Origin of the sequence: Bradyrhizobium sp., from assembly GCF_016219575.1 — a bacterium.
In the GTDB taxonomy this organism is placed as follows: domain Bacteria; phylum Pseudomonadota; class Alphaproteobacteria; order Rhizobiales; family Xanthobacteraceae; genus Bradyrhizobium.
Genome location: NZ_JACRMG010000013.1, coordinates 205,756 through 254,366 on the forward strand (window position 1 = coordinate 205,756; position 48,611 = coordinate 254,366).

The 48,611-nt window shown below is 65.1% G+C and carries 42 protein-coding genes, 1 tRNA gene and 1 pseudogene; 19 read left to right on the forward strand and 25 right to left on the reverse strand.

Going from position 1 to position 48,611, the window contains the following annotated elements; all coding sequences use genetic code 11:
* Positions 1 to 487: 487 nt before the first annotated feature.
* Complete coding sequence (locus HZB49_RS13665; RefSeq protein ID WP_291612151.1) at positions 488 to 2,077, forward strand: L,D-transpeptidase family protein; 1,590 nt, start codon at positions 488 to 490, stop codon at positions 2,075 to 2,077.
* A 12-nt stretch (positions 2,078 to 2,089) separates the two neighbouring features.
* On the opposite strand, the gene HZB49_RS13670 is transcribed toward HZB49_RS13665, so the two are convergent.
* Entirely contained in the window at positions 2,090 to 2,785 is a 696-nt protein-coding gene (locus HZB49_RS13670; protein ID WP_291612154.1) for a GntR family transcriptional regulator, read from the reverse strand.
* Positions 2,786 to 2,858: 73 nt separating this feature from the next.
* Here HZB49_RS13670 and HZB49_RS13675 point away from each other — a divergent pair, with 73 nt between their 5' ends.
* From HZB49_RS13675 to HZB49_RS13700, 6 genes are all read left to right on the forward strand, one after another.
* Complete coding sequence (locus HZB49_RS13675; RefSeq protein WP_291612156.1) at positions 2,859 to 4,046, forward strand: cytochrome P450; 1,188 nt, start codon at positions 2,859 to 2,861, stop codon at positions 4,044 to 4,046.
* A 27-nt stretch (positions 4,047 to 4,073) separates the two neighbouring features.
* Positions 4,074 to 4,538, forward strand: coding sequence for an SRPBCC family protein (locus HZB49_RS13680; RefSeq protein WP_291612158.1), 465 nt, complete (start codon positions 4,074 to 4,076; stop codon positions 4,536 to 4,538).
* An 18-nt stretch (positions 4,539 to 4,556) separates the two neighbouring features.
* Positions 4,557 to 4,766, forward strand: coding sequence for a ferredoxin (locus tag HZB49_RS13685; RefSeq protein ID WP_291612160.1), 210 nt, complete (start codon positions 4,557 to 4,559; stop codon positions 4,764 to 4,766).
* Between the two features lie 142 nt (positions 4,767 to 4,908).
* Positions 4,909 to 5,856 (forward strand): MoxR family ATPase, encoded by a 948-nt coding sequence (locus HZB49_RS13690; protein ID WP_291612162.1) that lies wholly within the window; start codon positions 4,909 to 4,911, stop codon positions 5,854 to 5,856.
* Between the two features lie 286 nt (positions 5,857 to 6,142).
* Positions 6,143 to 7,573: a VWA domain-containing protein gene (locus tag HZB49_RS13695; protein WP_291612165.1), complete on the forward strand. Its 1,431-nt coding sequence runs from the start codon at positions 6,143 to 6,145 to the stop codon at positions 7,571 to 7,573.
* A 119-nt stretch (positions 7,574 to 7,692) separates the two neighbouring features.
* Entirely contained in the window at positions 7,693 to 8,184 is a 492-nt protein-coding gene (locus HZB49_RS13700; RefSeq protein WP_291612167.1) for a hypothetical protein, read from the forward strand.
* A 30-nt stretch (positions 8,185 to 8,214) separates the two neighbouring features.
* Here the strand turns inward: HZB49_RS13700 and HZB49_RS13705 are convergent, their stop codons facing one another.
* Positions 8,215 to 8,736 (reverse strand): hypothetical protein, encoded by a 522-nt coding sequence (locus tag HZB49_RS13705; protein ID WP_291612168.1) that lies wholly within the window; start codon positions 8,734 to 8,736, stop codon positions 8,215 to 8,217.
* A 118-nt stretch (positions 8,737 to 8,854) separates the two neighbouring features.
* On the opposite strand from HZB49_RS13705, the gene HZB49_RS13710 reads away from it, so the two are divergent.
* A complete protein-coding gene (locus HZB49_RS13710; protein WP_291612170.1) occupies positions 8,855 to 9,235 on the forward strand; it encodes a DUF1496 domain-containing protein in 381 nt (126 codons plus the stop codon).
* A 37-nt stretch (positions 9,236 to 9,272) separates the two neighbouring features.
* Here the strand turns inward: HZB49_RS13710 and HZB49_RS13715 are convergent, their stop codons facing one another.
* Together HZB49_RS13715 and HZB49_RS13720 are read right to left on the reverse strand one after the other, a co-directional pair.
* The gene (locus HZB49_RS13715) at positions 9,273 to 9,791 is read right to left on the reverse strand and encodes a hypothetical protein (protein ID WP_291612172.1); all 519 of its coding nucleotides are present in this window, start codon (positions 9,789 to 9,791) and stop codon (positions 9,273 to 9,275) included.
* A 41-nt stretch (positions 9,792 to 9,832) separates the two neighbouring features.
* The gene (locus HZB49_RS13720) at positions 9,833 to 11,599 is read right to left on the reverse strand and encodes a caspase family protein (RefSeq protein WP_291612174.1); all 1,767 of its coding nucleotides are present in this window, start codon (positions 11,597 to 11,599) and stop codon (positions 9,833 to 9,835) included.
* 192 nt (positions 11,600 to 11,791) lie between these two features.
* Here HZB49_RS13720 and recQ point away from each other — a divergent pair, with 192 nt between their 5' ends.
* A complete protein-coding gene (gene recQ, locus HZB49_RS13725; RefSeq protein WP_291612176.1) occupies positions 11,792 to 13,630 on the forward strand; it encodes a DNA helicase RecQ in 1,839 nt (612 codons plus the stop codon).
* 16 nt (positions 13,631 to 13,646) lie between these two features.
* Here the strand turns inward: recQ and HZB49_RS13730 are convergent, their stop codons facing one another.
* Positions 13,647 to 14,177, reverse strand: a complete 531-nt coding sequence (locus tag HZB49_RS13730; protein WP_291612178.1) for a hypothetical protein — start codon at positions 14,175 to 14,177, stop codon at positions 13,647 to 13,649.
* Between the two features lie 78 nt (positions 14,178 to 14,255).
* A complete protein-coding gene (locus HZB49_RS13735) occupies positions 14,256 to 15,620 on the reverse strand; it encodes an aspartate aminotransferase family protein (protein ID WP_291612180.1) in 1,365 nt (454 codons plus the stop codon).
* A 201-nt stretch (positions 15,621 to 15,821) separates the two neighbouring features.
* Between HZB49_RS13735 and HZB49_RS13740 the strand changes: the two genes are divergently transcribed.
* A complete protein-coding gene (locus tag HZB49_RS13740; RefSeq protein ID WP_291612182.1) occupies positions 15,822 to 16,094 on the forward strand; it encodes a PilZ domain-containing protein in 273 nt (90 codons plus the stop codon).
* 235 nt (positions 16,095 to 16,329) lie between these two features.
* Here the strand turns inward: HZB49_RS13740 and HZB49_RS13745 are convergent, their stop codons facing one another.
* The 6 genes from HZB49_RS13745 to HZB49_RS13770 form a co-directional block, all read right to left on the reverse strand.
* On the reverse strand, positions 16,330 to 16,527 hold the full coding sequence (locus HZB49_RS13745) for a hypothetical protein (protein WP_291612184.1): 198 nt from the start codon (positions 16,525 to 16,527) through the stop codon (positions 16,330 to 16,332).
* Between the two features lie 140 nt (positions 16,528 to 16,667).
* Positions 16,668 to 18,392, reverse strand: coding sequence for a class I poly(R)-hydroxyalkanoic acid synthase (gene phaC, locus HZB49_RS13750; RefSeq protein ID WP_291612186.1), 1,725 nt, complete (start codon positions 18,390 to 18,392; stop codon positions 16,668 to 16,670).
* Positions 18,393 to 18,586: 194 nt separating this feature from the next.
* The gene (locus tag HZB49_RS13755) at positions 18,587 to 18,922 is read right to left on the reverse strand and encodes a protease inhibitor I42 family protein (protein WP_291612188.1); all 336 of its coding nucleotides are present in this window, start codon (positions 18,920 to 18,922) and stop codon (positions 18,587 to 18,589) included.
* Positions 18,923 to 19,057: 135 nt separating this feature from the next.
* Complete coding sequence (locus HZB49_RS13760; RefSeq protein ID WP_291612190.1) at positions 19,058 to 21,379, reverse strand: SulP family inorganic anion transporter; 2,322 nt, start codon at positions 21,377 to 21,379, stop codon at positions 19,058 to 19,060.
* Positions 21,380 to 21,644: 265 nt separating this feature from the next.
* A complete protein-coding gene (locus HZB49_RS13765) occupies positions 21,645 to 22,394 on the reverse strand; it encodes a hypothetical protein (RefSeq protein WP_291612192.1) in 750 nt (249 codons plus the stop codon).
* A 59-nt stretch (positions 22,395 to 22,453) separates the two neighbouring features.
* The gene (locus tag HZB49_RS13770) at positions 22,454 to 24,118 is read right to left on the reverse strand and encodes a thiamine pyrophosphate-binding protein (protein WP_291612194.1); all 1,665 of its coding nucleotides are present in this window, start codon (positions 24,116 to 24,118) and stop codon (positions 22,454 to 22,456) included.
* Positions 24,119 to 24,313: 195 nt separating this feature from the next.
* Between HZB49_RS13770 and HZB49_RS13775 the strand changes: the two genes are divergently transcribed.
* Complete coding sequence (locus tag HZB49_RS13775; protein ID WP_291612196.1) at positions 24,314 to 25,417, forward strand: hypothetical protein; 1,104 nt, start codon at positions 24,314 to 24,316, stop codon at positions 25,415 to 25,417.
* Positions 25,418 to 25,420: 3 nt separating this feature from the next.
* On the opposite strand, the gene HZB49_RS13780 is transcribed toward HZB49_RS13775, so the two are convergent.
* A complete protein-coding gene (locus HZB49_RS13780; RefSeq protein WP_291612198.1) occupies positions 25,421 to 26,707 on the reverse strand; it encodes an MFS transporter in 1,287 nt (428 codons plus the stop codon).
* Between the two features lie 137 nt (positions 26,708 to 26,844).
* Between HZB49_RS13780 and HZB49_RS13785 the strand changes: the two genes are divergently transcribed.
* Both HZB49_RS13785 and HZB49_RS13790 read left to right on the forward strand, forming a co-directional pair.
* Positions 26,845 to 27,669 carry a DUF3750 domain-containing protein gene (locus HZB49_RS13785; protein ID WP_291612200.1) on the forward strand — a complete coding sequence of 275 codons (825 nt, stop codon included), beginning with the start codon at positions 26,845 to 26,847 and terminating at the stop codon, positions 27,667 to 27,669.
* 34 nt (positions 27,670 to 27,703) lie between these two features.
* On the forward strand, positions 27,704 to 28,360 hold the full coding sequence (locus HZB49_RS13790) for a hypothetical protein (RefSeq protein WP_291612202.1): 657 nt from the start codon (positions 27,704 to 27,706) through the stop codon (positions 28,358 to 28,360).
* Between the two features lie 31 nt (positions 28,361 to 28,391).
* Here the strand turns inward: HZB49_RS13790 and HZB49_RS13795 are convergent, their stop codons facing one another.
* From HZB49_RS13795 to HZB49_RS13820, 6 genes are all read right to left on the reverse strand, one after another.
* Entirely contained in the window at positions 28,392 to 29,363 is a 972-nt protein-coding gene (locus HZB49_RS13795) for a tripartite tricarboxylate transporter substrate binding protein (RefSeq protein WP_291612203.1), read from the reverse strand.
* A 232-nt stretch (positions 29,364 to 29,595) separates the two neighbouring features.
* Positions 29,596 to 30,855, reverse strand: coding sequence for a hypothetical protein (locus HZB49_RS13800; RefSeq protein WP_291612205.1), 1,260 nt, complete (start codon positions 30,853 to 30,855; stop codon positions 29,596 to 29,598).
* A gap of 66 nt (positions 30,856 to 30,921) precedes the next feature.
* Positions 30,922 to 32,157, reverse strand: a complete 1,236-nt coding sequence (locus tag HZB49_RS13805; RefSeq protein WP_291612207.1) for a hypothetical protein — start codon at positions 32,155 to 32,157, stop codon at positions 30,922 to 30,924.
* 30 nt (positions 32,158 to 32,187) lie between these two features.
* On the reverse strand, positions 32,188 to 33,453 hold the full coding sequence (locus tag HZB49_RS13810; protein WP_291612209.1) for an aminotransferase class III-fold pyridoxal phosphate-dependent enzyme: 1,266 nt from the start codon (positions 33,451 to 33,453) through the stop codon (positions 32,188 to 32,190).
* 73 nt (positions 33,454 to 33,526) lie between these two features.
* The gene (locus tag HZB49_RS13815; RefSeq protein ID WP_291612211.1) at positions 33,527 to 34,111 is read right to left on the reverse strand and encodes a hypothetical protein; all 585 of its coding nucleotides are present in this window, start codon (positions 34,109 to 34,111) and stop codon (positions 33,527 to 33,529) included.
* A gap of 27 nt (positions 34,112 to 34,138) precedes the next feature.
* Positions 34,139 to 34,228 (reverse strand) — tRNA-Ser (locus HZB49_RS13820).
* Positions 34,229 to 34,441: 213 nt separating this feature from the next.
* Here HZB49_RS13820 and HZB49_RS13825 point away from each other — a divergent pair.
* Positions 34,442 to 34,780 (forward strand): hypothetical protein, encoded by a 339-nt coding sequence (locus HZB49_RS13825; RefSeq protein WP_291612213.1) that lies wholly within the window; start codon positions 34,442 to 34,444, stop codon positions 34,778 to 34,780.
* 3 nt (positions 34,781 to 34,783) lie between these two features.
* Here the strand turns inward: HZB49_RS13825 and HZB49_RS13830 are convergent, their stop codons facing one another.
* From HZB49_RS13830 to HZB49_RS13845, 4 genes are all read right to left on the reverse strand, one after another.
* Positions 34,784 to 36,241 carry a trehalose-6-phosphate synthase gene (locus tag HZB49_RS13830; RefSeq protein ID WP_291612215.1) on the reverse strand — a complete coding sequence of 486 codons (1,458 nt, stop codon included), beginning with the start codon at positions 36,239 to 36,241 and terminating at the stop codon, positions 34,784 to 34,786.
* Positions 36,242 to 36,622: 381 nt separating this feature from the next.
* Positions 36,623 to 37,456, reverse strand: a complete 834-nt coding sequence (gene otsB / locus HZB49_RS13835) for a trehalose-phosphatase (protein WP_291612244.1) — start codon at positions 37,454 to 37,456, stop codon at positions 36,623 to 36,625.
* Positions 37,457 to 37,462: 6 nt separating this feature from the next.
* On the reverse strand, positions 37,463 to 38,950 hold the full coding sequence (locus tag HZB49_RS13840) for an MFS transporter (protein WP_291612217.1): 1,488 nt from the start codon (positions 38,948 to 38,950) through the stop codon (positions 37,463 to 37,465).
* A gap of 290 nt (positions 38,951 to 39,240) precedes the next feature.
* Positions 39,241 to 41,280 carry a HAMP domain-containing methyl-accepting chemotaxis protein gene (locus HZB49_RS13845; protein ID WP_291612220.1) on the reverse strand — a complete coding sequence of 680 codons (2,040 nt, stop codon included), beginning with the start codon at positions 41,278 to 41,280 and terminating at the stop codon, positions 39,241 to 39,243.
* 288 nt (positions 41,281 to 41,568) lie between these two features.
* Here HZB49_RS13845 and HZB49_RS13850 point away from each other — a divergent pair, with 288 nt between their 5' ends.
* The 4 genes from HZB49_RS13850 (at position 41,569) to HZB49_RS13865 (ending at position 46,547) form a co-directional block, all read left to right on the forward strand.
* Positions 41,569 to 42,054, forward strand: a complete 486-nt coding sequence (locus HZB49_RS13850; RefSeq protein ID WP_291612222.1) for a (2Fe-2S)-binding protein — start codon at positions 41,569 to 41,571, stop codon at positions 42,052 to 42,054.
* Positions 42,055 to 42,142: 88 nt separating this feature from the next.
* Positions 42,143 to 44,482: a xanthine dehydrogenase family protein molybdopterin-binding subunit gene (locus tag HZB49_RS13855; protein WP_291612224.1), complete on the forward strand. Its 2,340-nt coding sequence runs from the start codon at positions 42,143 to 42,145 to the stop codon at positions 44,480 to 44,482.
* A 15-nt stretch (positions 44,483 to 44,497) separates the two neighbouring features.
* Entirely contained in the window at positions 44,498 to 45,298 is an 801-nt protein-coding gene (locus tag HZB49_RS13860; RefSeq protein WP_291612227.1) for a xanthine dehydrogenase family protein subunit M, read from the forward strand.
* A 142-nt stretch (positions 45,299 to 45,440) separates the two neighbouring features.
* The gene (locus tag HZB49_RS13865) at positions 45,441 to 46,547 is read left to right on the forward strand and encodes a CaiB/BaiF CoA-transferase family protein (RefSeq protein WP_291612229.1); all 1,107 of its coding nucleotides are present in this window, start codon (positions 45,441 to 45,443) and stop codon (positions 46,545 to 46,547) included.
* Positions 46,548 to 46,641: 94 nt separating this feature from the next.
* On the opposite strand, the gene hppD is transcribed toward HZB49_RS13865, so the two are convergent.
* Positions 46,642 to 47,766 (reverse strand): 4-hydroxyphenylpyruvate dioxygenase, encoded by a 1,125-nt coding sequence (gene hppD, locus HZB49_RS13870; RefSeq protein ID WP_291612231.1) that lies wholly within the window; start codon positions 47,764 to 47,766, stop codon positions 46,642 to 46,644.
* 122 nt (positions 47,767 to 47,888) lie between these two features.
* On the opposite strand from hppD, the gene HZB49_RS13875 reads away from it, so the two are divergent.
* Positions 47,889 to 48,356, forward strand: coding sequence for an Lrp/AsnC family transcriptional regulator (locus tag HZB49_RS13875; protein WP_291612232.1), 468 nt, complete (start codon positions 47,889 to 47,891; stop codon positions 48,354 to 48,356).
* Between the two features lie 135 nt (positions 48,357 to 48,491).
* Here the strand turns inward: HZB49_RS13875 and HZB49_RS13880 are convergent.
* Positions 48,492 to 48,611, reverse strand: a pseudogene (locus tag HZB49_RS13880) (IS4 family transposase); the annotation flags it as partial.

Here is a 48,611-nt window from a genome sequence, read left to right on the forward strand (position 1 = left end):
ACCGTTGCCAGGCCCGCACAGGCGGGCCGGATAGACGCCAGGGTCGCGGCGCCAGGACCACACGACTTCACCGTACGCTGCCGGCGTTTCGTCTGCACGGCTCGCGCCGCACTGACGCCGCAGCGTCCCATCGCAACCCGCACCACGTTCCGTGACGATCGCGCGAACGTCCCTCATGGCGGCGCGGGCTGGACGGATAGTTAGTTCGGATTTACGAAATAGTCAAGCGTAATTTCTGAAAATCATTGTTCATATGCCGAATTTCGGAAATTCGCAGCCGGTCCAGACGGTTACCCGCCGGGTCGCGGCGCGATGCCGCGATGGGCCAATTTCCACCGCGAGCGCCTTCCGCCTGCGCGGGCTGTCGTATATGAGAGATTCGTCACCGCAGCGTGCCGACAAATCGCCAAAATCGAATGGCGGCGTAAAGGTGGCCTTCTTACCCAAGTTACCCAGCGCGGACAGGCATCTTGAACCGGGGCATGGCATGGCAAGTCATCTGACGGCGCCGCAACATACCGCAGCGATGCGGCGCCGGGGGCCTCACGCCCTGGCGGCACTGGCGGCGGCGGCAGCGCTGGCGGCTCTGACCGGCGAGGCCGCGGCCAGACCGGCGAAGCCCGCCGCCCCCACCGAGACGGCGGCGCCGCGCGATGCCGGAGAGCCGATCATGGCGATCGTGTCGATCAAGAGCCAGCAGGTCACGCTCTACGACGCCGAGGGCTGGATCTTGCGCGCCCCGGTGTCGACCGGCACCACGGGACGCGAAACGCCCGCCGGCGTGTTCGCCGTGGTCGAGAAGAACAAGGAGCACCGCTCCAACATGTATGACGATGCCTCGATGCCGCACATGCAGCGCATCACCTGGAACGGCATCGCGCTGCATGGCGGCCCGCTGCCGGGCTATGCGGCCTCGCACGGCTGCGTGCGGCTGCCGTTCAGCTTTGCCGAGAAGCTGTTCGACAAGACGCGGATCGGCATGCGGGTGATCATCTCGCCGATCGACGCCACCCCGGTCGAGTTTTCCCACAAGGCGCTGTTCGCGCCGAACGCGGAAGCCGTCGCGGCGGCTCCGGCACGCGCCGAGACGCTGGCGCGCGAGGCTGCGGAAGCTGCCAAGGCGGCCGACGAGGCGAAGAAGGGCGCGACGGCCGCGCTGCGCGAGGCGGCAGCGCTCGCGGCGTCGCTAAAAAAGCAGGAATTGCTCAAGGCCCGTGCCGACGCGGAGCTTGCGTTCGCCGACAAGGCGCTCGCTGCCGCGAAGACGGATGAAGCAAAGGCCAAGGCCGAGGACGCCAAGCAGAAGGCTGCCGCCAAGGCTGCAGACGCCGCAACGCAACTCGACGCCGCCAGGACCGAGGCGAAATCGAAGCCCGACGCCGCCGCGGTCAAGGCCGCGACCAAGGCGGCGGAAGCGAAAAAGGCCGAGACCGCCAAGGCGGCGGGCCAGGCGAAGCTCGCGCTCGAGCCGGTGTCGGTCTACATCAGCCGCTCGACACAGAAGCTGTACGTGCGGCGCAACACCCACAAGCCGCTGCCGGATGCCGGCGTGATGTTCGATTCGAGCATCGAGGTGCCGATCAGGATCCGCGATCCCGGCAAGCCGATCGGCACGCATGTGTTCACGGCGATGGCGAGCAACGGTGCGGACCTGCGCTGGAGCGCGGTCACGATCGACAATGCGGACAACGCCAATAACGCGCTCGACCGCATCGCCATCCCGCAGGAAGTGCTCGACCGCATTGCGCCGACTGCGGTGCCGCGATCCTCGATCATCATCTCGGACGAGCCGCTCAGCAAGGAGACCAACTACCGCACCGAGTTCGTCGCGGTGCTGAGCAACCAGCCGCAGGGTGGCTTCATCACGCGCGCGCCGACGCCGGTCTACGTTGCGGAGCAGAGCGCCTTTGGCGAAGGGTTCGGCTTCTTCTTCAATCCCAATGTGTATTCCCAGCCTGCCAATCCGCCTCGGCGCGGCGGCGGCCAGAACTATTATCAGCCGCATCCGGGCTATCAGCAGCAACCGGGCTATCAGCAGCCGCCGCCCGCCTACCAGCCGCGACCGCGCGGCTGGTAGGCGCAGGCTGCGCTAAACCGCAACCGGCGACCGCCGCGCGAGTTCCTCGACATAAGCGAGCAAGCGCTCGGTTGCCTTTGTCGCTCGCTCGGTATCACCAATAGCGATGGCGCGGGCGATGTCGATATGGCTCTCGACGCCTTCGCGCGGCAGCGTGCGGCCGTGGTGCACGAACCAGAAGCGCCGGTTCTGCGTCGAGATCAGGCGCATCATCGAGGCCGCCGTCGTGTTGCGGCAAGCGGCAAGGCATAGCTGGTTGAATTCGGCATCGAGCCGCGCGAAGGCGTCGAAGTCGTCGCCCTGCAGCGCGTCGGACATGTTCTCCGCGATTTCGGCGAACTGCCGGCGCTGCTCCGGCGTGGCGCGCACTGCTGCGCCGCGGACCACCACAAGTTCGAGCGGACGGCGCACCTCGATCACGTCGAGTTCGTCGCCGAACCGGCAGTCCGACACCACACATCCCTTGCGCGGCATGATCTGCAAGAGATCCTCGCGCGAAAGGCGCTGCATCGCCTCCCGAACCGGCGTGCGGCCGATGCCGAGCCGTTCGCACAGTTCCGCCTCGGAAACGAAAGCTCCTGGCCGCAACTCAAGCATGGCGATCATCCGTTCGAGCTGCGCGTAGGCCTGATCCGTCAGGCTGGAGAGCTCGGTCTTGGCTGGCGCCTTGGGCCGGGGACGGCGAGATTCGGGTTGACGTTGTCTCATATATCAGTTCATATATCAGATGACGTCGGCCGGGGAAACGGCCGGATGCGAGAAAGGAAAAGGTGGACGAGGCATGGCGCGAGCTCCTGTGACCGATTGGGCGTCCGACTGGGATCATCTCGATCCAGCCTGGGTCGGCAATCCATATCCGATCTGGCAGGGATTGCGCGACAGGTGTCCGGTTGCCCGCACCGATCGCTATCGGGGCGTCTATTTCCCGACGCGATATGCCGATATCCGCAAGGTCGCCTATGATCCCGACCGCTTTTCCTCTCGGCGTGTCGTGGTTCGCGAAGGCGAGTATCGCGTCAATTCGCCGCCGATCACCTCCGACCCGCCCGAGCACCGGCCGATGCGCATGGTGCTGATCCCGCCGTTCACGCCGCAGGCGGTGGCCAAGCTCGAACCGCAAACAAGGTCCGTGTGTAACGAGTTGATCGACCGCATCCTCGTACAAGAGGCCTGCGATGCCGCCGTCGACTATGCCCAGCACATTCCGGTTCGAATCATCGCCCACATGCTGGGGATACCGGCCGAACATGGCGATCGATTCCGCGCCTGGATCACCATGGCCCTGCAGGAGGGCGTGACCAACCAGGCAGCGCTGAAGCAGGCCGAGCAGGAGATATCGGAATATTTCGCGGCGCAGATTGCCGAGCGGCGGACACGGCCGGGCGACGATCTCGTCAGCTTCCTGATCGAGGCGCGGCATCCTGACGGCGAAGCGTTCACGGACCGCCAGGTGCTCGGTGCGCTGCGGCTGCTATTGATTGCCGGCATCGATACGACCTGGAGCGCGATCGGCTCCTCGCTCTGGCATCTGGCGACGCATCCGCACGATCGCGAACGCCTGGTGAGGGAACCCGCCCTGATAGATACCGCGATCGAGGAATTTCTGCGCGCCTACGCGCCGGTGACGATGGCGCGCGAGGTCGTCGAGGACACCGAGCTCGCCGGCTGCCCGATGAAGAAGGGCGAAATGGTGATGCTGTCCTTCCCCGCCGCCAACCGCGATCCCGACAAGTTTGCGCATGCCGACGCGGTCAAAATCGACCGGGCGGAGAATCCGCACGTGGCCTTCGGGCTCGGCATCCACCGCTGCATCGGATCGAACCTAGCGCGGATGGAGATGCGGATCGCCCTTGCCGAATGGCTGAAGCGGATTCCAGATTTCTCGCTCGACCGGACCCGGCCGATGACCTGGTCGGAAGGCGCGGTGCGTGGCCCGCGCGTGCTGCCGATCGTCATGGCAGCGCGCTGATCGAGACACAACTCAACTGGAGATCAGATGTTCTTCGTCCGCAAACACGCCATCCTCATCGACGCGCCGCCCGCGGCGGTGTTCGACTATGTCTGCAACCCGCATTCCTGGCCCGAATGGCTGGCCGCCTCGCACGAGATCGACGGGCCGAACCGGCCGCTGAAGCTGGGCGAGACCTTTCACGAACAATGGCAGATCCGCCGCGGCATGATCGCGCTGGACTGGACGGTGACCGAGAGCGACCGGCCGAACGCGTGGACCTGCCGCGCCGATACCGATTTCATCGGCCCGATCGTCATCCGTTACACCTTTGCAAGCGAAGAAGGCCGCACCCGATATACCCGCGAGCTCAGCAATCCCAGCCGGCCAGTCGATCCCACTGAAGACCAGCTCGCGCGCATGGACGAGGAGGCGCATATCGGCCTCGCCAATATCAAGAAGCAGGTCGAGCGGCGCTTCGCTGCCGGCTATGTCAGCCCGTATCCGTGCTGAAGTGCAGGAGATCACGCGATGACATCAGGAATCACGCTGCGCGTCGATCCCGACAAATGCCAGGGCCACGCCCGCTGCAGCGCGCTGGCGCCGGAATTGTTTCAACTCGATGAATTCGGCAATGCGCGAGAGCGCCTCGGCACCTGCTCCGAACCTGATCAGATCGACAAGGCCTACGTCGCCCGCGCCAATTGTCCGGAGGAAGCCATCATCATCACCGAGGGTTAGCCGAACTCGGCCCGATCCATCATTCGCGAAGCGCGCACGCGCATGCCAAAAGTGATGGACCGGGCAGCCAATCCAGCCTTGTCCTTTGCCGGGAACACAGGCAGAACCTCTCTTGAGCAAACCCATCCGGAGCTTGAGAACCGTGGCTGAACACCGGCCTGCCGCCTCGATCGCGGCCGTCGAAAGCGGCCTTGCCGCGCAGGGCTATATCGCGAGCCGGCAGATCGCGACCGCGGTCTATCTGGCGCAGCAGATCGAAAAGCCGATCCTGGTCGAAGGGCCGGCGGGCGTCGGCAAGACCGAGCTTGCCAAGGCGATCGCGCATTGGCGCGGGCAGAAGCTGATCCGGCTGCAATGCTACGAGGGCCTCGACGAGGCCAAGGCGCTGTATGAGTGGAAATACGCCAAGCAGCTGCTCTATACGCAAATCCTGAAGGACAAACTCGGCGAAGTGCTTGGAGGAGCCGAGACGCTGCATGAGGCGCTCGCCCAGCTGCACGATTTCGGCGACGTGTTCTTCTCCAAGGAATTCGTCGAGCCGCGGCCGCTGCTGCAGGCGCTGGAACAGCCGGCCGGCTGCGTGCTGCTGATCGACGAGATCGACAAGTCGGATGCCGAGTTCGAATCGCTGCTGCTCGAAATCGTCAGCGATTTCCAGGTCACCATTCCCGAGCTCGGCACGGTGTCGGCGGTGGCCCCTCCCACCGTGATCCTCACCTCCAACAGCGAGCGCGACCTCGGCGACGCCCTGAAGCGGCGCTGCCTGCACCTGCATATCGGCTTCCCCGAGCAGCGGCTGGAGGAGCGCATCGTCGAGAGCCGCGTGCCCGGCATCTCGCAGACGCTGCGCCGGCAGATGGTGGCCTTCATCCACGAACTCCGCACGCTGGATTTGAAGAAGCTGCCCTCGGTGAGCGAGACCATCGACTGGGCGCGCGTGCTGGTGCTGTTGCAGGCCGCCGAGCTCGACCACGAGATCGTCAAGGACACGCTCAACGTGCTCCTGAAATACGAGACCGACATCGAGGCCGCGCTGCCGCAGGTCTCGACCTTCGTTGCCAAGGCGGCGCGGCAGAACGTGTTCGGCTAGCGGGATGGCTCATGCTTGAACCAATCATGTGCTCCAGTTCACCTCTCCCCGCTCTTTCGCGGGGAGAGGTCGGATCGTATCGAAGATGCGATCCGGGTGAGGGGCCGGGCAGGACGTCTCCGCTGGGACGATCCTTCCGACGTGAGTTTTGGGGTCCCGGATTCGGTGAGTGTAGTTGTGCGGCGAGCTCCTCGGCTTGCCCCTCACCCGCCGCCTTCGCTGCGCTTCGGCGTCGACCTCTCCCCGCAAGAGAGCGGGGAGAGGTGGCCCCTCGCACCAGCGCACCATGAGAGAGAACCTGCATCGCTTCTTTCGGGCGGCGCGGGGAGCCGGGGTCCGGGTCTCGCCCGCCGAAAGCATCGATGCGATGCGCGCGGTCTCCAAGATCGGCTTCAACGACCGGCAGATCCTGCGCGACACCTTCCTGGTGACGCTCGCCAAGACGCAGGAAGAGAAGCGCGCGCTCGGCGATTGCTTCGACCTGTTCTTCAGCCAGCCGGAGCCGCCGCCGCCATCGGCGCCGGACAATGACAATGCGGATGAGGACGGCGAAGCCGGCGAGAGCGGCCAGGCCAATGGCGGCGGCGGTGGCGGCGAAGCGCCTGACGGCGCGGATGCTTCCGAGCGGGAAGCATCCCCTACCGCCGGCGGCCAGCCGGGCGAGGGCCTCGGCCCGCTCGCCCAGATGCTGCTGAGACAAGACCGGAACGAAATCCAGGCTGCGATCGCCAGCGCGGCCAACGCCGCCTCGCTCTCCGATATCCGCTACTTCACCCAGCGCGGCATCTTCTCCGGCCGCATCCTCGAGCAGATGGGGATCGGCCGGCTACGTGACGATCTCGACAATCTGACCGCAACCAACCCATCGCAGGCCGAGCGGCTGCAGGCCGCGACCGACGGCCTGCGCGACGCCGTGCGCGAAACGGTGGCGCAGGCGCTGCTGCTCTACGGCCGCGAGGAAGCGGAAAACCTGCGCAACGAGATCCTGCGCAATGCGCCGCTTTCGCGGATCGAGCCGCGGCAGGTCGAGGAGATGCGGGCGCTGATCCGCAGGATCGCGCGCCGGCTGCGCGAGCGCTACTCCAAGCCGCGCAAGCGGCAGCGCCGCGGCCATCTCGACGTGCGCCGCACGCTGCGCCGCAACGCCGCCTGGGGCAGCATCCCTTTCCTCACCGCATGGAAACGCAAGCACCGCGACCGGCCGAAGATCGTCGCGCTGTGCGACGTCTCGGGCTCGGTGGCGCGGGTGTCGGATTTCTTCCTGCTCTTGATCCACAGCCTGCACGAGGTGGTGGACGACGTGCGCTCGTTTGCCTTCTCCGGCCACCTGATCGAGGTCAGCGACATCCTGGAGAAGAAATCGCCGGAAGCGGCGATGGCCGAGATCATGTCCAAGGTCGGCTTCGGCTCCTCGGACTACGGCAGCTCGCTCGCCGATTTCGAGGACGAGTGGATGAACGCGATCACGCCGCAAACCACCGTGATCGTGCTGGGCGACGCCCGCAGCAACAATCTCGATCCGCGCGCCGACATTTTGCGCCGCATCGCCGAACGCTCCAAGCGCGTGGTGTGGCTCAATCCCGAAGGCCGCATGGCCTGGGGCTTTGGCGATTCCGAGATGCCGCGCTATGCGACCTTCTGCAGCGTGGTACGCCAGTGCGCCACCGCCAAGCAGCTGGAGCGCGCGGTGTCCGACATCGTGGCGACCTATCAGTAGGCGGAGGCCGGCGATCCCCTCGCTGGCGGGCTTTGCGATTGCGCCATGGCAATACTACAACTTCTCCAATACGAGGCAATCCATTTCAGGAATCCATAACAAGTCCGGGGAATCACAGCATGAATTCGATCTCGCGAGCGGCAATCGCAATCGGCACGTTTCTTTGTGCGGCGTGTGCAACGGAGGCGGCCTTTGCGCAGTTCCGCGCCCAGTACGGCGTTGACGTACTGGCAAGCTGCACGGAGCCCGCCATCAAGGATATTCCGCTTCACATGGAAGGAACCGGAGTCCTCAAGACCGACCGGTCGGCGGAGGTGACCGTCGATGGCTCGCTGGGGTGGAGCACCTACGGGACCAAGCTCGGCCAGACATCGAAAGCACCGGGTGGGTCTGCCGCGCTCCGCGTCACCGGCAGGAGCAGCCTGCGGGCAATCCGCGATTATCCCAACCACCAAATGATCATCGACATGCATGTGTCGGGCAAGGAATGCGCCATCACAGTCCGGAACGTGCTGAAGCCCGGCAGGCGCGACTACATATTCGTCAGCGGCGGCGGCAGCGCCACTTGCGAAAAGCCCAGGATCGTGAGCTCGGCGTGCCAGGCCTTCTGACCGGGGCTCTCGCCGAGGCGCCGCGGCTGCTCAGCTCGCGAACGCGTTCCCGGCGCTGACCGAGCACGCCACGCCGGAGACCTGCGCCGGTCCGGTTTGCGTGTAGGTCTTGCCGTCCAGCCCCTTGTAGACGATCGGCTTGCCGCTCTCGGCGCCCACGATCGCCCTCGCCGAGCAGCTCGAGAACGAAGGATCGAAGTTGATCGCGATCTGCATCGCGCCGCTGGGAAAGACGATGACGCCGACCATGCTGTTGCCGGCGATGCGCATGTTGGTTTCGCCCGGCCCCTTCTCGAGCCTGTCCTGCATCTTGCCGACACGGCGGTCGGCCCTGGCGAACACGCGTCCCTGGCTGGATATATAGTATGTCCGCGTCACGGCGCGCGGGTTGGCCTGGGTCGATCCGTCGGAGCCGCGCGCCGGGACCGTGATCGAGAAGGAAACCGTGACCGATTTGTTCAGCGCCTGTTGCGGGGCAGCATGAGCCGCCCCAGCGATGAACGCCCCTGCCATCGCCAGCACCGCGAGCTCACGGATATTCCTCTCAGCCATTCTGGTCCTCCCCGCCGTTCGCGGCTAGTCTGTCAGTGCAGGACATCACCGACAATCGTCTGTCCTGCACCGTCAAAGTGGTCACACCCGATTCATCACGGAAGGCATTCGCGAGCCAATGATCAATCTGCCCGCCATGCGCATCAACCGACGCCTTGCGCTGCTTCTGCTGTCCGGATGGGCGTTGACGCTGTCCGCTGCCGGCCCCGCGCATGCCGCCGACCCGGTCTGCCTGTATCAAAGCCGGACCTACAGTGAGGGCGCCTTCATCTGCGTCCAGAGGTCGCTGATGCAATCCTGCACCTCCGACGGCAGCCGGCTGGTCTGGCGGATCGTTGCCGACAAGGATATCGGCGACCGCTGCGTGAGCCCGATTCCCTCGGCCCAGCCGCGCAAACGAATGGTCCACCGCACCCGCATCGCCCGTCAGGTCGTCGCTCCCGCACAACCGGATTCGGCCAAATGCTTCGTCTTCAACGGCAAGCGCTATTGCGAATAGGCACGGACGGGCGATGCAGCACCGGTCGAGCATTCATTCAGCCGCCGAATGCATTGCCCGAGGCGATCGAACAACTGATATTCGAGAATGAGACGGGGCCCGTGGCCTCGCGCATCGTTCCGTCGACACCCTTCCACCTGATCGGGTGGCCGTTGTCGCGTCCGGCCACGATGCTGGCGCTGCAGCTCTGGCCGGAGGGGTCGACGCTGATGGTCATCTGCGCGGCACCGCTGGAGAACTTCATCACCCCGATGATCTTGTCGCCGGCAAAGCGGAGGTTGTTGCCGGCTTCGCCGGGACCGGCCTCCTTGGTCTCGGCCGCATTGCCGTCGCGGCGCGCCACGCGGCCGAAGAGACGGCCAGCGCTGCTGACATAGATCGTCCGCATCGCAATCCGGGAGCCCGACACCGGCGTGCCATCGGCCTTCTTCCCGGGGATGGTCGTGGCGTAAGAGACGGTGATCGATTTGTTGAGAAGCGCAGCCGGAGCGGCCGAGGCCGGCGCGGCGGCGCAGGCAGCAACGAGCAGGCACAGGCTCGTGTTAATCCTTTTCATCGATTCCCCCGGGTATCGGCCGCAGATCGAATTGCGTCAGGTCATTCGCAATAGGTCTTTCCGCTGAAGGTGAAACACTTTCCGCCGCCGCCGCGAGGTGCTGCCGGGGCGGCGCGCGTTGGCGCGGGCGCCTCGCGCGTTGCCGTCTTCGGCTTCGGCGCGGGCTCGGGCCGCTTCTCACAGGCGCCGCTGGAATTGAGGAAATAGCCGGCGCTGCAGCCGATCTGGACGCAACGATCGCCTTCGGCCTTCTGTCCCCTGGCGCAGACCAGCGGACAGACCCGGTCGGTCTTGCTGCGCACGCCGTCCAGCGCATCGAGGCTTGCAAGCTTGATGTCGAACCTGGTCTGGGCGCTCTTGTTGAACAGCTCCAGCGCCTTCCTCGACGAATCGTCCCACTTGCCGTCGGAGCTGCCGGGGTCGCAGCCGACCCGTTTCAGATGGGCCTGCAAGAGGCGGGCGATGTCGGCGGGATCCATCGCCGGTGATGCTGGCGCGGCGGCTGCGACCGGCTCATTCGGCGTCAGCGCCGCGAGCTTCGCATTCTGGTCCTTGCCCTCGCGCTTGGCCTGGTCGACCTGGGCCTGCGCCTCGGCCATCGCCTGGCGCCTTGCTTCCTCGACCTGCTGGCGCGCGGCTTCGGCCTGCTTCTGCGCCTTTTCGAGCTCGCGCCGGGCATCGTCGAGCTGCTTCTTGGCCTGCTCGGCGATCTGCTGGCGCGCCTGGTCGAGCTCCCGCTTGGCCTCCTCCGAAAGCTTCTGTTTGGCTTCCGCGGTCTGGCGCGCGGCCTGCTCCTCGAGCTGCTTGCGGAAATCGACCGCCTTCTGCGCCGCCTGCTCCTCGGCTTGGCGCCTGGCGTCATCGGCCCTGGCGCGGCCCTGCTCCGCCGCCGTCAGCTTGCTCATCTGCACGCGGGCAAGATCGGCCAGGAAGCCGTTGGGATGCTTGACGAGGAAGGAGCCCCACGCCTCCCTGGTCGCGACCTGCGCGGCAAGTTCGTAATCGACGCGCGATTCGGCCTGCGGATCGGCGGGCTTGGCCGCTTGCGGCACCAGCGACATGTTGTTGCCGCCGAGCGATCCGTAGACGAACGGCTCCTGGCGGTTGCCGGTCGACTTCAGCACGTCGTCGCGAACGCGGCCGAACGCGATGCGCAGATCGAGCCCGGGCTCGGTGATGTGCTTCATCAGGGCGATCGCGAACGGGCTGTTCTGGCCGTCGCCGTCGGCCGCCACCGCGCCGGCCTTGGCGGCGTAGGCAATCAACGTGTCCGACATGGTCGGCTCGATCTTGGCAAGTCCGCGTCCGATCGCACGGCTGGCGACGGTGCGCTTCATGGTCCTGGTGAAGGGATTGTCGCGGCAGGCATCGAGGATCACGAGCTTCAGCCGTCTCGCCGGATCGAGCGCCTTCAGCACGCGGTCGAGCGAAATGGTCTCATCCTCGATGTCGAAGTCGCTGACGAGCTTTGCGTCGGCGGGCACCAGGTAGTTGATGCCGTCGACCTCGATGCCGTGACCGGCATAGTACACGACGGAGATGTCGGCATCCCGCGAGGTCTCGGAGAACTCGCGGATGGACCGCCGCAGCTCCGCGACGCCGAGATCGCGCTTGCTGACGACGACGTCGAAGCCGGCCTTGCGGAACAGGGCAGTCATCGCCTCGGCGTCACGCGACGGATTCGGCAGCTGCGGCACCTGCTGATAGGTGGATACGCCGACGACGAGGGCGACCCGCTTTTCCGCCAGCGCCGGTTCTGCGGAAAGGCAGAGCAACAAACCCAAAACGATCAAAAATGCGGATCGCATGGCAAGCCCCGAAAAACGAATGCCCAATCATATCAATGCCGGGAAATGCGGACAATGTGTCTGCAAGACCCTCAGTTAGTTCTTCTGTACACCGACAGGAAGTCGGGCGCCGCCATAGCAACCTCTGCGAGCTGACCCTTCCGAATCCCGGACGAGCCTGCCATAAGCACTAATCCACCAGCCACCGGTTCCATGTCCGCCACGCCCCCATCCGCCCTGTCCCTGCTCAATTCGGTCTTTGGCCTGACAGCCTATCGCGGCGCGCAGGAAGAAATTGTGCGCCACCTCACAGAGGGCGGCAATTGCCTGGTGCTGATGCCGACCGGCGGCGGCAAGTCGCTGTGCTACCAGTTGCCTTCGCTGCTGCGGGAGGGCTGCGGCATCGTGGTCTCGCCGCTGATCGCGCTGATGCGCGACCAGGTGGCGGGGCTGGCCGAGGCCGGCGTCAACGCGGCGGTCTTGAATTCGACCCTGTCGCCGCAGGAAGCCTTTGAGGTCGAGCGGCGGCTGATCGCGGGCGACCTCGACCTGCTCTATGTCGCTCCCGAGCGGCTGTTGATGCCGCGCTGCCTTTCCCTGCTGGAGCAGGCCAGGATCGCGCTGTTTGCGATCGACGAGGCGCATTGCGTGTCGCAATGGGGCCACGACTTCCGCCCGGAATATATCGGGCTCTCCGTGCTCGCCGAGCGCTTTCCCGACGTGCCGCGGATCGCGCTGACGGCCACCGCCGACGAGCTGACGCGCAAGGAGATCGCCGAGCGGCTTTCACTCACGGATGCGCCGTGTTTCGTCGCGAGCTTCGACCGGCCGAACATCCGCTACGAGATCGTCGACAAGCAGAACGCGCTCAACCAGCTGAAGAGCTTCATCGCGGAGCGCCATCCGGGCGAGGCCGGCATCGTCTATTGCCTCTCCCGCGCCAAGGTCGAGGACGTCGCCGGCTCCCTGCGCGACGCCGGCATTGCCGCGCTGCCCTACCACGCCGGCCTCGACGCCGCGACGCGCGCCCGCCACCAGGACCGCTTCATCAACGAGGACGGCATCGTCATCGTCGCCACCATCGCCTTTGGCATGGGCATCGACAAGCCGGACGTGCGCTTCGTCGCCCATCTCGATCTGCCCAAGAGCATCGAGGCCTATTACCAGGAGACCGGGCGCGCCGGCCGCGACGGAAAACCTTCCAGCGCCTGGATGGCCTATGGCCTGTCCGACATCGTGCAGCAGCGCCGCATGATCGACGAATCGACCGGCTCTGACGCCTTCAAGCGGGTCTCGATCGGCAAGCTGGACGCGCTGGTGGGGCTCGCCGAGACTGCGCATTGCCGCCGGCAGCGCCTGCTCGCCTATTTCGGCGAGGAGCTGCATGAAGGAGGTTGCGGCAATTGCGACAATTGCCTGAGCCCGCCGAAGGTGACCGACGGCAAGGTCGTCGCCCAGAAGCTGCTGTCCTGCGTCTATCGCACCGGGCAGCGCTTCGGCGCCATGCACCTGATCGACGTGCTGGTCGGCCGCCTGACCGAGAAGGTCACGCAGTTCGGGCACGACAAGCTTTCCGTGTTCGGCGTCGGCCGCGAGCTCAACGAGAAGCAATGGCGCGCCGCGCTGCGCCAGCTGGTAGCGATGGGCCATCTGCGCGCCGACAGCGAGGCGTTCGGCGCACTGAAGCTGACGGAATCCTCGCGTGGCGTGCTGAAGGGCGAGACCGAGGTGTGGCTGCGCGAGCAGGCGGCCGGCACGCGCAACCGCGCGATCCGCGGCAACTCACGGCGCGGCCAGCTCGCAGCCCAGCCCAACGGCGGCGGCAAGGGCGATCCCGCCCTGCATGCGGCGCTGAAGGCGTGGCGCTCGGAGATCGCGCGCCAGCGCGGCGTGCCGGCCTATGTGGTGCTGCACGATTCCACCATCGACGGCATCGCCGCGACACGTCCGGAGACATTGTCGGCGCTGCGCGGCATCGCCGGGATCGGCGACAAGAAGCTGGAGCACTACGGCGAGGAGCTGATCGCACTGGTGCGCTCGACCGGCGCATAAGCAGCCAGGCCCGCCGCTACGATCCGCCACCCAGGACGTTGCCGGCCTGCACGGAACAGCTCACGCCGCCAACGCTGACGGAACGGATTTCAACCAGCTTCTTGGTGATCGGGCTCATCGAGATGCTGCTCTTTCCGGATTCGAAGCCCGTTCCTGCCGAGGCAGTACAGCCGGCAAAGCCGCCGTCAAACCGGACGACGATGCGCCGGGCACCTCCGCGATTTTCCCTGATGACCGTCATCGACTGGCCGTCGAAGCTGGTGTGGACGTTTCCCTCACCGGCAACCCGGTCCAAGGTCCCGGAGCCGCTTCTGGTGCTGTTGACCTGACGGGTAAATGCACGACCCGCGGTGCTGATGTAAACGCTGAGGCTATGCGTTGCGTTCACGCTCCGCCATTCCGTCTCACCGACATGGCGCTGCGATCGCGTCTCGCTCCAGTTGACCACGACCGACTTTCCCATCAGCTGAGATGGGGGTGCCGCCATGGTCACGCTGGGAAATGCCAGTATCGACATGGCAAATGCGCAATATCCCCGTTTGGTCATGATGTCCTTCTCAACGTGATCGAAGCACGTCCATCGGCAGGCGAACCGGCTTGCGAACCGCCTATGCCGTTGGTTGCGTCAGTTGTTGCCTCCCTCATGTCCCACGCTCTTCAACACTTCGTCCACCGCCGCACCCAACCGGTCGACGATCATGTCGACATCGCCTTCGCTGACGATGAAGGGCGGCGCCAGCACGACGTGGTCGCCGATCCGGCCGTCGACCGTGCCGCCCATGGGATAGCAGGCAAGCCCGCGCGCGAAGGCCTCGGCCTTGATCCTGCCGTTGAGCTTCAACGCGGGATCGAACGGCGTCCGCGTCGCACGGTCGGCGACCAGCTCGACCGCCCAGAACAGGCCGCGGCCCCTGACATCGCCGACATGGCGATGATTGCCGAAGCGTTCGACCAGCCGCCGCTCGAGCAGCGCGCCGCGCGCCTTCACCCGGTCGAGCAGGTTTTCCTCGGCCACGATCTTCTGCACTTCGAGCGCAGCAGCGCAGGCCATGGGGTGACCGAGATAGGTGTGGCCGTGCTGGAACGCGCCGGAGCCGTCGCGGATGGTGTCGACGATCCGCGCGCTCGTCAGCATCGCGCCGATCGGCTGGTAGCCGCCGCCGAGACCCTTGGCGATGGCCTGGATGTCGGGCGAAACACCCTCCTGCTCCCAGGCGTGCAACGTGCCGGTACGGCCCATGCCGCACATCACCTCGTCGAAGATCAGAAGCGCGCCGTGGCGGTTGCAGATCTCGCGCACCGCGCGGAAATAACCTTCCGGCGCGGTTGCGCATCCGGCGGTGGCGCCGACCACGGGCTCGGCGATGAAGGCCGCCACCGTGTCGGGACCGAGGCGCTGGAATTCGGCTTCCAACTCCGCCGCGAGCCTTGCGGTGAAACCGGCCTCCGATTCGTCGTCGCGCTTCTCGTGATAGGCAAAGGCCGGGCTCACATGGCTGAACGCGCCGGACAACAGCGGCGCATAGGGCTCGCGGCGCCAGGCATTGCCGCCGGCCGACAGCGCGCCGAGCGTATTGCCGTGGTAGCTCTGACGGCGGGCGATGAAGCGGGTCCGCTGCGGTTGCCCGCACTCGATGAAATATTGCCGCGCGATCTTGATGCTTGCTTCGACCGCCTCCGATCCGCCGCTGACGTAATAGACGTATGCCAGCCCACCCGGCTCGTGGCCGACCAGCCGTTCGGCCAGCTCCTCGGCGGGCTCGGAGGTGAAAAAGCCGGTATGGGCATAGGCGAGCTTGTCGGCCTGCCGCTTCATCGCCTCGATCACGCGCGGATTCTGATGTCCGAGACAGGAAACGGCCGCGCCGCCGGAGGCGTCCAGCACGCGATGACCGCTCTCGGTCACCAGCCAGACGCCCTCGCCGCTCACTGCCTTCGGCGGCGTTGCGCGAAGATTCCGGTGCATCACACGGCTGGCGGGGGTGCTCATTGACGGTCAACCCTTCTCGGTTACTTGTCGGGACGGTGTCGGCAGGGCGCGCCGCGGCTTCCAACCGCGGCATCGAGGCGCCGCCCACGTTAGGAACAAAACCGGTAAATTTGCAACCAATCGGCTAAGCGCGGTTTTACGGCTTTGCGGCATCCTGCCGGATCGAACGCTCCCCGGAGCGGCCTCAGATGGGCGAAGACCATGGCAGTGTTAGACCCGAAAGTCAGGGTACAGCGCGAACCGCGGCGGCAGCTGCGCAACCGCGTCACCTGGATCAGCTTCGGTGAGGGCGACAAGCGGCGCGAATGCACCGTGCTCGATGTCTCGCCGGGCGGCGCCAAGATCGTCACCGATGTCGCAATCGACGTCCGCGACCGCTTCGGGCTGACGCTGTTGCCCGAGCACCCCGGCCGCTATGAATGCGAAGTGGTGTGGCGCCGCGGCAAGACCTACGGCGTGAAATTCGTGCAGTAGAATTGTGCGAGAACCTCTCCCCGCTCTTTGCGGGGAGAGGTCGACGCCGAAGGCGGCGGGTGTGGGGGGCGAGCCTAAACGCTTGCCCAGCAACCGCACTCACCGAATCCATGCTTCGAGGACTCGAGTCCGGCGGACCGTCATTGCGGAGATGATGTGCCCGGCCCCTCACCCGCCGCGCAAGAGCGCGGCGACCTCTCCCCGCAAAAGAGCGGGGAGAGGTAAATTGCCCGCCTCACATGCTGCGCGTCGATGCGTCGACCCGGGTGGTGACCGGGACCGCCTCCATCGCCGCGCGAATTTCCTTTGCGGTCCGCAGCGCGCGGCGGATGAACGGATCTTCGGAATCGCGGTTGAGCGTGAGCAATCCGGAGCAGTGCTCGCAATTGACCTGATAGCCGTCGCGCACGCGCTGGGCGCGGTCGCGGAACATCCTGGTGCATTTCGGGCACCTGATTCTCACCCTGTCATCGATCACTACATTGGCCTCCATCCATGAGGCCGCCACCATGGCAAGGGCCGGCTTGCGACGACGCTAAGCCGGCACGTCGCATTTGAGCGAAGCAAATCGCTTCAATTTGACTTCAGCTTCACGTAGCGGCCGGGCGCCGGCTCGATGACGCGATAATCCGCGTTGCCCGCCTGCGCGGGGGCTGCGACCGTGCCGGTGGAATGTCGCTTCAGCCAGCCGTCCCAATCGCCCCACCAGCTACCCGGATGCTCCTCCGCCTTGCCGAGCCAGGCGTCCGCATCGCCGCTGACGTCGTCGTTGATCCAGTGGCTGCGCCGGCTCTTGGCCGGCGGATTGATGACGCCAGCGACATGGCCGCTGGCCGCCAGCACGAAACGCGGCTCCTTGCCCATCAAGTCCTTGGTGAGATAGGCGCTCTTCCACGGCACGATGTGATCCTCGCGCGAGGCGAGCAGATAGAGCGGCACCTTGACCTTCGACAGATCGATGTCCTCGCCGCATTGCGTGGTCCGGCCCGGTTCCCTGATCTTGTTCTCGAGATAGGTGTTGCGGGTGTACCAGCAATACATCGGGCCCGGCAGGCTGACGCTGTCCGAATCCCAATACAGGAGATCGAACGCATCGGGCGTCGCGCCCTTCAGGTAGCTGTCGACGACGTAACGCCAGATCAGGTCGTTGGCGCGCAGCGTGCCGAAGGTGAAGGCCAGTTCCTTGCCCGGCAGGATGCCGCCATTGCCGATCGTGGCTTCCCGCAGCACGACGTGACCCTGATCGATCAGGAGCCCGATATCTCCGGTATCCCTGAAATCGACCATGGTGGTCAGCAAGGTGATGGTCGAGAGCTTGTCCTGGCCGCGTGCGGCCAGCACGCCGGCCGCGCAGCTCAGGATCGTGCCGCCGACGCAAAAGCCGAGCGCGTGCACTTGGTCGACGCCCGCGATCTCGCGCGCGACGTCGATCGCCTTCAGCGGGCCGAGGGTGAGATAGTCGTTCCACGTCAGGTGGCCGGTCTCGGGCACCGCGCTGCGCCAGGAAATCAGGAAGACACGATGGCCCTGCGCGACGGCGTATTCGACGAAGGAGTTTCCCTTGCCGAGATCGAGCAGGTAATACTTGTTGATGCAGGGCGGCACGATCACCAGCGGCGTCTTCTCCACTTCCGCCGTCACCGGCGTGTACTCGATCAGCTGGATCAGCTCGTTCTCGTAGATGACCGAACCCGGCGTGTTGGCGAGATTGCCGCCGACCTCGAACTTGGACTCGTCGACGCGGGTGATGCGTCCCTTCTGGATGTCCTCGATCAGATTGTTCATGCCGGCGGCGAGGCTTGCCGAGCGGGTCTGGATAGCGGTGCGGATCACTTCCGGATTGGTCGCGGCAAAATTCGACGGGCTCATCGCGTCGATGAACTGGCGCGCGTAGAATTTCAGCTGCAGCCTGGTCTTGTCGTCGACCTGGGCCTGCTCGACGAATTCGGTGAGTTGCTTGGAGCCGAGCAGATAGGACTGCTTGAGCAGATCGTAATAGGGCGTCTGCGCCCAGGCATTGTCCTTGAAGCGGCGGTCGCCCTTGCCCGGCTCGATGTTGGATTCGACGCCGAGCGCCTTGACGAGGGTGGTGTTCCAGAACTTCCAGAACTGCAGGATGGCGTCGCGCTGCAGATTGGCCGCGGCGACGAACGGCGAGGTCTCGCGCTCGGCCTGCTTGTCGCCAAGACCCATGGCCGCCGCCATGGCATCGTCGAACTGCTTGAACGATTGCTGGCCGGCCTGCATCAGGCTTTCGAGATAGGCAGACGGGTCGTGTGGCGACCGTGGGCTGTCCATGAAATGGCTCCGGCAATCAACTCAACTGATTGATGCCAGTGTCGCTTCCTGGACCGGAGATGCAAGGGGTGACTGCTGCTTTGGTTGACGCAGCCATGTCGCGATGCAGCAAGGAACCGGCGCCGGTACGACTGTCCGGAATTGCCTGCCTCTCCATTGGTGCAGCTGCGCCGACCAATTGGATGAGATGCGCTTCAACGTGCAGTCGCCTCGACGGCGACCTCGTGGCTGCGGGCGGCCTTGTCTTCCCATGGCCTGCGATAGACGAAGATGACCCTTGCGGTGCCCGCACTTGCCGCTTCGATGCTCCAGCGATGGATGCCGGGGGCACCAAGCAGCCGCTTGCCACCTTCACGCTCCGAAAATCCGCGATCGCCGATGCGCAGGATCGGCAAGTTGGAGCTTGCCTTGGCATCGACTTCCCAGCGGTAGCCGGTCGATGGATTCTCCTCGAGTTCGACGCTCGCGGATTGGCCAACCGCGAGCCTGAATGTCTGCTCGGCAGCTCCCGCTCCGGTGCCAACCGCCATTATCATTACAATGGCCAATGAATATCTGAGCTGCGCACGCATCGACGTTTCTTGTCCGGACCTGGCTTGGCTGATTGACCCTGATCATATCGGGATCGCGATGCGAAGAACAGCAAACCCGGTCGCTAACCTGCCTCACGTCTCCAGCTGCTGGATCGTCATGTTGGCGTGGCGGATGCGGACGCTGAGTTCGCGCCCCAATGCCTGCAGCAGCTTGATGGCGATATCCGGATGCTGCCGGCACAGCTCGGCGAAGGATGCTTCGCTCAGGCCGAAGCCCTCGATGTCCTCGTCGGCAGTGATGGTGGCGGAGCGCGGGCCGCGGTCGAGCAGCGCGAGTTCGCCGAACACGGCACCGGCTGCGAAGGTCACGAGGCGGATGTCGCCGTCGTCGTGGCGGATGTGGACGCTGGCGCGGCCGCGCGTGACCAAATAGAGCGCCGAGCCGGGGTCGCCGCTGCGGAAGATCACCTGCCCCGCCGGCCAGGCTACCGGCTCGAGCCAGTCGCACAGACGCGCGACCTGCTCGGCCGAGAGGCCGGCGAACAGCGGCAGGCGCTCGAGCGGCAGGGCCTGCGACGGCGGGGTTCCGGCCTGCTTCAGGAGATCGTCCTCGGCCCATTCGATGGCGCGGTCGATATCGGGGAAGAAGCGTTCGCCCTTGAACGCGTCGGCGAGCCTTGCTGCGGTCTCGGTGCGGCCGGACAGCACCAGCGCGAGAGGAACGCCGCGGATATGCAGCGCCGCATCGATCTCGCCGAGGATGCGGGCGCCAGTCGAATCGATCTCGGTGATCCGCCGCAATTCCAGCAGCAGGGCGCGCGTGCCCTGCGCCGTCTCGCGGTCGACGATCTGCGCCAGCCGCTCGGCGCTGCCGAAGAACAGCGCGCCCTGCAGCTCGATCACCAGCACGGAGGCGCCGTCGCGATGCAGCACCTCGAGCTCGGCGGGATCGCGATAGCGCCGCGAGCGCACGGTGTCGCAACGATAGAGCCTGCGGATGTTGGAGCGGCTCATCCGCACCACGAACAGCAGCACCGCGAGCCCGATGCCGATGAACACCGCCAGCACCACATTGATGGTGATCGACAGCACCGAGACGAACAGCGAGACGCCGAGATCGAGCGCGATGACGCCGCGCTGCGGCGTGCCCGGCGCAAACAGCCGCATCGCCAGCTGCCGGGTCCAGGGCTCGATGTGCTGAATCGCGACCACCATGATGGCCGCCGACAGCACCGCGCGCGGAAGAAACGCCAGCAGCGGAAACAGCGCGGTCGCAGCCACCAGCAGCACCGCTGCATTGATCAGCACCGACACGAACGATGTTGCACCGAAGGCGCGGTTGACCAGACTGGGCCCGATATTGATGCCGTTGGTGATGCCGCCGAAGCCCGCTGATATCGCGTTGGCGACGCCGAGCCGGACCAGCAGGCGGTCGTCGCCGGTCGAGATCTGGCCCGGCACGCTGGTCAGCTTGGCGCACAAGAGCGCGTCGATGGAGGCGATAATGGCAAGCGCCAGCGCGCCCAGAAAGATCACGGAAGCCGAATTCTCCAGCGGCTGCGCCATGGCGAGGGGCGAGAAATCGACCAGAACCGCGCGCATGGCCGCGCTCGCCGTGAGCTGGCCGATCACCGGACCGAGCCTGTCGCCCAGGCCGAGCGCGATCAGCGCGTAATAGGCCAGCGTGCCGCAGCCGAGCCCGACCAGCAGCGGCGGAATCTTCGCGGTGACGCGCCGCGCGTGCCACATCGCCAGACAAGTGATTGCCGCGACCAGCGCGCTGAGCGGCTTTGCGGCGCCGATCTCGGAGAAGACGCGCGTGAAGCGAACATTGTGATCGAAGCCGAGGACATTGCCGAACTGCACCAGCAACAGCAGCACCGCCGCCATGTTCTGGAATCCCGCCATCACCGGCTGCGGCGCGAACTTGATCAGCGTGCCGAGACGCAGGATACCGAACAGGGCCTGCAGCAGACCGCCGAGCAGGACGATGGCGAAGAACACCAGCAGCGTCGCGGAGACATCAGGTGCGCCGGGATCGCGATGCAGCAGCGAATAGAGCAGGAGGCCAAGGAAGAAGGTCGTGGTGATGCGCGGCGCATAGACGCGGGTCGAGCGATCGCCGAGCACGACGCAGGCGACGCCGGCGATCACCGCCGAGATCAATCCGGCCATCGCGCCATAGGCGAAATACTCGTCGCCCAGCGAGACGAAGGCGAACATGCCGAACGCCATCGCCAGCGGAATGGCTGTCGTGGAGGAGACAAGTCCGGCAATGATCTCGCTGCTGCGCAGCTTGGCTACTCCGGTTTGGGCCTGTCCCGCTCGGCGCTGGCGGCGGAGACGCGAGGTCCGGCCCGGGAAGGCGTTCGCCCGGCAATCAATCCGGTTCGCCGGAACAGGGCAAGCGCCTTGCCTGGATTCGCACAATCCGCAGGCATCCCGCGGTTGCATCGCGCCGGCCAAATCTGGCGCGCTCCTTGCAGTGCACACTGGACCGCACAACGGAGTGCAACGATGCAACCTGACCTATTGATTGTTTGGGCCGCTATTCTGGGAGGATTGACCTTCCTCGCCATGGCCACCGACTAGGCCGGGCATCGACGCCGCAGCAAACGGCCCAATTGCCGGGCAGAGCGGCCTCGCAAGCGAGCACCCAGGCGCCAGGCAAGCCTGCAGATTTGCATGCAATCCACCCCTCGGGCCGGCAGCAGCAACTTCACTGGCCGTCCGACACCGGCGAAACACCGCCCTGCTCCAGACACTGGATGATGTAGGCAGCGGTGTCGCGCGGCAGGATCTGCGCTTCGGCTGCCTTGATGCGGCAGGCTTTCAGCGCACGCAGTCGCGCACGGCGCCTGACCGACTCCAACGGCTCGCGCGTGATCTTCTGCATGGTCGCCGGCTGGCCGTCGGCCTGGAATTGCAGCTCGTAGGTCTGGCCGGCCTTGTCGGTCGCGACGCAAGAGATGGACTTGATCTGCTTGCTTTCGATGTCGCCGACCTGCTTGCAGGTGCCGCTGGCCGGCTCGACCCGCGGCACGCGCACGCCGCCCGCGAGCGGCCGCTCCTTTGAATTGAGCAGCACCTGGTCGACGGTCAGCTCGTAGAAATCGTTGCTGTCGCGGCGCGCCTTGTCGCCGGAGAAGGAGACGATTCGGCCCTTGTCGGCGGGGTCGTCGACGGCAATGGTGAAATAGGCGCGCCCGCTCTCGCCGTGGAAATACTTGACGGCACGGCACGGCAGATTCTGTCCGGCGACACGGAACGTCGTGCACTTGCCCGAGAAGCCGACGATCAGGTCGATGTCGTAATTCTCATCGTCCTTGGCGACCGCCACGACCGGCCTCGCCTGCACCGGCCGCTCGAAAGCAGGCAGCATGAGCGGGCCGGCTGGCGCCGATCCAACCAGAGACAAGACCGCAAGGGGAGCGACGGCGGCGGTGAAGGCGAACCGGTAAAGGCGCATCGCTTATCCGTAAGGTTCGGCGCCAGACCTGTCCAGCGCAGGCGCGATGCGGCCCGCCGTCACCGCTTTCCTTCGATCGCAATCTCCACCAGATATGGCCGATTTGCGGCGACGGCCTTCGCCAGCGCCGGCGCGATGTCATCCGCCTTCTCGACCCTGACGGCTTCGACGCCCATGCCGGCGGCCAGATGCACGAAATCGAGCGCAGGACCGGCGAGATCCATCTGCTGATAGGGATGCTGCGTGCCGGGCTGGAAGTTCTGCCGCCAGACGTCGACATTGTGCTTGAGGATGCGGTACTCGCGATTGGCCAGCACTACGAACACGATCGCGAGCTTGTGGTGGGCCGCCGTCCATAGCGCCTGAATGCTGTACATCGCCGAACCGTCACCGGAGACGGCGACCACCGGCCGATCCGGCATCGCGACCTTGACGCCGATCGCGCCGGCCAGGCCCTGCCCGATGCCGCCGCCGCGTCCGCCGAAATAATCGCCGAAGCCGCGATAGTCGAAGGCGCGGGCGAGATCGAGGCTAGCGGTGATGCTTTCGTCGACGATGACGACGTCGTCGGGCAGCCCGCGCCGCAATTCGGCCGTCACGCGCGGCATCGAAGGCGGCTCGCGATTCCAGGCTTTCTCCAGCCGCGCCTTGTAGGCTTCCTTCTCCCGCGCGCGCGTTTCGGCGAGCGTCCCGTTGCGGCGCTGCGCGGCCGCCTTGAATTCCGCCGAAGCACCGGCACGCACCGCAGCGGTCAGCGCGGCAAGGCTCGCGGCGAGCTCGCCGACGAGGCCCGCATCGAGGCGGTGATTCAAGGCAAGGCGCTCGGGCGACACCTCCACCTGGATCAAGGCCGCGCCGCGGGGAATGTGTCCGCCTTCCGTAAACCAGATGTCCTCGAAGAACGGCCCGCCCAACAGCAAGACGAGGTCGGCACCTTCGAACGCCTTACGGACCTGCGCCGCATCGCCCGGCAGCGATGCGCGATAGTTCGGGTGGCCGGTCGGAAACGATGCGTGGTGACGCAGTCCCTCGAACCAGACCGGGGCGCCGATCGCTTCGACCAGCGCCACCAGCGCATCGGTAGCCCCCGACCGCGCCACGTCGTCGCCGGTGACGACCACGGGGCTTTGCGATTTCAAGAGCGCCGAAGCGAGCTCCGCAACGCCTTTGGGATCGGGAGCGGCCGCGCGCCATAGCCGGTCCGGCACCGCGGCCTCGACCGATGTCTCCTGCTCCAACACGTTGATCGGCAGCGACACGAACACCGGACCCTGCGGGGCGTCGGTGGCGACCTTGAAGGCGCGGCGCAGGATCGGGGCGATCTCGTCGGCCCGCTCGATCTGCACGCTCCATTTGGTGACGGGCGCCGCCATCGCGACGAGATCGTGGCCGAGCACCGGACCGTTGAGCCGCAGGCGGGTATCCTGCTGGCCGGCGGTGACCACGACCGGCGAGTTCGCCTTGAACGCGCCGTAGATCGAGCCGATGGCATTGCCGAGCCCCGGCGCAACATGGACATTGGCGACGGTGGGACGGCCGCTCGCCTGCGCATAGAAACTGGCGGCGCTGACCGCGACGCCCTCATGCAGGGCCATCACATATTCGAGCTGCGGATAGGCCGGCAGGCTGTCGAGCAGCGGCGTCTCCGTGGTGCCGGGATTGCCGAAAATATGGCGCACGCCGTGCGACACGAAGGATTCCATCAGCACCCGGCGACCGCGCATTCCCGTTCTCTCCCAACAAGACTTGTTTTGCCGCAACGATAGCACGGCGGTTTCACCGACCCTAGGCACGCGCCGTGACGGCGCCCTGCCGGGATTGCACTGGACAGCGACAGCGATTTGAGCTTCGCCGCTCGCCAAGCCGCAATCTTGTTGTGTACGATCCTCGCCGGATGAATCGAGGTTCGGATCCCCGCCATGACGAAGATGCGGCAGACCATCGCAGTGACCATCGCAGCCTTGGCCATCGGCGTTCTGCTCGCCGTATCGGGCGGTATCGGGCCCGGCTCCTCCGCCGCCGCGCAGACAGCGCCCGCCAAGCCGCAAGCGGATGTGACCGCGGCCTACAGCAACGCGCTCGCCCAGTTCAAGGCGATCCTGGCCGAGCGGCGGCGGCAGATCGATTCGAGGCAGCCGCTGCCGAACCTGCCGGGGCAGGCGCTTTATCTGGCGCGGAATCTCATGATGAGCACCTACAAGGATCTCACCGACGCGCAGCCGTCGCGAATCGGGCGGCCCAACAAGTACGGCATCCCGCCGCAATATTTCGACGCCGACAGCGAACCGCTGATCGACGAGTACCGCAAGCTGTTCGACGTCATGCAGGCTGCGCCCGCCAATGCGCAGAATTCGGCGACGCCGTTCAAGGACGTCGTCGATCTCGGGCGGGCGATCGCGCGCGCCAAGGGCCTCGATGCGGCCAACGCGGAAACCGCGGGCCGCATCAGCCTGGCGCTGTTCTTCGCCGAGACCAACGGCAACCAGAACATCGGCAACGCGCGCTCCAACAAGTACAAGGGCAGCTTCCAGACCGGCGTGTCGGAGGATGCGAACGGCCGGCGGAAATGGGCCGACATCAAGCCTGCCATCGCCGCCTTCGATCCGGAACTGATCGCGCGCGACAGCAAGGAGGAGGCGCGGCTCGGCAATCTCGACCCGCGCTACAACCACTGGACCAATGTGCGCAACGGCCTGATGAACGCCCACGCCGAGCTGTTCGCGCAGATCCCGGCCATCGCGAAGACGCTGCCGAACCCGATCGACCAGATGAAATTCTTCGAGCTGATCCAGATCGTGCCAAGCCCGACGAAATCCGCGCTCCGGTCGGGCAATCTGCTCGGCTACCGCGTGTCCGATCCGAAGATCATGGGCTATCTGCGCAACAACAGCATGTTCGCCTACGGCCAGTCCGACCGTGCGCGAACCTCGGCGAACTACCGCGAGATCATGGATGCGATGTGGCTGTTCAACGAGAAGTTCGAGCGCGCGCTGGCCGAATACGACAAGGTCAAGCCGCGCTGAGCATCACGCACCGGCCTGCCCGCGCAAACGCATCTCGTGGCTCGGCTTGATGTCCTCCGAGCGGCCGTACATCGAGACCGCGACGAGCAGGATCACGGTGAGGAATCCGAACAGCGAGCGATAGGCGATTTCGGTGCGGGCGCCGCTCGCCAGCGGCTCGAAGGCGCCGATGATGATTCCGGAAAGCGTCTGCATGACGGCGACCCCGAGCATCACCGAGGTGTTCATGGTCGCAATGCCGCGTCCGATCAGGCGATCCGGAAAGATGCCCCGGCCGTGGGTCATCACCATGGTGCTGGAAGCGCTGAAGAACCCCATCGCGACGATGGCGCCGACGGGAAGCCAGACTGGCGGCGCGGCGGGAATCGCCAGCACGGCGAGCAGGCCGACGATCACCAGCGTGCCGGCGATGGCGATCCACTTGCGGGTATCGAAGACGCGATCGAGCGGGCCGAATGCCAGCATGCCGAGTTGATAGGCGACGACGGCGGCGAGCAGGACGTTGCCGGCCGCGATCGGGCTCAAGCCATGCACCTCGCGCAAGTAAGCGCCGCCCCACAGGCCCTGCACGGTGAAGGTGCAGGCATAGTTGAAGAAGTTGAGCGCGAGGATCGGCCTGAGCCTGGGATTGCGCAGCACCTCGAGCAGGCCCTGCAGCATCTCGCCTGCCTGCTCCGGCTTGCGGTCGAGGAAAGGATGGCCCTCCGGCGCGTCGCGCACCACGATCCAGACCGCGACGGCCGCGATAGCGGTAAAGAGAACGGCCGCGCCGAACACGGCGCGCCAGCCCGATATTTCCGAGGCCCAGGCCAGCGGCGTGGTGGCAATGAGATTGCCGAGCAGGCCGACCGAAAGGACGATGGCGGTGAGCGTGGAGAAGCGATCCGGCGGGAACCAGCGGGTGATCACCACCATGCTGCCGATCAGCATGACACCGAAGCCGGCCCCGAGCAGCACGCGCCCGGTGAGCAGGATCGGCCAGGTCGGCGCTATCGTGAAGATGATGCCGCCGATCGTTGCGAGCACCAGCATGCCGACAACGGTGCGCCGCGGACCGAAATGGTCGAAGAAGAAGCCGCAGGGAATCTGCATGGCGGCGAAGCCGAAGAAGAACGCGCCCGTCAGCGCCCCCAGCGCGCCGGGCCCGACGGACAGATCGCGCATCAGGTCGAGCCCGATCGTGACATTGGAGGCGCGGAAGAAATGACTGGCCATATACGCCGTCGCCAGCGTCGCGACGATGACGAGGCCCCGGCGGTAGACGGAAGGGCGCCGCTCGGAGGGCTGCATTGCTGGGGTTTCGTCCCGTGGTTTGTTGTTGCTTGGCCGTTAATGTGGCGGAGCCTATGCGCAGCGGGTGTGCAGTTCAAGGCTGCACGCGAATGGCAGCTCCGCGGGAACTGGCGCCGCAAGGCGGATGAACTATATTGGTTTGCGACGTCACGCTCAGCCCCCGCCCCGCATTGAGAAAACTGTCGGTCATCTTTCTGCTGCTTGTCCTCGTGCCGATCGGCTGGTCGGCGGCGCGCTATCTTTTCGTCGATCCGGACAGAGGCACCTGGCAGACCGCGGATCGTTCGAGCGCGGGGCTATTGCCGCCGGCCGCGCAAAAACCGGAAGCGCTGATCCGGGTCTATGCGGCCCGCACCCTGCGCTGGCGCGGCATTTTCGCCGTGCATAGCTGGATCGTCGTCAAGGAACGCGGCGCGGCAACCTACAGCCGCTACGATTACACGGCGTGGGGCGAACCGATCCGCAGCAACGGGTTTGCGGCCGACGGGCGCTGGTTCGGCGCAATGCCCGAGACCATCGTCGCGGTGGACGGCGAGGAAGCCGCGCGGCTGATCCCGAAAATCCGCGCTGTCATCCAGAACTACAGGTTTCGCAGCCATGGCGACTACAGTGCGTGGCCGGGACCCAATTCCAACACCTTCGTGCGCGCCGTGCTCGATGCGGTGCCGGAACTGAAAGCGGTTCTTCCGCCGACCGCGATCGGCAAGGATTATCCCTACGACGGCTGGTTCGGCACGACGGCTTCGCGCACCGGCCTGTTCGTTTCCCTCGCCGGCTATCTCGGCGTCACCATCGCCTGGGTCGAGGGCTTCGAGCTCAATTTCCTCGGCGCCGTCATCGGATTGGACATTCGCCGTCCGGCCATCAAGCTGCCGGGGATCGGACGGCTCGGGCTGATGGCGAGCCTCGAGCCCTGGAATTCTCCGCACGGCGCCGCCTTCCGTAAAGAATTCGTTTAGCTCTGGGTTCGATCATGATCGGCCGACGAAGGTCATGCTCATGCAAATCCAGCCGAACGTTCCGGGCGCGGAAGAGCCGATTGGCAGTGCCCCGCCTGTCAGCGTGGATGCTGCGGATCACCTCGAGCCCATGCGGGAAGAAGCCTTGCTGCTGCTGCGGCCACACCGCGAACGGGCCGTGACGGCCTGCATGGTCGCGGGCGCCCTTTTGGCCGGTATTGCCCTCGGATGGGCCGGCTGCCTCGGGTGGAACAGCTCCGTCGTCATCGCAGCCGCACCAACACCGAAAGCCGCGGCGCAACGGCATGCCGAAGCAAGACCGGCCGGCAAGCCCGAGAGCATCCGCAAGCAGGCGCCCTCGGTCACCGCCAGCATCAACGCGTCCAGACCGGCGGGCTACGCGATGCGCACGGAACCTGACGGCCCGAAGTCGGCCGCGGCCATGCTGCCCGCGACGCCCGCGGAGCCCCGCCCGCAACTGATGCCGGCTCCGGAAACCAGGCCGGCGACGATCGAGGGCTGGACCGTGCTCGATGTCCGGGGCCAGACGGCGACGCTGCAGGGCCCCGATGGCGTCCGCACGGTCAGCCTTGGCGAGACCGTGCCGGGTATCGGCCGCATCGATTCCATCGTCCGCTGGGGCAACCGCTGGATCGTCGCCACGGCCAGTGGACTGATCGCCACGCCCTGAACTCACGCAGGGCGCGGCGAACGGCCATTCTCTAGTCCAGCTTCACGTTGGCTTGGGTGACGACCTTGCGCCAGCGCTCGACTTCCGAAGACACCATCTTGGCAAACGCAGGCCCCGTCACGTCGGGGACATCGGATCCGTTGCGCTCCCATGCTTCCTTGATCGACGGTGTCTGCATGGCCGTGCGCATCTCCTTGATCATCCGTTCGATGACGGCAGGCGGCGTACCCTTCGGGGCGAACAGGCCGTACCAGGTCGATACTTCATAGCCGGGCAGCCCCGCTTCCGCGGCCGTCGGCAGGTCGGGGAATGCCGACACCCGCTTCGGCGCCGCGACCGCAAGCGCGCGCAACTGTCCGGCCCGCACCGGTCCGGCCGACGTGCCGAGCCCGTCGAACACGACAGGCACGTGACCGGCGATGAGGTCCTGCATCGCAGGCCCGGCGCCGCGATAGGGCACATGCTGTATGTCGGTCTTGGTGAGGATCTTGAACAGCTCGCCGGCGAGATGATGCGTGGTGCCGGCGCCGGCCGAGCCATAGTGCAGCTTGCCGGGATTAGCCTTCAGATAGTCGATGAATTCCTTCAGCGTCTTGGCCGCTACCTTGTCGGGATTGACGACCACGACCTGCGGCGGCCAGGCGATCAGCGCCACGGCGACAAAATCCTTCTCGAAGTCGTAGTCGAGCTTGGGATAGAGCGACGCGGCGATGGCGTGATGCGCCGCGCCGACGAAGAAGGTGTAGCCGTCGGGCGCGGCCTTGGCCGCAGCGGATGCGCCCACCGTGCCGCCGGCGCCGGCGCGGTTCTCGATCAGCACGCGCTTGCCGAGCTGGGTGTCGAGCTGCGCGGCAAGCGGCCGGGCAAAGGCATCGGTGCCGCCGCCGGCCGCGAACGGCACGACGAAGGTGATCTGCTTCTCCGGCCAGGTCTGGGCCTGGAGCGGACTGCAGGAAAGGCTGGCCAGAAGTGCCAATGCGGTAACCAGAACAATCTTCTTCATGCCATCCCCTCTCGTGACGCACGTATTCGTGCGCAGGTCTGTTTCATAGCCTGCGGCACGATTTGATGAAAGCATAGCATGATCCGGCAAATCGGTACTCCGGACAACGCGTCAACATCGCGCATATTCTGCCATAAGAGCGACGCAATGTTCGTCGTAAGCGTCGGAAGGTTCTCAGTATTCGGGAGCCAGATGCGAAACGGCCAGGCGGCTTGGATCGTCTCCGGCGGCGTTACCGCGCCTCCGAAAGGCTTCGTTTCGGTCCGGTTCTGCCGAAGAGACCTCGCATGCGGCGTGCTGCGCTGCGGGCCACCCACCGGGTCAAGAGCATGGGATCGGCGAAGTCCTCGGCAAACGCCCTGATCCTGTTGCTGCTTCGCAATACCCGAAGCAAGTCGCGCCTGTTGTGGTGTGGATTGTGGAACAGCGACTGTCCGTAAGCCATCGTCCACAACCAGCCAACGCCGTCCGGATACTCCTTCGGGACCTCGACGCTCTCGCCCAGGAACACACGGTACAGGATGGTCGGAATATCCATTCCGATTGCGGACGACAGGCTTGTCGCACGAACGGGCCGCGGCTCGACCTTCATCAGATGAAGCGATCCATCTCTCGCATCCCTGCGAAACTCGACCGTGATCTGGCCATAGTACCGAAAGGCACGAACCAGTTCCCGCGCGGCCTCAACCGCTTCATCGTCATGGGTGGTCTCGCACCAGACGACCGATCCCAGTTCATATGGATGAACATATCCGGCATCAATCCGGTAGCTGGCGAGGCGCAAGCGACGAACGCAATAGGTGAGAACTATATCGCCCTTTCTCGAAACGATCATCGTGACGCCAATGGCACTGTCCGCGGCGCCCGGAACGACCTGCTGGATCATCGGATACTCACCAGTCCGCCGCTTCAACTCTTCGCACGATGCCAGGATATCGCGATGCTGTTTCGGAGCAGCCTTGGTCAGCCGGATGGCCGCTTCATTGGCCGGCGCGCTCAGGATGGATGGCGTCTTGATGATGTAGTCTGACTTGTGCGGCTCAAGGGCGCCGACCGCTTCCTTCATGCCGGCATCCGAGGTCGGCATCCAGTATTGCGGAACTGCAATGCCCGCGGCGCTGGCTTTCGCATAACACTTGGCGCGGTCGAAAATCTCTCCGATGGCTTCCCAACCCGGCAACGGGATCAAGAAGTTCTTCGAGAGGCGTTCGAGGTTTTGCGAGACCAGCGCGACGTTGTCATCGTTGGTTGGAACCAGAAAGCCGCGGCCAAGCCGCTTGCCGAGACTCTCGATATCGGCAAGCTGGGATTGAGCATCCCTGTCCAGCAGGTGGAAACGGGTCAGGCGGCGCGAGGCAACGTAAATGCTTCGTTCGCTGTGCATCGCGTGTACCGGGACACCGAACTTCGCCAGCGACTTCACATAGGCGGTTTGCCTCGGGTGCCCCAAGCCAAGGACTACGGCCGGCGGCCGCTTGCTCTCCGCTGTCATGGCGACTCAACTCAATCCAGGATGTTTGACGATTGGGAGACGGTGTGGCCAGTGCAAGACGGCATCTCACTGGCCGGATTGTTGTCGACGCAAACGGCTTTCGGCATATCCCCCGACCACACCCAGAAATGCAAACAGAGTGAAATCCCTGCTCAATCGTCCGTACGCGATAGCGATCATAGCCAAGAAGATCAAACTCGACAAAAGGAAAAGAGGAACCGGCTCAGCCCTGGCGCGGCCCGCAATCGAGCAAACTGACGTCACGACAAGCACCAGGAACAGCACGCCTCCGAGCCAACCAAACTCGACGAACGCCTGGAGAAAGGAATTGTGAATCTCCGTCTGCCTGACGCACGATAACTGCATGAAGCCGTCGAGACCCGTGCCGAAAAATCCCGCCCGGGGAGCCAGGTAAAGTCCGTCGAGCACGAGCGCCTTTCTGATCGCTATCGAATTCTTGGTGTTGGTGTTGAGATCGCAACTCGGCGGCCGCTCCCAGGTTATCGCGCCTGAAGCAGTTTCGAGGGCATAGTTGGCGAGAACCTGCGTCTTGGAATATCTGGCCAAGGCCCCCATGACCGCCGCCAGCACGATCACACACCCGACCAGCATCGCCAGTTTGCGTTGCCCTCCTTTCGAAAGCATCGCCACCAAGCCGACGCTCCCCACGAGGGCGGCGAGGGAAAACCTCACCTGCGCCGCCGAGAATGCCGCCACGGGTATCGCTGCCATCGCTGCAATGACGACAGCTCGCCTGATGGTGAGGGTGACAAGCGTGAGACTGGCGAGAACGGGGAATGCGAGGATTTGCACGAGTTGCGTCGGGGTGGCGCCCGATCCAAGCACCATCGGCTTTGGGCGCGCGTCCCAGTTCTGAATGAGCGCAACGACTGTGGCGAGCGTTCCCAATCCGACGACTGTGACGCAAACTGCAACGAACGGTGCGCAACCTTCCGCCAATGCTTCGTCGGTGAAAAAGCGACACGCGACGTAGCTCGCGAGGGTGACGAACAGCAGGGCACTCTCGACGGTCGAGGCCGGCGCAGCTGCCCCTATCGCAAACGTGCACATCATCGACAAGGCGAGCAGCACGAAACAGAAGTCGGCGGCGCGGAAGGCAACGCGGCGCAACAGCAGCAGAGGAATCGCGAGCAGGCAGACTGCCAAAGCCGCCCCTGAGAGCGCGCTATGGCCTCTCATCCCGGCCAATCCGTAGGCCAATGAGAAGATGGCAGGGAGCGACACCCAGATGCCGAGGGCAACGCCCGCGAATTCGCTCTTGCTTACGCCCGCAAGAGACAATCCTCTTCCCGAAAATGCCGGCGGCACCCGCTATTCCCGGGCTTTGCGCGCATCCAGACCGGCGACGGCCTGGAAACCGTGCGAAGCCGATTCCAGCGCCGCGTCGATGTCAGCCGGTCCATGCGCGGCCGAAAGGAACATGTTGTGCTGGGGATGAAAGAACGCGCCGTGGTGCAGCGCCGCCGAGCAGAACGCCCGCCCCTTGCGAAACTCCGGATCGCCCTCGAACAGGATCAGCGGCATCTGCGGCGGACCGCTCTGCCGGATCGCAACGCCATGGCGATCGGCCAATGCAGCCATGCCTTCGCGGAGCCGCAGGCCCATCGCTCCGAGATGGGCGGGCACGTCGGTCTCGCGCGCGATCCGCAACGTTGCACGCGCGGCTGCCATGGCGACGGCGCCGCACCAGAACGATCCGGTGACGAAGACTTTGGTGGCGGCCTCGCGGAAGCGGTCGTTGCCGGTGACGGCGGCCAGTGCGTAGCCGTTGGCGATCGCCTTGCTCCAGGCGGAAAAATCCGGCCGCACACCCAGCGTCTCCCAGCTTCCCCTGATATCGAGGCGCAGGCCGGCCCGCACCTCATCGATGACGAGCGCGGCGCCGGTCTGGTCGCATGCACTGCGCACGGCCGCGGCGAATTCCGCCGCCGGCAATTCGAGATCGCGCGCCATGTCGTGACGGAACGCGGTGACGAGGATCGCGGCAAGATCGTTTCCCGCCTGATCGACGGCGGCGCGCAGGCTCGCCACATCGTTGTAGTCGAAGTGAATGAGATGGGCGCGATCCTCCGCCGTCACGCCGGCAACGCTGGGCGAACACCAGGGCAGCGCGCCGTGATAGCTGCCGCGCGCCACCAGCACCTTGCGCCTGCCGGTGCCGGCACGCGCAATCGTCACGCAGGTCGTGGTCGCGTCCGCACCGTTCTTCTGGAACATCGCCCAATCGGCGTGCGGCACCATGGCGACGAAATCCTCGGCGAGATCCACCATGACCTCGCCGGGACCGTTGAGGCAGTCGCCGAGATCGGCCTGCGCGCGTGCCGCGGCCTCCACCTCGGGATGGCGGTGGCCGAGCAGCACCGGCCCCCAGCTGCACATGAAATCGATATATTCCCGCCCGTCGACATCGCGCACGCGGCACCCTTCGGCGGAAGCAAAGAACTGCGGATAGCCTTCCGGCAGCCGCGCCGCATTGAGATGACCCCACATACCGCCGGGAACGACCCGTCGGGCGCGGGCACGCAGCATCGCGTCCGCGGTTTGGGATTCGCTCAGCACCGTCGCCTGTTTGGTCATGACCCGCCCTCTTCGATTCCAGAGTTCAGGCAATCATGCGCCTGAGGCTTTGTCATTTGGGACTGCCAGCGGTTCATTCACTGTTGTCGCCCCGATCCAGCGGGCCGCCCGGACGCAAGACGTAAATCCCGGCAAGCCCAAGATACGAACCGCAAATCAGTGACGCCAGGAATGACGCCCACCCGTATATCCTGAAAAAGTAGATGCCGGCTGTCACCAGGAAGGCAACCGCAGAAATGCCTGCCTGGCGGGCAAATTGCGGGAGCCACGCATATGTTTCCTCCTGGATATCGGAGAGCTTGCCGCAGTCGCTGCAACCGAAGTGAAGCGCGAGGCTTATCGAGATGTAGAGCGAAACGCACCATATCGCGAGCAGTGCGTACCAGTTCAGTCGCGTGGACGTATTCCAGACGTGGGCGGAAATCCAGATGACCGCGATTGTCGCCGTGAGAGGAAATGTACGAACCGCGGCCAGATAGACGAATTGCCCGGGATGCGTGAGTTGGTCGACGAGCGCCGGAAACAGTGCTGCAAGGAGGACGGCTGGCACGATGGACGCCTTGCCGATCTTGCGGAAGTCGTCGCCCAGCAGCGATATGCGCTCAAACCACGCGACGGGTCCGGTCCCTTTCGGTGGCCTGGCGTCCTGCGGGTCCATCAGCCATCCCAGCTTGAAGCATCCCGATGGCGGAGAGAGTGGGATTCGAACCCACGGTACGGTTTCCCGCACACACGCTTTCCAAGCGTGCGCCTTAAGCCACTCGGCCATCTCTCCGGAGGCCCTCTCATGACGGGGCAAGGCGCATTTTGCAAGGGAGGCCGGGGATCAGGCCCAAAATTTCCCCAATTCATTGGAATAATTGGGTAATTCCCTGCGGCGTGAGGCAGGCAAGAAGGCCGTTTTTGAACCGGACGGGGCGGATCGCCGACGACTGAGCGTCGGTGAAAGCCAAATCACCCGGGGGATTCCAAGGAAAGGACTGTTGCGATGATCGTGCGGACGCTCGTGGCCTCATTGCTGTTTTCCGCGGCCGCCTTCGCGGCATCCCCGGCCGCAGCGCAGTCCTGCACCCGTCAGGGCACCGACGTCACCTGCAGCGACGGCCGGCGCGGGGTCTTCACCGGAGACGCGATCGTCTGGCCCGACGGCACGCGGGCCAACCTCGCCTCCCCGCATCCGAGCGTCATCATCGGCAACAAGCAATCGGTGGTGGTCGGCAAGGGCGTGTTCGTCGGAAGCGGCAGCGGCTCGGTGCCGCTCGACAATCCCAGTGCGCCGAACAAGGCGCGCTGCACCGTGCTCGACGGCGTGTCGTATTGCTACTGACGATCAGTGGATGCGCGCGCCGGCCTGCGCCGGGCGCCGCGGCCACAGCGGCGTCGGTTCCGACATCAACGGCGGCGCCACGTTCTTGTCGAGCTGCGTTTCCTGCAACTCCTCCACGAAATTCGCGAACCATTGCTGGATGGTGCCGCGGCGCAGCCTGGCCATCATCGCTTCCCAGCGCATGCGGCGCTCGGTGAGCGGCATGGTCAGCGCGGTCGCAATCGTCCGCGCCATGCCGTCGATGTCGTGCGGGTTCACCAGAAGCGCCGCGTCGAGTTCGTTGGCGGCGCCGGCGAATTTCGACAGCACCAGCACGCCGGGATCGGCGGGGTTTTGCGCGGCGACATATTCCTTGGCGACGAGGTTCATGCCGTCCTGCAGCGGCGTCACCACACCGACCTGCGCGGTGCGATAGAGACCGGCGAGCACGGCCTGGCCGAATCCCTTGTTGAGGTAGCGGATCGGGGTCCAGTCGATCTCGCCATGGCGGCCGTTGACGTCGCTGACGAGCTTCGCCACCTCGTTCTGCAGATTGCCATAGGCCTCGATCGCACCGCGCGAGGGCGTTGCGATCTGCAACAACGAGGCGGTGCGCAGCAGCGAGGGCTGCGCACTCCACATCCGGTCGAAGGCCGAGATGCGATTGGTCAGGCCCTTGGAATAGTCCAGCCGGTCGACGCCGATCGCGAGCCGATCGCCATTGAGGCTCTTGCGCAGGCGCGACACTTCCGGATGCGACGCGGCCTTCGCGGCCTGTTGCGCGAACCGCTCGACGTCGATGCCGATCGGAAACACCGCGGCGCGCGTGCGGCCGTGGCGCGACAGGATGATGCCGTCGTGCACGGGCAAGTCGAGCTCGAGCTGTACCGAGCCGACGAAATTCTCGCAGTCTTCTTCGGTCTGGAATCCGATCAGGTCATAGGCGAGCATCGCCTCGATCAGCTCGCGGGCATGCGGCACGCCGCCGATGACATTGCGCGCCGGCCAGGGCGTGTGCAGGAAGAAACCGATCGGCGAGGTGACACCGAGGTCGCGCAGCTCCGTACCGAGCGCAAGGAAGTGATAATCCTGCACCCAGAACGCGGTATCGGCTTTGCGGAAGCGCAGCAGCGCGCGCGCCATGAAGGCGTTGACCTCGCGATAGGACAGGTAGTCCTCGCGCGTGGCACGGATCAGGTCGGGACGCGAATGCATCGCCGGCCACAGCGCCGAATTGGCGAAGCCTTCGTAGTAGCCGCCGTAATGCGCGGCCGGCAGGTCGAGCAGCGCCAGCGCGCCGTTGCCCAGAGATTCGACCTCGGCGAACGGTTCCTGGTTCCCGTCGCGAACGCGGCCGGAGGAGCCGACCCAGATCGCGCCGGAATTTTCCACCACCGGCAGCAGCGCCGCAGCCAGGCCGCCCGTCATGGGCTCGTTGGCCTTGCCGCGCGCAACGCGATTTGAAACGACGACGAGGTTCACGGGTCCCCTCCAGAATCAGGTCCATCGTTTAACGGATGTTCATCAATATGGTTCCTGTGCCCCATTTCCGAAGTTCGCATTCCCTAGCGGCAAACTCTTATGCGAACTTCGGAAAACAAGGGGCACAGGCACTTCCTTATTCTCAGTGCCGCTTGTCGATTTGAAGTTCCTGACAGGACTCGCGGCCCCACTGCAGGAACTTCAAATCGGCGGCACTGACCACGATCCTTGCGAATTGAAACCAAAATCTGGCGAATCGAATGGAACCCGTGTTCCCGCGCGAAAAGATATTTCAGGCATCGCGCGCGATATTGCGCAAAATAATCGCAATCGAAAAACGCGCGGCGAAATCGGCCTGGGATTGTGGCGCTCGCCGGAAATTTACGGCAGCGGTGCGTCCCTTTCGTCGTCAAGCAGGTGCGCAAGGAACTCGCGCACGTCGCCCGGCGCATCGAAATGGCCCGCCACGCCTCTGGCGCGGCGGCCGACCGAAAAGGCGATGCCATCGAGATCGGACATGATCGCAAACACCGATTCATCGGTGACGTCATCGCCGATGAAGAACGGCTTGCGGCCCGCGAACGGCGGATGCGTCATCAGCTCGCGCACGCCGCTCGCCTTGGTGAAACCGGAATGCTTGATCTCGCAGACCTGCTTACCCGGCAGCACCTCGATCGGTGCGTCCGGCAGGTCGGCGCGGATCAGCGACACCGCCTCGTAGATCGCCTTCTCCGCATGCGGCGCCAGGCGATAATGCAGTGCCAGCGAATAGCCCTTGTCCTCGAGCAGGATTCCCGGACTGAGCTTTGCGATCGCCGCAAGGCGCCGCTTCAGCTCCTTTTCCAGCGGCGGTGCGTGCGCGGCCACGCCATCGCCGTCAGCCTCGATGCGCATCTCGGCGCCATGGCCGCCGACGGCGGGGAATTGATCCGGCGCGAAGATCAGGTCGATATCGTTGAGCGAGCGGCCGCTGACCAGCGCCAGCGCGCCCCCGGTTCTGCGGTAGAGGCGGTTGAGGGTCTTGGCGAGACCCGGCGGCACCCACACCTCGCGCGGCGTCGGCATGATGTCGAGCAGCGTGCCGTCGATGTCGAGCAACACCGCGGTCCGGCTCAGCTGCGGCACCAGCGAACCCGGCACCGGAACGGTCTCCGGCGCCTCCTCGTTTTCGGGTGCAACATCTTCGAGCGGCATTACGGCCAGTTCCTGATCCATCATATCCTACTCCACAAAAGCGAGCGGCCTGGCAACCGATTCCAGCGAGCGCCGCTCGGCAGCGACGCAGCAAAACCAGGCGACGGTCGCCGCCACGATCATCAGGACGGAGCCAAGCAGGTAACCCGCGAACACGGTTCCGCGCGATCCCGTATCGATCAGCGCGCCGAACAGCGCAGGACCTATCACTCCGCCAATTCCCGTCCCCACCGCATAGAACAGCGCGATCGCCAGCGCGCGGACTTCCAGCGGAAAGGTTTCGCTCACCGTTAGATAGGCTGCGCTCGCAGCCGGCGAGGCAAAGAAGAAGATCACCATCCAGGCGATCGTCTGCGTCTGCGCGGAAAGCACGCCGATCGCGAACAGGTAGCCCGACAGCGCCAGCAGCACGCCCGAGGTGCCATAGGTGAAGGCGATCATCGTGCGCCGTCCCATGGTGTCGAACAGGCGTCCCAGCAGCAGCGGCCCCAGGAAATTGCCGGCGGCAAAGGGCAGGATGTACCAGCCGACATGGCTCGCCGGAATGCCGAAGAAATCGGTCAGCACCAGCGCGAAGGTGAAGAAGATGGCGTTGTAGAAGAATGCCTGCGACGCCATCAGCACCAGGCCGACCACCGAGCGCCGGCGATACACCGAGAACAGCGTGTGCGCGACCTCGCGCAGCGGCGTGTGGCTGCGCATCTTCAGTTTCATTTTCGGCAACGCCTCGCTTGCCTGCGAATGTCCCGCCGACCACTCGATCTCGTCGACGATCGCATGCGCCTCGTCCGGACGGCCATGGATCATCAGCCAGCGCGGGCTTTCCGGGATCCACATCCGCATCACGAACACGACGAGGCCGAGCACGGCACCGGTGAGATAAGCAAGCCGCCAGCCGAGATCGACGCCGACGAATGTGGGATCGAGCAACACGATGGCGCTCACCGCGCCCATCGCGGCGCCGATCCAGAAGCTGCCGTTGATCACCAGATCGGTCCAGCCGCGGTAGCGCGCCGGCACCAGTTCCTGGATCGTCGAGTTGATCGCGGTGTATTCGCCGCCGATGCCGGCGCCGGTGAGGAACCTGAACAGCGCATAGCTCGCGACATTCCATGACAGGGCCGTTGCGGCAGTCGCGACGAGATAGAGCGCCAGCGTGATGAAGAACAGCTTCCTGCGCCCGATGCGGTCGGTGAGCCAGCCGAAGCCGAGCGCGCCGAGCACGGCGCCGGCGAGATAGGCGCTGTTGGCAAGACCGACATCGAAATTGGAGAATTGCAGTGCCGGGCTTTCCTTCAGTGCGCCGGATAGGGCACCGGCCAGCGTGACCTCGAGCCCGTCGAGGATCCAGGTGATGCCGAGCGCCAGCACCACCCGGGTGTGAAAACCGCTCCAGCGAAGGCGATCGAGCCGCGCGGGAATACAGGTCTCGACAACGCGGGAATTGTCCTGCACCAGCGGTGCCGTGCCGCGCTCTTCCTGCGGCGGGTTGTGCTCGATCCTCTGCAGACTCATTGCGATCAATGAAAAAGCCCTCGGGGATCGGACCCCAAGGTTTCTCACCTCTGTTCAGGCGTGAGCCTTTCCTGCCACGCTGAAACAACGTTTCTGTGGCCGAACGGTTCCCGCCTCGCGATATTGGAAGGGAAGCGATTTCAACGCATTTTCAGGGCGTTGGACGATTCGCGGTGTCGTCGCGGAGAACGCCCGCAATGGGTCATTATCTTGACAAGCCGAGGCCTCAGCGCGCTTCGGCAATTTACAGCGGTGGTTATGGCTTCCGGCTTGCGCCGGAACGACCGGCGCTACGCCGCGCGGATATTCGCCATGAAGCGGTCGAGTTCCTCGCGCAGCCGCGTGCTTTCGCTGGACAGCGTGCGCGCGGAATGGAGCACCTCCGAGGACGCCGAGCCGGTTTCGGTCGCACCGCGGTTGACCTGCATGACGTTGTCGGAGGCCGCCTCGGTGCCGCGCGCCACGTTCTGGACGCTGCGCGCGATCTCCTGCGTCGCCGAGCCCTGCTCTTCCACGGCGCTGGCGATGGTCGATGCGATCTCGGAAATCTTGCCGATGGTGCCGCCGATCTCCTTGATCGCAGTGACCGATTCCTGCGTCGCGCCCTGCATGCCCGAGATGTGATTGGAGATCTCGTCGGTCGCTCTCGCGGTCTGGCTCGCCAGCGACTTCACTTCGGACGCCACCACGGCAAAGCCGCGGCCGGCTTCGCCCGCGCGGGCCGCCTCGATGGTGGCGTTGAGCGCCAGCAAATTGGTCTGCTCGGCAATCGCCGTGATCAGCTTGACGACGTCGCCGATCTCCTGCGCCGCGCGCGACAGCTTGCCGATGCGATTGTCCGTCTCTTCGGCCTGCCGCACCGCAGCCACCGCGATGTCGTTGGATTCGCGCACCCGCCGCCCGATCTCGTTGACGGAGGCGGAAAGCTGTTCCGTCGCGGCTGCCACCGACTGCATGTCGCTGGAGGCCTGGCCGGAGGATTCCGCGACCTGGCTGGAGAGCGACTGCGTCGTTTCCGCGGTGCGCGTCAGCGTGCCGGCCGCAGACTCCAGCTGCGCGGCGGACGACGAGACATTGGCGACGATGGAGCCGACCGCCGTCTCGAACTCGTCGGCGAAGCGGATCAGCTCCTGGCGGCGCGCCGCGGCGCTCGCCTTGTTCTGCGCTTCCTGCGTCGCGGCGTCGCGTTCGGCCTTGGCGACGGCCTGCACCTTGAATTCCTCCACCGCGCCGGCCATCTCGCCAAGCTCGTCGCGGCGGCCGAGGCCCGGCAGCACGACGTCGAAATTGCCGCCTGCCAGCTCCCGCATTGCCCTGCACATCGCGGTCATCGGACCGGAGATGCCGCGCGCCAGCATCAGCGCCCATGCCGCGCCGAGCAGGAAGCCGCCGACCGCAAGCATCAGGATCAGCCGCTCGGTATCGTCGATGGTCTTGTTCGACTCCTGTTCGAAGCGCGCCTGGTCGGAAACCAGTGCGGCCTTCATCGCAGCCGCGCCCTTCATGATCTGTTCGGCGGATTCACCCATTTGGGCGGTGAGCTCAGTGACCTTCTTACGGTTCTCGACCAGCTTGGCAAAAGCCTCGCGATAGGTCTTGAGCAGCGCGTTCATCTCCTTGACGACCGGCTCGATCTTCTCGTGCGTCGCCGGGATGTTCTTGAAGCCGTTTTCCAGGAAGCTGAGGCGGCTGGAGGTGCTGGTCGCCGCCGACGGATCGCCGCTGACCACGAAGTTGTTGGCGAAGACCTTGATGGCCTGGAACTGGGTGGTGATGGTCTTGGCCTGGAAAGCCACCGCGGGCTGGTCGAGGTCGGTCGCGGTCGAGGCGAGGTCGTCGAGCTTGTATTCCAGCGACATTTCGCTGCGCGTGAGCGCGTTCTTGGTCAGAAACTCGCTCTCTTCCTTGGTCTTGAGGATGTCGGCGAATATCCTGGTGAAGGCGCGGAACTCGCGCGCCAACCTGGTGACCTGCTCGAGCCGGTCCGGGTTGGCGGTGCCGCGCATCGAGGCATCGATGGCATCCTTCAGGCCGGCCTCCGCTGCTATGGCTGCCTTGCTGTCCTCTTCCTTGCCGGTCGCGACGTAATAGCGCACGAGCGCGCGGTAGGAGATCAGCTCGCGGTCGATATTGCGGGCGAGGTCGGCTTCCGTGACGCTCTTGCGGTAGGCGGCAACACCCTCCGACACATGCTCGAAGCCGAGCCAGGCAATGCCCATGCTGGCGGCGGAAATCGCCAGCACGACCGCAAAGCCGAGCATGATCTTGCCCCGGAAGCGAAGGGTGGGCAGGCGAATCGACCGCAGCCCGCTACGCCTGGAAACCGCCATCCCCTGCCCCCGTATGCAGATAAAGCCAGCCGGATCGGGGGCCTGCGCCCCCAATCGCTAACCCAAAGCTACCGTTAAATGGATAAAGGTGCGTAAATCAGGCGGACCGCTCCGGGGTTGCAGGGGGTCGTCACGCCTTCGGGCCGGGGCTAATGCGCCTTGCCCATCGTCGCGTCATTGATGTGTCACCGATCACATCCGCGTCCCCCACGAAAATCCTAGTTGCAAGTTCCCGCCGCGCTGTCTCTAATTAGAACCAATCAAAAAACATCATCGGGAGGAGTGAGCGTGTCTACAGTCAAGCTGACGGTAAACGGTAAGGCGGTCTCGGTCGATGTCGAGGACCGGACCCTCCTGGTCCATCTCCTGCGGGAAAATCTCAATCTGACCGGCACGCATGTCGGTTGCGACACCAGCCAGTGCGGCTCCTGCGTCGTCCATATCGACGGGCGTGCGGTCAAGTCCTGCACCGTGCTGGCGGCCCAGGCCGCCGGCAGCAACGTCACCACCATCGAAGGCATCGCCAAGGGCGACGAGCTGCATCCGATGCAGGCCGCCTTCCGCGACAATCACGGCCTGCAGTGCGGCTTCTGCACCCCGGGCATGATCATGTCATCGGTCGACATCGTGAACCGCTACGGCGGCAAGCTGGATGAAGCGACCGTGCGACATGAGCTGGAAGGCAATATCTGCCGCTGCACCGGCTACCACAACATCGTGAAAGCTGTGCTGGATGCGGCCGGTCGCATGAAGGTCGCGCAGGCCGCGGAATAGCCGATACCGCTACTCGCCGAATTCGATCCACCGCGTCGAACCGGACGCGGCGGGACATCAAACATCTCCGGTTGGGAGGATCAGGAACATGGGCGTTGAAGGCATTGGCGCAAGCGTCGTGCGCAAGGAAGACAAGCGTTTCATCACCGGCAAGGGCCGTTACGTCGATGACGTCAAGATGGTGGGCATGACCTATGCCCATTTCATCCGCAGCCCGCATGCCCATGCCAGGGTCAAGGGCATCGACTCCTCGGCGGCGATGAAGATGCCGGGCGTGATTGCGGTACTGACCGGCCAGCAGATCGTCGACGACAAGATCGGCAATCTGATCTGCGGCTGGGCCATCACGTCGAAGGACGGCTCGCCGATGAAGATGGGCGCGTGGCCCGCGATGGCGCCGGAGACGGTGCGCTTCGTCGGCCAGGCGGTCGCGGTCGTGATCGCCGAGACCAAGAACCTGGCGCGCGACGCGGCGGAAGCCGTGGTCGTCAAATACGAGGAACTGCCGGCGGTGGCCGATGTCGCCGCGGCGCTGAAGCCCGGCGCGCCGCAGCTGCATCCGGAAGCGCCCGGCAACGTGATTTATGACTGGCACATCGGCGATGAAGCCGCCGTCAAGGCCGCCTTCGCCAAGGCGGCGAACGTGGTGAAGCTCGACCTCACCAACAACCGCCTGGCGCCGAATGCGATGGAGCCCCGTGCGGCGATTGCCGATTATGATGCGGCCGAAGAGCATTACACGCTGTGGACGACCTCGCAAAATCCGCATGTCGCCCGCCTCGTGCTGTCGGCGTTCTACAACGTCGCGCCCGAGCACAAGCTTCGGGTGATCGCGCCCGACGTCGGCGGCGGCTTCGGCTCGAAGATCTACATCTATCCGGAAGAAATGGTGGCGCTGTGGGCGTCGAAGAAGGTCGGCCGTCCCGTGAAGTGGACCGGCGACCGCACCGAGGCCTTCCTCACCGACGCGCATGGCCGCGACCACGTCTCCCATGCGGAGATGGCGTTCGACAAGGACAACAGGATCCTGGGCTTGCGCGTGAAGACCCACGCCAACTTCGGCGCCTACATGTCGCTGTTCTCCTCGGCCGTGCCGACCTATCTCTACGCGACGCTGCTGTCGGGCCAGTACGTCATCCCGGCGATCTATGCCGAGGTGATGGCGGTCTACACCAACACCACGCCCGTCGACGCCTATCGCGGCGCCGGCCGGCCCGAGGCGAGCTATCTGCTCGAGCGCATGATGGAGACCGCGGCGCGGCAGCTGAAGGTCGATCCGGCCGAACTGCGCAAGAAGAACTTCATCACCTCGTTCCCGTACCAGACGCCGGTCATCATGGCCTATGACGCCGGCGACTTTAACGCCTCGATCGACGCCGCGATGAAGGCGATCGATTATGCCGGTTTTCCGGCGCGCAAGGCGAAAGCCAAGTCCGAAGGCAAGCTGCGCGGCCTCGGCGTCTCCTGCTACATCGAGGCCTGCGGCATCGCACCCTCGAAGGCGGTCGGCAGTCTCGGCGCCGGCGTCGGCCTGTGGGAATCGGCGGAGATCCGCGTGAACCCGGTCGGCACCATCGAGGTGCTCACCGGTTCGCACAGCCACGGCCAGAGCCACGAGACCACGTTCTGCCAGCTGATCGCCGAGCGTCTCGGCGTTCCCATCAGCCAGGTCTCGATCGTGCATGGCGACACCGACAAGGTGCAGTTCGGCATGGGCACCTACGGCTCGCGCTCGATCGCGGTCGGCGGCACCGCCATCGTCAAGGCCATGGAGAAGATCGAATCCAAGGCCAAGAAGATCGCGGCGCACGCGCTGGAAGCGAGCGAGAACGACATCGTCATCGAGAACGGCGAGTTCAAGGTGACCGGCACCGACAAGTCGATCGCGCTGCCGATGGTCGCGCTCGCGGCCTACACCGCGCACAACCTGCCCGACGGCATGGAGCCGGGCCTGAAGGAGACCGCCTTCTACGACCCGACCAACTTCACCTTCCCGGCCGGTTCCTATATCTGCGAGGTCGAGGTCGATGCCGCCACCGGCAAGACCTCGTTCGTGAACTTCGTCGCCGCCGACGACTTCGGGCGCCTCATCAACCCGATGGTCGTCGAGGGCCAGGTGCATGGCGGGCTCGCGCAGGGCATTGGACAAGCGCTGCTGGAGCACGCCGTCTACAACGCAGACGGTCAGCCGATCACGGCGTCGTTCATGGACTACACCATGCCGCGCGCCGACGACCTGCCGTCGTTCAAGGTGTCGCACACCACGACGCTGTGTCCGAGCAATCCGCTTGGCGTCAAGGGCTGCGGCGAGGCGGGCGCGATCGGCGCTTCGGCCGCCGTCATCAACGCCATCACGGACGCCATCGGCAACAACAAGCTGGCAATGCCGGCGACGCCCGATCGCGTCTGGCACGCGATTCACGGTTGAGCAGGAGGACGCATCATGTACGAGACCACCTATCATCGCGCCTCCTCGGTCGACGAGGCCGCCGCCATGTTCGCCAAGGGCAAGGAGGCGAAATACCTCTCCGGCGGCCAGACGCTGCTTCCGGTCATGAAGCAACGGCTCGCCTCGCCGTCCGACGTGATCGACCTTGCGAAGATCAAGGACCTGGTCGGCGTCGCGGCGACTGGCAACGGCGTCGAGGTCAAGGCGGCGACCACGCATTACGACGTGGCGCAAAGCGACGCCGTGAAAAAGGCGATCCCCGCGCTCGCCTATCTCGCCTCGCTGATCGGCGATCCCGCCGTGCGCTATCGCGGCACCATCGGCGGCTCGCTCGCCAACAACGACCCGGCCGCGGATTATCCCGCCGCGGTGCTGGCGCTCGGCGCGACGGTCAAGACCAACAAGCGCACGATTGCGGCGGACGAGTTCTTCAAGGGCCTGTTCTCGACCGCCCTTGCTGACGGCGAGATCATCACCGCCGTCTCGTTCCCTGTGGTGGCCAAGGCGGGCTACGCCAAATTCCCGCATCCGGCGTCGCGCTTTGCGCTGACCGGCGTTTTCGTGGCGAAGACAGCGGGTGGCGACGTCCGTGTTGCCGCCACCGGCGCCTCGCAGAACGGCGTGATGCGGGTTCCCGCAATCGAGGCGGCGCTGAAGGCGAACTGGTCGGCCGGCGCCATCGATGGCGTCAAGATCTCGGCCGACGGGCTCTTGGACGACATCCACGGCTCATCCGGTTACCGCGCCAACCTGATCAAGGTGATGGCACAGCGCGCGGTAGCCGCCGCCGGCTGATCTTATCCTTACCCAAGCCATGCATGCGGCGCGCAGCGATGCGCGCCGCACTGCTTTTGGGCCAAGATTTGCTTGCCACTGGACGGCGAAGGCGAGACAATTTAGCTAATCAGCTAATTAAAAATCATATCGAGGAAACACAGTGCTCGACAAACCCGCGTCCCACGCCGCCGCAAAAACCTCCGGACCGCTTGCCGGTTTCCGCATCGTCGAATTCGCCGGCATCGGCCCCGGCCCGTTCGCCTGCATGATGCTGGCGGACATGGGCGCCGAGGTGGTGACGCTTGATCGCGTCGGCGCGGGGAAGAACATGAAGTCCGTGGCGGGCCGCGGCCGCAAGGTGGTCGAACTCGACCTCAAGGACAAGGCGGCGGTAGGGCAGGTACTCGATCTCCTCGCCGGCGCCGATGCGCTGATCGAGGGCTTTCGCCCCGGCGTGATGGAGCGGCTGGGCCTCGGCCCAGATGTCGTTCTCGCGCGCAATCCAAAGCTGGTCTACGGCCGGATGACCGGCTGGGGCCAGGAAGGCCCGCTGGCCAATGCCGCCGGCCATGACATCAACTACATCTCCATCACCGGCGCGCTGGCCGCGATCGGCACCAAGGAAAAGCCCGTGCCGCCGCTCAACCTGGTCGGCGATTTCGGCGGCGGCGCGCTTTATCTCGTGGTCGGCGTGCTCGCAGCCCTGCTGGAAGCCTCGAAATCCGGCAAGGGACAGGTGGTGGACACCGCGATGTGCGACGGCGCGGCCTCGCTGATGTCGATGTTCTTCGACATGACCGCGATCGGCCGCTGGACCGAAGGCCGCGACCAGAATTTCCTCGACGGCGGCGCGCATTTCTACGGCGTCTATGAATGCTCCTGCGGCAACTTCATCTCGATCGGCTCGATCGAGCCGCAATTCTACGCGCTGCTGCGCAAGCACGCAGGACTGACCGACGCCGATTTCGACGCGCAGATGGACCGCAAGGCCTGGCCTGCGCTGAAGGCGAAGCTGACGAAAGTGTTCAAGAGCAAGTCGCGCGAGGAGTGGTGCAAGATCATGGAAGGTACCGACATCTGCTTCGCGCCGATCCTGACCATGGCGGAAGCGCCGAAGCATCCGCACATGGCCGCGCGAAAGGTGTTCGTCGAGCGCCATGGCGTGACCCAGCCCGCGCCGGCCCCGCGCTTCTCGCGCACGCCGTCCGCGATCAGGGAGCCGGAGAAGGCGGATATCAGCCAGCTTGCGGGGGCGTGGAAGCGGTAGGGATTTGTAGGGTGGGTTAGCCGAAGGCGTAACCCACCCATCTTCTTTCCGGCCGCGGTGGGTTACGCTTCGCTAACCCACCCTACGCATCGAGTTAAGCCGCGTGATCGCGCCCTACCTTCAGCACGCCGCGCCTGATCTGGTCTTCCTCGATCGATTCGAACAGCGCCTTGAAATTGCCTTCGCCGAAGCCGTCGTCGCCCTTGCGCTGGATGAATTCGAAGAAGATCGGCCCGATCGCATTGGCCGAGAAGATCTGCAGCAGCACCTTGGTGTGGCCGCCGTCGACCACCCCCTCGCCGTCGATCAGGATGCCGTTCTTCTCCAGCCGCGGCAAATCCTCGCCATGCTTCGGCAGGCGCTGCTCGATCTTCTCGAAATAGGTGTCCGGCGGCGACGGCATGAACGGCAGGCCGGCTTCGCGCAAGGTTTCGACCGTGCGGTAGACGTCGCGCACGCCGCAGGCGACGTGCTGGATGCCCTCGCCCCGGTAGACGTTGAGATATTCCTCGATCTGGCCGGAATCGCCGGCGTCCTCGTTGATCGGAATCCGGATCTTGCCGTCGGGGCTGGTGAGCGCGCGCGAGAACAGGCCCGACGCGCGGCCCTCGATGTCAAAGAACCGTATCTGGCGGAAGTTGAACAGTCTTGCGTAGAAGCCGGTCCAGACATCCATTCGCCCGCGATGGACGTTGTGGGTGAGGTGATCGATGTAGTAGAGCCCGGCGCCGGCCGGGCGCGGATCGCGCGCGCCGAGCCATTCGAACTCGGCATCGTAGGCCGAGCCCTTCGCGCCATAGCGGTCGACGAAGTAGAGCAGGCTGCCGCCGATGCCCTTGATCGCGGGCACATCCAGCGTCTTCTCCCGCGAGGACACGCCGGCCGGTTCGGCGCCGAGGGCGATGGCGCGCTCATAGGCCTTGCTGGCGTCCACGACACGGAACGCCATCGAGGGCGCACACGGACCATGCGCGGCGACGAAGTTGAAGCCGTGCGTGCCCGGCTCCTCGTTGACGAGGTAATTGACGTCGCCCTGGCGATAGACGGTGATCTTCTTGGTCTTGTGGCGCGCGACCGGTGCAAAACCCATCAGCGCGAACAGCGCGTGCAATTCCCCGGGATTGGGGTGGGCATATTCGACGAACTCGAAACCGTCGGTGCCCATTGGATTGTCTGATGTGATGGTGGCAGGCGGCGCGTCGTGCGGAAACGGACCCATGAGCAAATCCCCGGACATTGGTTTTGTCCATTTTCGGCCGGAATCCACGCAAGGTGCGTGCAAATGAGGGCACATATTGCTATCATGGCGCACATTCCGTGCACCCATTCGGCATTTTACGCATGATCCAGACAGACGCCTTCGACCTCAAACTACTGGCGGCACTGCAGGACGACGGCCGGCTGACCAACCAGCAGCTTGCCGACGTTGTCGGGCTATCGGCCTCGCAATGCTCGCGGCGGCGGATGCGGCTGGAAGAGGAGAAGGTGATCGCGGGCTATCACGCCGACCTCGCCGGCGAAGCGCTCGGCTTCAACCTGATCGCCTTCATCCACATCACGCTGGCGACCCATTCGCCCGACAACGCCAAGAAATTCCGCGCACTGGTCAATCGCGTCGACGAAATCCAGGAAGCCTATTCGCTGACCGGCGATGCCGACTACGTGCTCAAGGTCGTGCTGCGCGACCTCAAGAGCCTGTCCGACCTCGTCAACAATTTGCTGATGCCGCACCAGAGCGTGGCGCATGTGCGCTCGTCGATCGTGCTCGACCGGTTGAAGGAGAGCGCGAAGCTGCCGCTGGCTCGATAGTCACCTCGCCCCGCTCTTCGCGGGGAGAGGTCGACGCGAAGCGTCGGGTGAGGGGCGCTCTCCGCGAGTCATGATGTGGATAGCGCCCCTCACCCTGCCCTCTCCCCGCAAGCACGCAGGGCTGTCCGGGGAAGTTTAGCCATAGCAGAACTCGATTTGATTGGGTTGGGCTCTGGGTTTTGCCCGGCTTGGATTTACGGGTGGAGGTTTGTCGATGGTGGCAATGGAGCGCCGGGTGAAGAGGAGCTGGCTGAC

Bases quoted from the DNA above. Each gene is read 5' to 3' on its own strand.
- HZB49_RS13665 (WP_291612151.1), top strand. From the start codon at position 488: ATGGCAAGTCATCTGACGGCGCCGCAACATACCGCAGCGATGCGGCGC.
- HZB49_RS13670 (WP_291612154.1), bottom strand. From the start codon at position 2,785: ATGAGACAACGTCAACCCGAATCTCGCCGTCCCCGGCCCAAGGCGCCA.
- HZB49_RS13675 (WP_291612156.1), top strand. From the start codon at position 2,859: ATGGCGCGAGCTCCTGTGACCGATTGGGCGTCCGACTGGGATCATCTC.
- HZB49_RS13680 (WP_291612158.1), top strand. From the start codon at position 4,074: ATGTTCTTCGTCCGCAAACACGCCATCCTCATCGACGCGCCGCCCGCG.
- HZB49_RS13685 (WP_291612160.1), top strand. From the start codon at position 4,557: ATGACATCAGGAATCACGCTGCGCGTCGATCCCGACAAATGCCAGGGC.
- HZB49_RS13695 (WP_291612165.1), top strand. From the start codon at position 6,143: ATGAGAGAGAACCTGCATCGCTTCTTTCGGGCGGCGCGGGGAGCCGGG.
- HZB49_RS13700 (WP_291612167.1), top strand. From the start codon at position 7,693: ATGAATTCGATCTCGCGAGCGGCAATCGCAATCGGCACGTTTCTTTGT.
- HZB49_RS13705 (WP_291612168.1), bottom strand. From the start codon at position 8,736: ATGGCTGAGAGGAATATCCGTGAGCTCGCGGTGCTGGCGATGGCAGGG.
- HZB49_RS13710 (WP_291612170.1), top strand. From the start codon at position 8,855: ATGATCAATCTGCCCGCCATGCGCATCAACCGACGCCTTGCGCTGCTT.
- HZB49_RS13715 (WP_291612172.1), bottom strand. From the start codon at position 9,791: ATGAAAAGGATTAACACGAGCCTGTGCCTGCTCGTTGCTGCCTGCGCC.
- HZB49_RS13720 (WP_291612174.1), bottom strand. From the start codon at position 11,599: ATGCGATCCGCATTTTTGATCGTTTTGGGTTTGTTGCTCTGCCTTTCC.
- recQ (WP_291612176.1), top strand. From the start codon at position 11,792: ATGTCCGCCACGCCCCCATCCGCCCTGTCCCTGCTCAATTCGGTCTTT.
- HZB49_RS13730 (WP_291612178.1), bottom strand. From the start codon at position 14,177: ATGACCAAACGGGGATATTGCGCATTTGCCATGTCGATACTGGCATTT.
- HZB49_RS13735 (WP_291612180.1), bottom strand. From the start codon at position 15,620: ATGAGCACCCCCGCCAGCCGTGTGATGCACCGGAATCTTCGCGCAACG.
- HZB49_RS13740 (WP_291612182.1), top strand. From the start codon at position 15,822: ATGGCAGTGTTAGACCCGAAAGTCAGGGTACAGCGCGAACCGCGGCGG.
- HZB49_RS13745 (WP_291612184.1), bottom strand. From the start codon at position 16,527: ATGTTCCGCGACCGCGCCCAGCGCGTGCGCGACGGCTATCAGGTCAAT.
- phaC (WP_291612186.1), bottom strand. From the start codon at position 18,392: ATGGACAGCCCACGGTCGCCACACGACCCGTCTGCCTATCTCGAAAGC.
- HZB49_RS13755 (WP_291612188.1), bottom strand. From the start codon at position 18,922: ATGGCGGTTGGCACCGGAGCGGGAGCTGCCGAGCAGACATTCAGGCTC.
- HZB49_RS13760 (WP_291612190.1), bottom strand. From the start codon at position 21,379: ATGCAACCGCGGGATGCCTGCGGATTGTGCGAATCCAGGCAAGGCGCT.
- HZB49_RS13765 (WP_291612192.1), bottom strand. From the start codon at position 22,394: ATGCGCCTTTACCGGTTCGCCTTCACCGCCGCCGTCGCTCCCCTTGCG.
- HZB49_RS13770 (WP_291612194.1), bottom strand. From the start codon at position 24,118: ATGCGCGGTCGCCGGGTGCTGATGGAATCCTTCGTGTCGCACGGCGTG.
- HZB49_RS13775 (WP_291612196.1), top strand. From the start codon at position 24,314: ATGACGAAGATGCGGCAGACCATCGCAGTGACCATCGCAGCCTTGGCC.
- HZB49_RS13780 (WP_291612198.1), bottom strand. From the start codon at position 26,707: ATGCAGCCCTCCGAGCGGCGCCCTTCCGTCTACCGCCGGGGCCTCGTC.
- HZB49_RS13790 (WP_291612202.1), top strand. From the start codon at position 27,704: ATGCTCATGCAAATCCAGCCGAACGTTCCGGGCGCGGAAGAGCCGATT.
- HZB49_RS13795 (WP_291612203.1), bottom strand. From the start codon at position 29,363: ATGAAGAAGATTGTTCTGGTTACCGCATTGGCACTTCTGGCCAGCCTT.
- HZB49_RS13800 (WP_291612205.1), bottom strand. From the start codon at position 30,855: ATGACAGCGGAGAGCAAGCGGCCGCCGGCCGTAGTCCTTGGCTTGGGG.
- HZB49_RS13810 (WP_291612209.1), bottom strand. From the start codon at position 33,453: ATGACCAAACAGGCGACGGTGCTGAGCGAATCCCAAACCGCGGACGCG.
- HZB49_RS13815 (WP_291612211.1), bottom strand. From the start codon at position 34,111: ATGGACCCGCAGGACGCCAGGCCACCGAAAGGGACCGGACCCGTCGCG.
- HZB49_RS13825 (WP_291612213.1), top strand. From the start codon at position 34,442: ATGATCGTGCGGACGCTCGTGGCCTCATTGCTGTTTTCCGCGGCCGCC.
- otsB (WP_291612244.1), bottom strand. From the start codon at position 37,456: ATGGATCAGGAACTGGCCGTAATGCCGCTCGAAGATGTTGCACCCGAA.
- HZB49_RS13840 (WP_291612217.1), bottom strand. From the start codon at position 38,950: ATGAGTCTGCAGAGGATCGAGCACAACCCGCCGCAGGAAGAGCGCGGC.
- HZB49_RS13845 (WP_291612220.1), bottom strand. From the start codon at position 41,280: ATGGCGGTTTCCAGGCGTAGCGGGCTGCGGTCGATTCGCCTGCCCACC.
- HZB49_RS13855 (WP_291612224.1), top strand. From the start codon at position 42,143: ATGGGCGTTGAAGGCATTGGCGCAAGCGTCGTGCGCAAGGAAGACAAG.
- HZB49_RS13860 (WP_291612227.1), top strand. From the start codon at position 44,498: ATGTACGAGACCACCTATCATCGCGCCTCCTCGGTCGACGAGGCCGCC.
- hppD (WP_291612231.1), bottom strand. From the start codon at position 47,766: ATGGGTCCGTTTCCGCACGACGCGCCGCCTGCCACCATCACATCAGAC.
- HZB49_RS13875 (WP_291612232.1), top strand. From the start codon at position 47,889: ATGATCCAGACAGACGCCTTCGACCTCAAACTACTGGCGGCACTGCAG.